The sequence below is a fragment of the Streptomyces sp. NPDC029044 genome, from assembly GCF_040637495.1.
GTDB lineage: Bacteria > Actinomycetota > Actinomycetes > Streptomycetales > Streptomycetaceae > Streptomyces.
The window spans coordinates 57,672-104,337 of record NZ_JBEZWN010000023.1 but is presented as its reverse complement, the minus strand read 5'-3'; the positions used below and the strand labels follow the sequence as shown (position 1 = coordinate 104,337).

Below are 46,666 nucleotides of genomic sequence, written 5' to 3'. Positions count from 1 at the left end.
AAGTACGTCCAGTACGAGGGCTTCCGGCCGGCACGCCGAGAGCACGCACCGGACGCCGCTCCTCGAGGGGCAAACGTTGCCTGCCGGGGCACTAGCCGGGACATGGCGTCCTGCCGCCGGGGGCCCGGTCAGGGCCCCCGCCGGGTTTCCGCAGGCGCCGCAGCAGCTCCTTGCCCCGCCTCCGGGCCGCCGCGTCGTACAGCGCCGCCGTCAACAGCGGCGCCGTGCGGCGCCCGGCCAGCAGCAGCCGCTGGTTCACCACCACCCTCGGACGCCAGTGGTGCTTGTAGGGCTCGTTGCCGCGCAGCAGACTCAGCGTCGCCGGCGTGCCGTCCTTGGTGTGGGTGGCGGTCGAGTCGAGCAGCATCGCCGCCACGTCCGCCTTGCGATCGCGCAGCCCCGGGTGGGCGCCGTACAGATAGCCGCCCGCGAGCCGGGGCGACAGCAGCGTCACGTCCACGGCCACGACCTCGTCGTCCAGCCGGAACTCGGTGACCACCGCGTTCCCGGAGCGCACCATCGGGCCGACCGACCGCACCAGATGCTCACGGAACCGGGTCCGCAGGTGCTCCGACGTCACCTTCCGGCCCTGCCACTGCAACCGGTGCAGCTCCAGCAGCCGCAGCAGGGCCGTCTCCACCTCCCCGGGGGAGACGACGTGGCGCTGGATGCCGAGCGCGTCCAGCCTGCGCAGCTTGGCGCGCAGCCGCTGCTGGGTCTTCGACGGCAGCCGCGCGATCAGCTCGCCCATCGGCACGGCCGGCAGCTCCAGACACACCGAGTCGTTCACCCGGCCGCGGGGCCCGGTCCACCGCTCGTAGACCTGTTCGGCCGCGCCGCCCGGCCGGACCTCGCGCAGATCGATCAGCGCGGCCCGGGCGGCGGCCGCGAGCGCGCCGGTGAGCGCGGCCAGCGCCCCCTCGCCGTGCTCGTCGTCCAGCAGCACGTCCCCGTAGTCGGAGATCGCCCCGCCGAGCGGCACCAGCGCCGGCAGCGGGCGCCGCACGCGCATCAGCGGCGCCGCCGCGACGAGCGCACCGCCGTGCCGCACCAGCACCAGGCGCAGCCGGCCGCGCCCGCCGTACGACTGCCACCACGAGTACAGCCAGGCGTGGCTCTGGAACGGCGTGGCGGACGCACACCGCCGGTGCAGCCGCTCCCAGTCGGCGGCCAGGCCCGCGAAGGCCCGCTCGTCGGTGACCAGTTGGGCGGTGTAGGTCACAGCTGCCCGTGGGTGTCGGCGGCGACGGCCGGGCCGGGCACGGGCGCGGGGCGCCCGGTGCGGTCGGTCGCCCGCCGCGGCCGGACCAGCAGCGCGAGCCCGCCCAGCAGACCACCCGCGCTCGCACCGACCAGGCCCGTCACCCTGGCCGGGGCGGAGGACGGCTCGGTGGGCTTCACCGCCCGGGCGAACTGCTGGAGTTCCACGTGGGTCGACTGCTCGGTGTCACCGGCGTGCCGGGTCAGCGCGCGGGCCACGGCGTTGGCCATGTCGGCGGCGGCGTCCGGACGGGAGGAGGTGGCCGTGACCGCCACCATCGGCGCGTCCGGAGAGGTCGCCGTCCGCACGCTCTCCCGCAGCGTCTGCACGGGCACGCCGGCCCACACCTGGGCGTCGCCGAGCACCGCGAGCTGCGGGGCGACCCGGCCGTATGCCTGGGCGAAACCGAGAGCGGTGGCGGTGTCGGACTTCTCCGTCGGCACGGCGACGACATAGCTGGTCGCCGTGTACGCCGGTGTCCTGACCAGGCCGTACGTGCCGCCGAGCAGACCGCCTGCGACGGCCCCGGCCGCCAGCAGGGACCAGGGAGGGAGAGCCCTGGTGAGGGCGGTGACCTGGCGGTGCTGCCTTGCGGGGGTGTCGGTCATGAGGTGCGGGCCTCCTGGAGGCTGGGGGACAGGGGGCGGGCGACCGCGGCGGCGTACACGTCCATGAGCCGGGCGGCGCTGCGGGTGATGCAGTAGTGGCGGGCGGCCTCGGGTGCGGTGCGCGGTGCGGGAGCCTGCCGTCGTAGGTCCGTCAGGGCACGGGCGTAGGCGTCGGGGCCGCCGGTGACGCGCCGGGCGGCGGGCGCGGCGGACGGCGGCAGGTCCTCCAGCGCCGGGCAGGAGGCGTAGAGCACCGGCAGGCCGGACGCCAGGGCCTCCACGATCGCCAGGCCGAAGGCCTCCTCCGGGGACGGCGAGGCCAGGACGTCCATCGCGGCGGTCAGCGACGGCAGGTCGGGGCCGGGCGTGCCGTCCGGGACGCAGGGGCGCTCGCCCGTGAACAGCACGCGGTCGGCGACCCCGGCCGCACGGGCGGTGCGGCGCAGCACGTCCTCCTCCGGCCCGCCGCCGACCAGTAGCAGCCGGTGGTCGCCGGGGAGGTGCGCCAGTGCCCGGACGAGCACGCCGAAGCGCTTGCCGGGGGTGAGGCGGCCGATGGCGCCGATGACGAAGGCGTCGTCCGGCAGGCCGAGCCCGCGGCGGGTCTCCTGGCGGCGGGCCGCGTCGAAGCGGAAGCGGGCCACGTCGATGCCGTTGGGCACGACCTCGATCCGCGGCCCGGGCACGCCCCAGCGCGTCAGGCGCTCGGCGACCGTGGGGGACACCGCGACCGTCGTACGGCCCAGCCGCTCGCCCGCCAGGTACAGGGCGCGCACCCCGGCGTTCAGCGGACGGCCCTCCATCTGCGAGTCGCCGAGGGAGTGCTCGGTGGCCACGACCGCCCGGACCCCCGCGAGGCGCGCGGCGATCCGGCCGTAGAGGCAGGCCCGGTAGAGATGGGTGTGCACGAGCTGGTAGCCGCCCGCTCGGATGACCCGCACCAGGCGGGGCAGCGCGGCCAGGTCGCGGTTGCCGGCCATGCCGAGGTCGAGGACCCGCACCCCGTCGGCCGCCAGACCGGCGGCCACCGTGCCCGGGTTGGTCAGCGTCACCACGTCGCAGTCGACGGGCAGGTGCCGCAGCAGCAGCCGCAGTTGCTGCTCGGCGCCGCCCACCCCGAGGCCGGTGATGATGTGCAGGGCCTTCACCGCGGCTCCTCGACGGGTCGGCGGCGCAGCCGGTGCAGCCGGTACTTCAGGAACAGCCGTGCGGTGGTGTCGTTCTGGCCGATGTGCACCCGGGGCAGGGCGTGCGGGCCGCCGAGCGGGCCGGGGTCGATGGCGCAGGCGTACGCGTACCCGGCGTCCCGGACGGCGACTACGGCCCGCTGGTCGATCGTCCCGTACGGGTAGCAGAAGCCGGCGGGCTCGGCGCCCGTCAGCTCTGCGAGCACGGTCCTGCTGCCCTCGGCCTCCGACTTCAGGGCGACGTCGTCCGCCTTGGTCAGGTCGATGTGTGTGAGGCCGTGCGAGCCGATCTCGATGCCCTCGGCCGCGGCCTGCCGGACGCCGTCGGCGGTCAGCAGCCGCTTGCGCGGGCCCAGCGGGTCCCAGGCGTTGTCGCCGCCGAGCCGGCCCGGCAGCACGAACAGGGTCGCGCCGCAGCCGTGCCGGCGCAGGACGGGCAGGGCCTCGGAGACGAAGTCGGCGTAGCCGTCGTCGAAGGTCAGCCCGACCAGGTCACGGCCCTCGCCCCGGGCCCGGGCGGCGAGCAGCTCGGCCATGGACACGCCCCGCAGCCCGCGCCGCCGGAACCAGCCCAGCTGCCGGTCCAGCCGCTCGGGCGTGACCGTGATGCGGTAGGGGTCGTCCGTGGGGTCGCCGACGGAGTGGTACATCGCGATGAACAGGGCCGGACCGGGTCTGGTGCGGGTACCGGTGTCCGGGGAGTCAACGGGAGCGGCCATGAGGGAGCCTTCGTGAGACGGAACGGAGGGATGCCAGCGCGGTGACGCAGCCCTGGTCGCCCAGGGCCCGGCCGAGCAGGAGGAAGACGGCGGCAATGGTGAGCGCGCCGGCGACGAGGGAAGGGACGGGAGCGGAGGCCTGGCCCGCGGCCCAGACACCGGCGGGCGTCGCGACGGCCGCCGCCCCCACGGGCCTGCTCAGCTCGGCCAGTACATGCCGGGTGCGGATCGGGATGCTGCGCGGGCCCATGCCGGCGAGCAGCAGGACGGCCGTGACGGTGATGCCGGCGGCGTTGGCCGCGGCGATGCCCATGACGCCCCAGGGGCCCACCGCTGTCGCGCCGATCCCGCCGGTGACGGCGAGACCGACGGCCATCGCGCCGAGCGGGTACCAGGTGACGCGCCCCGCCGAGAAGTAGGAGCGGATCAGGGCGCCGACCAGGGTGTGCCCGAGCAGCCCCAGGGCGTACACGCGCATCACCCGGACCGTCGCCGTCGTGTCCTGGCCGGTGAACGCGCCCCGCTGGAAGAGCAGTTCGACGATCTGCGGGGCGCAGGCCACGACGACGGAGGCACCGGCCAGCATCACGCACGCGGCCAGGGCCAGGTCCCGCTCGACCCGGCTGCGGGCCCGCTCGCTGTCCCCGTCGGCCAGGGCGCGCGCGACCACCGGGAAGGTGACCGTGCACAGCATCAGCGACAGGGTCATGGGGATCTGGGCGATCTTCTGCGCGTAGTTGAGATGCGAGATGGCGCCGGAGGGGAGGGTGGAGCCGAGGAACCGCTCGATCAGCACCTGGGACTGCCGGCACAGCGCGAACAGCAGCACGGCGGCGAGCAGAGCGACCCCCATGGGACGGCCGCCGCTCTCCGCGCCGCTGGATCCGGCAACCGGCCGGGACCGCAGCAGGCGCCACAGCACGGGCAGTTGCGCGACGACCATCAGACAGCCGCCGATCGCCACCCCGGCCGCCGCCGCGCGCACGCCCCACCGCGTGCCCAGGAGGAGGACGCAGGTGATGATGCCGGTGTTGTAGACGACGTAGATGGCCGCCGGGGCCAGGAACCGGCGGTGGGCGCGCAGGGCCGCGCTGCAGTACCCGGCGAGGCCGAAGGACAGCACGCAGGTGGCGGTGAGCCGGGTGCAGTCCACGGCGAGCGCCGGGTCGGGCAGGCCCGGCGCGAGGACGCGCACGACCTGCGGCGCGAAGGCGGCCAGCAGCGCGGCGACGGCGGCGAAGGCCAGCGCGAGCCGGGGCAGCGTACCGGCGACCAGCGTGCGGACCGGGTCGCCGGGGACGCCCTGCGCCCGCCGGGCCAGGGCCAGGCTGAACGCCGGGATCAGCGCGATGGCCAGCCCGTCCTCGATGAGCAGCGTGGCGGCGAACTCGGGCACGGTCCAGGCCACGAGGAACGCGTCCGTCGCACTCCCGGCCCCGAACATCCGGGCCAGCGACTGATCCCGCACGAGCCCGAGCAGCGCCCCGGCGAAGGAGAGAACGGCGGTGATCAGAGTGGCCCGGGCGAGGAAGCCGCGGGTGACGGGCGCGTCTGTGGGAGGGACATCGGGGGTGACCGGTGCACCGTCGGCAGCCGCAGCACGGGGGGCCGGCGACGGCTGAGCACCGGGCGGCACCCCGGCGGCGGCCGGGGACCGGCCCCCGACCGGCTCCCTCCCGGCGTCCACGGCCCCCGGGAGGGCCGGACCTTCACGCCCGACGGTGGCCGCGGCATGGGGGAGGGGCGGGGGTTGGTGTCCGGCCGTGGCCGGAGGGACGGTCAGAGGTTCGTGCGGGGTTGTGGTCGGGGGGATGGTCGGGGGTTCGTGAGGGGGCGTGGCTGGGGGAGTGGGCGCGGGCTCGTGTGAAGTGGGGGCCGGGGGGAGGACTGGGGGTTGGTGGGGGGTTGTGGTCGGGGGGATGGTCGGGGGTTGGTGGGGGGTTGTGGTCGGGGGGATGGTCGGGGGTTCGTGTGGGGGTGTGGCTGGGGGAGTGGGCGCGGGCTCGTGTGAAGTGGGGGCCGGGGGGAGGACTGGGGGTTGGTGGGGGGTTGTGGCCGGGGGGACGGTCAGAGGTTCGTGCGGGGTGGTGGTCGGGGGGATGGCTGGGGGCTCGTGCGGGGTCGTGGCCGGGGGAATGGGCGCAGGCTCCCGTGGGGGCGTGACCGGAGGGACGGCCGCCGGCTCGTTCGGAGTCGTCGCCCGGGGAATGGCCGGAGGCGCGGGCGCGGCCCGGGGGACCGTCGGCCCGCCGCCCGTGTTCGTCTGTTCGGGCGTCACCGTCATCGCGTCGGGGCCTCCTCCGTCATGCGCCGCGCGGCCGGACCGGGCCGGGCTCGGCCCGTCGTCGCCGGAGCCGCCGCGTCCGCCAGGCCCCACCACGCCGTCAGTCCGAAGCACATCGCCGTCAGGACGGTCGACGGGCCGCCGATGTCCGCGTAGGCGAAGTCCGTCAGCTGCCAGACCAGCAGTCCGCAGGCGACCAGACCGCAGTCGAGGCCCGGTGCGCCGGCCCGCCGGGTCCGCCACAGGGCGCGCACCGCGCACAGCAGCAGGGCCAGCCAACTGCCGGCCAACGCCAGCAACCCGAACAGCCCCTGCTCGGCCAGGACGAGCAGGTACATGTTGTGGGGGGAGAGCAGCGGCTGCTTGCGGAAGGCCGCGCCCGCGCCCTCCGTGTCGCTGCCCGCCGAGAGCGCCAACGAGGCGTGCGAGTCGCGGTGTTCGGGGAAGCCCTTCAGGCCCACGCCGGCCAGCGGGTGCTCGCGCCACATCCCGGTCGCCGCCGCCCACATGGTGTACCGGTCAGTCACCGACTGGTCGGGCGCGTCGGCGACCTGCGTGATGCTGCTGATCCGCTCCTGAAGCATCGCCGTACCGACCCCGAAGCCGCCCACCAGGATCACGCCAGCCGCGACCACCACGGCCCCGGCCGCGAGCGCCCGCCGCAGCCCGCCCAGCAGGAGCTGCACCGCGCACGTCACCGCCGTCGCGATCCACGCCCCGCGGCTGAACGACAGCGCGAGCGGCGGCAGCAGCACCAGCGCGCAGGCCAGGGCGACGACCCGCTGCCGCACCGGCGCACTGCCCAGCGCCAGCCCCACCGCACACACCAGCCCCAGGGAGACGACCGTGGCCATCCCCATCACGTCCTGCGCCCCGAACGTGCCGACGGCCCGCACCGGCCGGCCCTGGTACGAGGCGCCGGTCCCGGTCGCGTACTGGTGCACCCCGACCGCCCCCTGCCACACCGCAAGCCCCACGAACGACCAGGCCAGCAGCCGGAAGTCGCCCCGGTCCCGGACCAGTAGCAGCACGGCCGCCGGGACCAGCACGAAGACCTGGAGGTAGCGGCCGAGGCCGGTGAGCCCCTGGCCCGGCGACACCGACCCCAGGGCGGCGACGGCGACGCCGAGCACCGGAAGTCCCAGCACCAGGGCCGCCGCGGGGGACAGGGGCCGCCGCCGCTCCCGCACGAGACGGACCACGCAGAACAGCACGGCCAGCGCGGACACCGCGTCGGCCGGTCCGGCACCGCCCTCGCCGCCCGGCCCCAGCGGCAGGGCGAGCAGGACCACGACGGCCAGCAGCGCGAGGACGGGCGCGGGGGCCCCGACCCGGGTCATCCGCTCAGCTCCCCGTCGGACGCACGAGCGCGGCCGCCGTACGCAGCAGGATGCAGACGTCCTGCCACAGCGACCAGTCGTCGATGTACGCGTTGTCGAACCGGGCCCGGTCCTCGATCGAGGTGTCCCCGCGCAGCCCGTGCACCTGGGCGAGACCGGTGATGCCGGTCCGGACCCGGTGGCGGGCGGCGTAGCCCGGGTGGGTCTGACCGAACTGCGCGACGAAGTACGGGCGTTCCGGCCGCGGCCCGACCAGGCTCATGTCGCCCCGCAGGACGTTCCACAGCTGGAGCAGCTCGTCCAGGGAGGTGCGGCGCAGGAAGCGGCAGAACCACGGCATCTGGCGTTCGTCCGCCACGCTCCAGCGGGTCGCCGACTCGTGCGCGTCGACCGGGCGGTGGGTGCGGAACTTCAGCAGCGTGAACGGCCGCCCGTGCCTGCCGATGCGTTCCTGCCGGAAGACGACCCCCGGCCCGCCGCTCAGCCGCAACACCGTCGCGCACACCAGCAGCCACGGGCTGACCAGGAGGAGCAGCGCTCCTGACACCACGACGTCCAGCACCCGTTTGCCGGCCCTGCCCCGCTGCCCCGTCCCGAGGTCCAGGCGACGGCAGGAGAACCCGGCGAGCCGGTCCCCGGCCCGGTACGACGGCACGTCCGGGTCGACCTCCCACACCGTGCAGCCCGACTCCGCCAGCGCCCGCAGCAGCGGCCCCTGCCCGGCCCGCATACCGGGGCGCACGGCCAGCACCTCGCGCACCCCGTTCTGGACGATCGCCCGCTGCACCTCCTCGCCCGTGGTCAGCACGGGCAGGCCCCCGCTGCCGTCCGGCTCGTCGGCGACGACGCCCACCGGCCGCACCCCGTCCCGCGGATGACGCAGCACGGCCGCGGCCACCCGCTGCGCGGTCGCGGCGGGCCCGACCACGAGCGCGGCCCGCGGCCGGTGCAGCAGCTCGGCACGCCGGCAGGCGTGCACCGCGCCCCGCCCGGCACAGCCCACCACGGTCTGGAGCAGGAAGCCGGCGAGCAGGGTCGAGGCGGAGAGCACGTGCTGGGGGGTGTACGCCGCCACGAACGCCCCGAGTGCCAGCCAGGCCACCGCGATCCGGCCGCTCACGGCGGGCAGTTCGTCCAGCACGGCCGGCACGCGCCCGGGCCGGGGCGGACGCAACAGCAGCGAGGCCGTCACCAGCACGGCCAGGAACAGCGGATGGCGCTGGGTCCCCGAAAGCGCCAGCCCGCCCAGCACGGCCGCCGTGCCGTCGGCTGCGAGCAGCGGCAGCGGCGACACGGGCCGGGCCGGCGGCATCCGGTGGGGGAAGCGGAAGCCCGCGGCGGCACCGCGCGGCGGCAGGACCGCCACGGACGGGAACCGGGGGTCCCGCGGCTGCCCGGCGGGGGTGGGAACGGTGCTTTCCGCGGTCACGAGGCGACAGACTCCCTGCGCTCGGTGGACACGGCGTGCGCGGCCAGGAGTTCGCGGTACACGTCCGCGACCGCCTGAGCCGTGCGGCGCACGTCGTGCGTGGACAGGACGTGCCGGCGCCCCTGCGCGCCGAGCGCGGTGCGCAGCGGCGGGTCGAGCAGCAGCCCGGCGACGGCCGCGGCCAGTGCCGCCGGGGCCAGGGCGGGGACCAGGCAGTGCGGCACGAGGTCCGGCGGCATGCTCTCGCGGGCCCCGCCGACGTCCGTCACGACCACCGGCCGCCCGCACGCCATGGCCTCCAGCGGGGCCAGCGCCATGCCCTCCCACCGCGACGGCAGGACGACCAGGTCCGCCGCCTGGTACCAGGGCACGACATCGCCGACGTCGCCCGCGAACAGCACCGAGCCGGGGGCCAGGGCCCGCAGCCGGCCGTGGTCCGGCCCGTCGCCGACCAGCACCAGGCGCGCCCCGGGCACCCGCCGCAGTACGGACTCCCACGCCGTCAGCAGGACGTCCTGCCCCTTCTGCCGGCACAGCCGCCCCACGCACACCACGAGCGGCCCGCTCGGAGCGCTCTTCGGCAGCAGCCCCGCCCGCACGGCCCCGGCGTCGTCGGCCGGCCGGAAGCGCTCGACGTCGATGCCGTTGGGGACGACGCTCCACCGCCCCCGGATCCCGGCCTGCTCTCCCAGCCGGCGCTCCGCCTCGCTCACGCACACCACCCGCGCCGCCCACCGGGCCCCCCGCCGCTCCCAGCCGCGGGCGAGGGCCGCGGTGACGCCGCCCACCGCCTCGAACGACCAGGCGTGCGGCTGGAACACGGTCGGGACGCGCCCCCGCACGGCGAGCCGCCCGGCCAGCCCGGCCTTCGCGCTGTGCGCGTGCAGCAGGCCGGGCCGTACGTCCTCGACGATCCGGGCGAGCCGCCGTACCTCGCCGGTGAGCGACGGCCCCGGCGCGCGCGTCGCCGCCCAGCGCCGTACGTCGGCGCCGAGCGCCGTGAGCCGGGCCGCGAGGGGACTGTCGGGGCAGGCGACCGTGACGTGCAGGCCGGCGGCCAGTTGCGCTCCGGCCAGGTCCGTCACGACGCGGGCGACCCCGCCGTCCACGGGTTGCGTGACGTGGAGGACCCGTGGCGGAGGGTCGGTCGGTGACAGGTGCATGCGCGGTATTCCTCGCTCACGGATGGCGCTCGGGACGGCGGGAACGCGCCTGAACTGCCGAGTGCCGACAGCGCCGAAGTGCACGCCCGGCGCACGCCGCGTCCCGCTGGGAAACGAGCCGGACGGCCACCTGGTCACCACCGCACCGGAGGGCTTCGCGGACCGTGGTGTCCTCCCTCGTCCCTGAGTGCGATTTGCTTGCTGTAGGGGTGCGTTGAGAGGTTTGCGACTCTAGACGCTGTCCGTACTTTTCCTCCAAAACCGGGCGTGTGTGTCGGAACGGTGAAGACGGCCCTTCCGGCGAGATCACTCCTTTGGCGGCACAACTCGCGTGCACGCCACGCGTTGACCTAGCGCCGGGCATCCGCCCGGATGTTTGTGTCAACCCCCAAGGAGCACCTCTCCATGTCGCGTATCGCGAAGGGCCTGGTCCTGACCTCCGCTGCCGCTGCCGCTGTCGCGGGCAGCACCGGCATCGCCGCCGCCGACAGCGGCGCGCAGGCCGCCGCCGCCCACTCCCCGGGTGTGCTGTCCGGCAACGTCGTCCAGGTTCCGCTGCACATCCCGATCAACGTCTGCGGCAACACGGTCGACATCATCGGCCTGCTGAACCCGGCGTTCGGCAACGAGTGCGAGAACGACTGACGTCGCCTCGAAACCCTGACCGGCCGTTCTCCTGCGGGACCACGCGGGAGAGCGGCCGGTTCGCGTTGCCCCGAACGGGGGCCGGCGGGCGGCCCGGCGGACGGGGAACGCGCACGCCGCCTACCTGGGGGGACGCCGCAGGCCCGGGGACGCGGCGCTGACCTGGGGCGTTCGCTCGGTTGCGGAGCGTTCCGGCCGCTCGCACGGTGGGCACAAGATCCGACGCACCACCGAAAGGAACCCCCATGCGTCTGCCCGCACGGCGAATCGCGACGTCCGCGCTCTGCGCCACGCTGCTGCTCGGGGTCACCGGGCCCGCGGCCGTGGCCGCCGACAGCGCATCGGCCCCGGAGCACACCCACGCGGCGTCCCGGGCCCCCGTCCCCGACGCGGACGAACTGCTCGGCCAAGTCGAAAGCCTGGGCGACCTGGGCGGCGTCCTCGTCCCGGTCGCCGACCTGCTGACCGCCGTGCTCAAGGCGGACGACGGCCAGCTGCCGCACTCTCAGGCGGCCAAGCTGAGCACCTCGGTGCAGGACGCCATCGACCACGCGACCGCCACCGCCACGGCCCCGGCCGTGACGGGCGCCGCACCGCAGAGCAGTCCCCTGCCGCAGGCCAGCACGCTGCCCGCCCCCGTCGAGAACGACGCCGAGCTGCCCGAGGACCTCGCCGCCGAGGCCCTGACCGCCCTGGAGAAGTCCACCGAGGAGCTGCTCAAGGCCGTCACCTCCGGCGACGCCGCCCAGGTCACCCCGGCGGTCAACGGCGTCGTGGCCGGGGTCGTGAACGCCGTCGCCGCGACCCTGGTCGGCAGCCGGCTGCCCGCCCCGGACCTGGCCGGCCTGCCCTCCCTGCCGAAGGCCCCCTGAGAGCGCCCCGCTCACCCGGTCGTCGTGCCGGCCCCCGGACCGGCACGACTTCTGTTCAGGCGACTCATATGACGTTCCGGCGACGGGGTTTCCGCTCCGCACAGGCATCGTTAGGCACGGCGTCCGAATTCCCCGCCGGTGACATCCGTCGCCGAAGAAAGGATTCACGATGAAGTCCCTGAAGGCCGCCGCCGTCGTTGCCGGTTCCCTCGTCGTCGCCGGTGCCGCCGCACCCGCCCACGCCGCCTACGACCCCGCCAACGTCACCCCCACCAGCCTCAACGGCGCCGTCAACGCGCTCACCAGGGAGCCCATCGACCCGATGCCGCTCAAGCACCAGTCCAACGCGCTCGACACCGAGAACAAGGACTCGATGCTCAGCACCGTCAAGCAGGCGACCACCCAGCTCAACTCGAACGGCGGGCTCCTCGGCGGTCTTCCGCTGCCGAAGTGACCCCGGCCGCGCACGCCGGGACGCGCACGGCGGGCAGCGGCCGGGCGTTCGCCCTGCTGCTCGTCGTCACCGGCGCGGCCGGGCTGCTGGCCTCCTGGATCATCACCCTCGACAAGTTCAAGCTGCTTCAGGACCCGGACTTCACGCCCGGTTGCAGCCTGAACCCGGTGGTGTCCTGCGGCAGCGTCATGGAGAGCGACCAGGCCGAGGTCTTCGGGTTCCCCAACCCGATGCTGGGACTGGTCGCCTACGGCGTCGTCATCTGCGTCGGCCTGAGCCTGCTGGCCGGTGCCCGCTTCCCCCGCTGGTACTGGCTGGCCTTCGACGCCGGATGCCTGTTCGGGGTGGGGTTCGTGACGTGGCTCCAGTTCGAGTCGCTGTACCGGATCAACGCGCTGTGCCTGTGGTGCTGCCTGGCCTGGGCCGCGACGATCCCCCTGTTCTGGTACGTGACCTCGTTCGCCGTGCGCCAGGGGTTCCTGCCCGCACCCGGGGCGGTACGCCGGTTCCTCGACGAGTTCACCTGGGTGCTTGCGGTGCTGCACCTCGGCGTCGTCGGCATGCTGGTCCTGACGCGCTGGTGGGACTTCTGGACGAGCTGACCGACGGCCGCCCCCGAGCGGCCCGGTCCGTCGTATTACTGCGGCAGTCGGGGGAATTGTGCGCTGGTGCGGTTCCCCGGCTCGTTACTCGGTACGCACGCTGAGCCCCCGACACGCGAAAGGGACCGTACCCCAGATGAAGTCGACCACCCGAGGAACCCTCGCCGCAGTGATCACGTGTGTGGCGGCCGCGACCGGCGCCGCCACCGCGACCCCCGCCGCCGCGGTCGGCACGGTCCCCGTCCCCGTGCCGCTGGGCGGCGCCGAGAAGGCCCTCAACGTGGAACTGCCCGAGGCCACCGGCCAGCTCCCGGTGCCGGTACCGGGCTCACCCGAAGGACCCCGCTACGTCGAGGGCCGGCTCATCCCGGAGCGCGTCGTCCCGCAGCTGCCCGTCCACGGCGGACTGCCCGGCGCCGACCTGCGCGCACCCCTGCCGCACCTCCTCGGCGCCGGCTTCGACCACATCGGTGTCGACGCCCCCGCCTCCGACCTGCGCACGCTCGCCCCGGGCGTGTCCGTCGACGCCCCGCTCACCTCGCCCCACGCGGACGGCTTCGGCCTGCCCCAGGCGAAGCTCCCGCAGGTGGGTGTGCTGGCCCCGCTCGTGCAGACGGTGCCCACGGCGGACCTGGGCATCGGTCCCGGCCTGTAGGACGCCGGTCCGTACCGGGTGTTCTCGTGTGGCCCCCGCGGTGGTGACCGCGGGGGCCTTCGGGCTGTTACCGCAGTGACAACCCGAGCGGAACGAGGAGCACGACATGGTCGTAGGCGTCGGTGGCGTACCAGTGGGAGCGGCAGGGGACGGGGGCGCCGCGGGCACCCGGCGGGGTGTGCTGCGCGGCCTGGCGGCCGTCGCGGCCGGCGCCGTGCTGACCCCCGTCGCCGTGGCCGCCTGGCCCGAGGAGTCCGACGGCAAGAACACGGACGTGCGGGCCGGAGACGGCATGTTCGAGGAGACCTACCGGGGCCGCCTCATCCGCGGCGTGCCGATCCCCGCCCCGGAGCAGGAGGTCGGCGACGTGGACTGGCACGTCACCGTGGACGGGCGGCCGCTGCACCTGATGCGCCGCGCGGACGGCAGCTGGCTGAGCATGGTCGACCACTACCGCTCCTACCCCACCCCCCTGGCGGCGACCCGTGCCGCCGTCGACGAACTGGGCCCGGGGCAGCGCCTGCGCGACGTGCCCGGCCACGGCCCGGGGCACCAGGACGGGGGAGCCCATGGCGTACACGCGTAAGGACGTCAGCACCCTCACCCGCACCGAGAAACGCCGCTTCGTGAAGGCCATGCTGGAGGTGAAACGGCGCGGCGAATATGACGAGTTCGTCCGCACGCACATCGAGTACTACACCTCCGACGGCGAGGACGGCCTGCGCACGGCCCACATGGCACCCTCCTTCCTGCCCTGGCACCGGCAGTTCCTGCTGGACCTGGAGAAGGCGCTGCGCCGGGTCGACGCGTCGGTGTCGGTGCCGTACTGGGACTGGACACGCGACCGCACGACCACGTCCGCGCCCTGGACCGCTGACCTCCTCGGCGGCACCGGCCGGCGCTCCGACCGCCAGGTGATGACCGGGCCGTTCGCCTACGCGGAGGGCAACTGGACCATCAAGGAGGGCATCACCGACGAGGAGTTCCTCACCCGGGACCTGGGCCGCGCCCGCGACCCCATCCAGCTGCCCACCGCGGCCGAGCTGGAACGGGCCCTGAAGGACCCGCTCTACGACGCGTCTCCCTGGGACTCGACGACCGGCAAGGGCTTCCGCAACAAGCTGGAGGGGTGGGGGAGCGGCCGGGGCAGCGCCTCCTGGCAGAACCACAACCGGGTGCACCGCTGGGTCGGCGGTGCCATGGTCGGCGGCGCCTCCGTCAACGACCCGGTGTTCTGGATGCACCACGCGTTCGTCGACCTGGTGTGGTCGCGCTGGCAGCGGCGGCACCGCGAGCACCGCTACCTGCCGGCCAGACCGCCCGGACCGGGCAGCGCGCAGTACCGGCGGGTCGTGGCGCGGCACGAGAAGCTGCCGCCGTGGAACGTGACCCCGGACCAACTGGAGGACCACGGGCGGATCTACCGCTACGCGTGACTCGGTGTGCGCTATGGGCAAGCGCCCGCTACGCCACCTGCCGGCTCACGCGAAGAGCCCCGGCGCTCGAGGTGCCGGGGCTCTCCGTGTGCACGGGGTGGTGCGTGCGTGCACGGGGTGGTGCGTGCGATCAGTGGCCGTACCCGTAGCCACCCGGGTGGCTCTTGGGGTCGTCCTTGTTCTCGCACTCGTTGCCGAACGCCGGGTTGAGCAGCCCGATGATGTTGACGGTGTTGCCGCACAGGTTGACCGGGATGTGGACCGGCACCTGGACGACGTTGCCCGAGAGGACGCCCGGCGACCCGACGGCCTTGCCCTGGGCACCCGCGTCGGCCACGGCCAGACCGGCCCCGCTGAGTACCACGGCGCCCGTGCCCAGCGCGACACCGGCTGCCTTCGCGATGCGAGACATCACGTTCTCCTTCTGACTCGGTGAGCCCGGCGGCAGGTGGCGCCGCCGTGCTTCCCGTTCAACGCGCCCGTACACGGGTGGTCACGGCGATCATGGCCGGATCACCCGTCCTGGACGGGCACGCTCCGCCATGAGGACCGTCGCAGGCGTCAGGGGAGCCGCCGCACGGGTGTGCCGTCGAGGAACGCGCGGATGTCCTCGACGGCGTGGCCGTAGTAGGTCGCGTAGTTGGCGCGGGAGACGTAGCCGAGGTGCGGGGTGGCCAGGAGGCGGGGTGCCGTGCGCATGGGGTGGTCCGCGGGGAGGGGCTCGATGTCGAAGACGTCCACGCCGGCTCCGGCGATACGGCCCGCGTGCAGGGCGTCGAGCAGGGCGTCCTGGTCGACGATCGCCGCGCGGGAGGTGTTGATCAGGTAGGCGGTCGGCTTGAGGAGGGCGAGCTCGGCCGGACCGAGCAGGCCCCGGGTGCGGTCGCCGAGGGCCAGGTGGACGGAGACGAAGTCACTGTTCGCGAGCAGCTCCTCCTTGGAGCCGGCCCGTTCGACGCCGACCTCGTCGGCGCGCTCGGAGGTGAGGTTCTGGCTCCAGGCGCTCACGCTCATCCCGAAGGCGAGCCCGACCCGGGCGACCCGGCTGCCGATCTTCCCCAGGCCGAGCAGCCCGAGCCGCCTGCCGTGCAGATCGGCACCGACGGTGCTCTGCCAGGGGCCGCCGGAGCGCAGGGCGTTGCCCTCCTCGACGATGCCGCGGGCGAGGCCGAGCAGCAGGGCCCAGGTCAGTTCGACGGGCGGGGTGGAGGAACTGGCGGTGCCGCACACCGTGACGCCGTGCGCCTCGGCGGCCGCGTAGTCGATGACGGAGTTCCGCATGCCGGAGGCGACGATCAGTTTCAGCCGGGGCAGCCGGGCGATCAGCGACCCGGGGAACGGGACGCGTTCGCGCAGGGTCACCACGATGTCGAAGCCGGCCAGAGCGGCGGCCAGGTCGTCCTCGCCGTCGATGTGCCGGTCGAAGGACACGACCTCCACGTCGTCCGCGACCACCGACCAGTCGGCGGCCTCGGCCGCCACCTGCTGAAAGTCGTCCAGTACAGCGCAGCGCAGCCGCACGTCGTGCCCCTTTCACGGCCCAGGTCCGGTTCACCGGACATGATCGCGTGTACGCCGGGGGTGCGGGAAGTGCCTGCCGGGGGCCGTGGCCAGGAAACGGCCCGCGCCGCCCCTCCGCAGACTGATCTTCTTTCCATCAAGCTAGGCCGCCTGCACTGGAGCAGATCTCAGGGCGCGTGATGCGACACCTTCACCGTGCATTCTCCGGAGCCTTTTGTTCCGCCAAGGCGGCCGCAAAGAAGACGGCGGGGAAGAAGGTGACCAGCCGCAGGCCGGTCAGCAAGCACCTAGTCGAGGATGTCCAGCGCGGTGTCCGGTCGGCATCGACTCCCTCGGCATGCGCACGCAGCGCCTGGTCCCGCGCAACGCCCTTGGACCGCGAGCCTGTGTTCCAGAATCACCTGATTGACGAGACCGACGGCACCGTGTTGACGAGCTGGCCGGAAGAGCCTCAGCCTCCTGCCATGCTGACGCCATGACCATCGAGCACATCGACACCGACACGACCGCCGAGCCGCGGGCACCGTGGCGAAGCCCACGACAGGTCCCGAAATCCGGTGACGCTGGGCAGAGTTGTCACTGAAGCCTCCTGGTACCGAAGGAGTTGGTGAACCGCCCATGTCGTCGCTAGGCCGGTTACGCCCCAGCCCGCTGGTCGAACAGGCCGCCGAACGCCTGCGCGACCAGATCGGCGGCGGACACTGGCGACGGTTGCCGAACTCCTCGTACGGCCGTGGGCAACGCCAACGCGACGATCTGTCAGAAGCGGCGTCGGCGGGCGATCGTGGTCTCGGCCCTCCGTAGTGCGATGGCCAGTTCGGCGGCGGCACGCTCCTGCTGTCGTACCCGCAGCGCGAAGAGCTGCAGCCGGTGTTCAGCCGGTACGTCGTCGGGAGAGTGGGCTGCGGCATACGCCGCCTCGATCTCCGCCAGTGGGGCAGTGCCCGTCGAGCAGTAACCCGTCAGCTGCTCCGCCACCGCCGAAAGCCGGGAGCGCAGGCGCCGAGACCGCCATCCCCCGGGGCACTGGTCGAGGGCGCGCTCGATGTGCAGGCGTCGGGCCCGCTGCCGTTCGAGCTCCGCGGTGGTGGCCGACAGCTCCGCCTCCCGGGCGCGGCGCAGGTCGATGTCCGCGGCGCGCAGGACGCGGGCGGCGTCGGCCAGACGCTCCCTGAAGCCGTCACGACGACGATTGCGAACGGCGAACACGACCCCGGCGAGAACCGCCAGGAACGCCGACGCGGCGATGACCGTCTGTATCACGGGGATGTAGATGGCCTGCTCCTGTGCGAGCCGCAGGCGGACGGGGGCGTCGGACAGCCCGGTGAGTACGTCAGTCCGTGAGATGAGGGGAAACATGCGCGAGTGCTCCGCTGCTCGTCCCCGATATCGTCGGGGTGGGCCGGTGATGGCCCGTAGCTGAGCACCACGAGTGTCGGCCCGTCGACTCCTCATCGAGTGGCGACCGACAACGCTGCTGGTCAGGGGGCGATCCGGGCATCCGGTCCGGATCCGGTCCGGAGAGGCGGACGGCGGATGGCACAGGGTAAGTACCGGCAGCTCTTCGCGGCGGAACTCGGAAAGCTCAGGGAGAGGGCGGGCGGCCTGTCCCAAGTGGCCCTGGCCAAACGGGCGTCCGACCGAAACCCTCCGTGCACGAGCCTTTCGAAGAGCACGCTCAACGATTGGCTGGGCGGCAAGGCGGTCCCCGAGGACGGACTGCTGGATCCCAACGCCAAGTACGTGGGTGAACGCCCCAATCCCTTCAGCGCGTTGCTGTACGTACTGTTCGAGCGAGGGGAACACCGAAAGCCGACCCGGGACGAAGTGATCCACTGGGAGAAACTGAGCCGAAACGCCCGGGCCGAGCATCCCGGCCCGCGACCTCCGGACCGGGAGAGCGCACCGGGCCGTCCCTTCGCCTCCCTCGCCGGCCCGTGGGAGCTGAGCGCCCACGAGGTGATCCAGGTGCCCGGTCGGCCCGAACTCCCGCGCATGCCGGCATACGTCCCTCGGGCGCACGACCGTGAACTCGCTCGGCTGGCCGCTCTCGCCGCCGCGGGCAAGAGCGTGGCCGTGCTGCTCTTCGGCGCGCCGTCGACCGGGAAGACCAGAGCACTGTGGGAGACACTCGCGTCCACCCCGGAGATCCGCGCCGACTGGACGCTCTGGGAGCCGGCCAAGAGCGGCACCCACGCCCAGCTGATGGCGGACCTGGAGCGGGTGGCTCCACGCACCGTGGTCTGGCTGGACGACACACGTGAACGGCTGCTGTTCTCCGATGCCGATGCCCAGGAGGAACTCGCGCGCGGGCTGCGCAGACTGCTGGACGACGAGCGGCGGACGCCGGTCCTGCTCGTCGACACCCTGTGGCCGGACGACCACCGGGATCTGCGCACCAGGAGTGCCGGGCGGCACGGCACGCACGCGCGGTTCCTGTTCGAAGGCCACAACATCGAGGTCCCGGACACCTTCAGCGGTGCCGCGCTCCGGGCGATGCGGGAGTACGCCCTCTCCGACCCCCGCATCGACGAAGCTCTGCGTCACGCCAGGTCCGCCACACCGGACCGCAGCGAGATCGCCATCACCCAGTACCTCGGCGGCCTGCCCCGCGTCCTGCAACTGGCGGCGGGAGCCTCGGCTGGCGGCAAGGCTCTGCTGCAAGCCGCCACCGAGGCCCGTCTGCTCGGTCACGGCCCCGCCCTGCCCGAGCGGCTGCTGTCCGACGGAGCCGTCGCCTACCTGGAGGACTGGGAATACGAGCAGGAGGGAGAGGACTTCGCGGTCGGTGCGCTGAGATACCTCTCGGACGGCGAGGAGTGCCGCGGTGTACGGCCCCCGCTGGGACGCGTTCCGCGTCGGCCGTACGAGAAAGGGGCGGCGGGCCCGCACTACCGCCTCAACGACGTGCTGGAACACCGTGCACGCTCCGGGGGGCGGGCCAGGCAGCCGGTACCGACGGGCATGTGGCAGGCGCTCTTCACGCACGGCGATCCGGAGCAGTTCGTCGCCCTCGGCACGGCGGCGGAGCGAAGGGGACTGCGTCGGCTCGCCGAACGCTTCTACGCGCGGGCGGAGGCGTACGGCGACGCCGAGGCGGCGAGTGACCGGGGGAGGCTCCTGGAGGACATCGCCCCCGAGTCGGCCCTGCGCTGCTACCGGCGGGCGTTGGAAGGCGGAAGCCATGTGTCCGGATTCCTCGTGCTGCGGCTGCTGGAGCGCTTGGGACGGCAGCGGTCGGAGGTCGCGCAGTGGCGTGTCCCGCAGTTCGAGCTCGACGGGACGGCGGGCGTCGTCGCCCTCGCGTCCGCCGCGAGTCTGGCTCGCTCCCTCGAACTCATCGACAAAGCCGTCGAGTTGGCCTGCCTCGCGGCCTCCCGTGGAGACGACGTCACCCTGGTGTACGAGGGCGGCGCCTGGGAGATGGTGGAGATGCTTCTGGCGGCGGACCACCCGGAGGCGGCCGAGGTGTGGGCTCGTTCATGCGCCCTCTTCCCGGACAGCGGCCTGTGGCACGACGCCGTCAAAGTCATGGTGGACAACGGTCACACGGCGGAGGCGCTGGCCTGGCTCGATGGACTCGGTGACGAGCAGCCTCCCTGTGCCTCACCGTTGCGGTACCGGCTGCTGCGCACCCTGGGCCGAGACGACGAGGCATGGGACGTCCTGTTGCACAGGGCACGGTTGGGCGACCTGGGCGCACGCAGGGAACTGGAGCGCTGGGGGCAGGAATCGGGGCGCGAGGTGCCGGCGGAGGAGGTCGTCACCGCTGAGGCCGTTACCGCAGAGGCTGAGCCGGCGGTGCCTCCAGCGGCCCAGGAACCCGTGCGGGCGGAGTGTCTCGCGCCGTCGCAGGACGATATCGAGAGCGTTCGGCGCTCGTTCCAGGAAGCGTTGGACTCGGCGTACGAGCAGCTGAAGGCCCGTCCGGACACCTCACGGGAGAGTCTTCTGGCAGGCGACGAGGGGCAGTCGAGACTCCACCAGGCCCTTCTGCTCGACAGCCTCTTCGACCGCGCCTGCAAGGACGGTGTCCTGGATCTGGCCCTGCGCCTGTACGAGTGGGACCCCGACTTCAGGTTGCATCGGCAGAGCGGGCCGACGTGGAGCAACTGGCTCGGTCCCGTTGAGACCAAGCTCGATGTTCTCGCCGACACCTTCGGCGCGGCGGACGAGATCATCGCCCTTCTGCTGCGCGCCGTCGAAGCGGGGCACGGCGGCCGTGACGCGGAACACCGGCTCATCGCGCTCCTGCACCGGGTCGGCCGCCTCGACGACGCCGAGCGACTGCGCTGCTACGGCATTGAGCCCGGCGGCACGATCGCCGAACCCTGGCAGCCGGTCGCCGACGGCTCCGCCGAGCCGGCGCTCAGCACTTGATGTTGACTGCCGACCCACCCCGCGACGTCCCCCTCGCGGACGCCTTCCGCTGCGAGCTGGTCAGCGCAACGCGACGCGGCCAGGCGTTCAGCCTCACCACGGGGCGCCCGGTCTCGCACCAATCCGGCGCGAATACCGTGAACTGGTAGGACTTCGCCGTGCAGTTCGCCGACGCCCAGTGGCACCGAACCGGAGGCAACAACCGGAAGAACACAGCCAAGGCGCTGATGGCGGCCATCATTGCCCTGCTGCGGACGCCGCCGACCACATTCCGGCCGGTCGACGTGCGCACTGCATTGCGGGAGTATGCGTTCAATGCGAGACGGCGGAAGGACGCCCCGCTCGAGGTGGCCACCATCCTGAAGTGGGTGGAGCGCAACTCCCTGACCATGGCCGCATGGGAGGATCCTGCCAAGGTTGATGCCGTACTACAGGCGGTCGACTCCAAGCTGGATGGCACCCGGGCCGCGGCAAGCTCCGTCAAGCGCCACCGGCGGATCCTCAACGTGGCGATGGAGTACGCGGTCAAGCACCGCATCCTTCGCGAGAACCCTCTACCGAAGGGGCGAGGGGCGGCCCCCAAGACGTCGTCGGCGATCGACAAGAGGGCGCTCCTCAACCCTCATCAGGCGGCGCGGCTGCTGGGGTGGGTGCGCAGGCGCCCCCGCGGCGGTGAGCGGCTCCACGGGTTCTTCGTCACGATGTACTACGCCGGGGCCCGTCCTGAGGAGGTCGTGGCCATGGGCGTTGCCGATGTCCGTTTGCCTGATGAGGACGCCGAAGACCAATAGGGCGAGCTGCTGTTCCATACGGCTCAGTCGGAGGTGGGGAAGAACTGGGCGGATGACGGTGAGATCCACGAAGACCGCGGGCTGAAGGGACGCGCCAGTGACGACACCCGCGTTGTGCCGGGGCATCCCTCGCTGACCAGGATTCTTCGTGAGCACATGAGGAAGGCGAACCTGGGGCCCAGGGATGTGCTCTTCCAGGGTGAAAAGGCGACATGCTCGCGGGCTCAGTCATTCGTCGAGCGTGGCGCAGCGCCCGCGGCAAGGTACTCACGGCGGAGGAGTTCGCCTCACCCGTAGGTAGGCGGGTGTATGACCTGCGGCACACCTGCCTGACCAACTGGCTCAGCGATGGCATTCCGCCGGCGCGGGTCGCTGAGTGGGCGGGCACCAGCGTGCCCGTGCTGCTGGCGACCTACGCGCCGTGTATTTCCGGGCAACTTCCGGACCTCAAACAGCGGATCCTGACCCGAGACGACCTCCCCGAGCTGCCCGAGACCGGCTGAGGCATCCCGGAGAACTTCTCCGCGTATTCCCCGCAGCCACCCGCAGAAGCCCGGTGACAGCCGGACAGCGCCGGACCCTTCCGGCGATCACCGGGGGACGGTCCGGCGCTCATTTTCGTGGGACTACATGCGCTCTGAGCAGCAAAAACGCCCTCCCGAAGGAGAGCGAAGAAGAGCGCCCCCGGCAGGACTCGAACCTGCGGCCAAGCGCTTAGAAGGCGCCTGCTCTATCCACTGAGCTACGGGGGCCGGGTGTGGTGGCCTCTGTCGTGGTGCCCTGGTGTGGGCCGAACCGTGACGTTGCCGGGGACAAGGATAGGGCTCCCGCGTCCTTGTCCCTGTTGCTTCGCCTCCGTGGCTCGATGTGGAGGTTCGGTGAAGCGGTCCTGATAATCGCAGGCAGGTACGAATCGTGCATCGCTTTTGGCGTCAGAGGCATCGGGTGTTGTGCACTCGTTATGCCTGGAGTCTGCCCCTGTCCCAGTCGTCCCTTCCGTCCCTTGTGTTCTGTCGGCGCGCAGACATGCTCATATGCTTCAGAATTCCCCTAAAATTGGGCATTCTTCACATGTGGTGACCTTGGACGTACGGCCTCAGCTGCTCGACGCACTCTCCGCCCTGCGCGACCGTGTCGCCGCCGCACGCTTCCCGCTGCCCCTGGCGGGGGCCCCACGCGCGCGTGCCAACCGCGACGAACTCCTCGCGCAGCTCGACGACTACTTGGTGCCCCGCTTGCGGGACCCCGAAGCGCCGCTTCTGGCCGTCGTGGGAGGCTCGACCGGAGCCGGGAAATCGACGCTCGTGAACTCCCTCGTGGGACGGCGCGTCAGCGAGGCGGGCGTGCTGCGGCCGACGACACGCACCCCCGTGCTGGTCTGCCATCCGGAGGACCACCACTGGTTCAGCGGAATGAGGGTGTTGCCCGACCTCACGCGCGTGTGGGTGCCCCAACAGGACTCCACCGACGACCTGCTGCTCCCCGGCGAGAACCCCGCGCGCGTACTGCGCGTCGAGACCGCCGAGACCCTCCCGCCCGGCCTCGCCCTCCTCGACGCGCCCGACATCGACTCCCTGGTCTCCGACAACCGGGTCCTGGCCGCCGAACTCATCTGCGCCGCCGACATCTGGGTCATGGTCACCACGGCCGCCCGCTACGCCGACGCCGTCCCCTGGCACATGCTGCGCACCGCCAAGGAGTACGACGTCACCCTCGTGACCGTGCTCGACCGGGTGCCCCACCAGGTGGTGAACGAGGTGTCGCGGCAGTACGGGGCCCTGCTCACCAAGGCCGGGCTCGGCGAGGTGCCGCGCTTCACCGTGCCCGAACTGCCCGAGTCCGCCTGGGGCGGCGGGCTCCTGCCGGCCTCCGCCGTCGCCCAGCTGCGCACCTGGCTCGTCCACCAGGCCCAGGACCCCGCGGCCCGGCAGCACGTCCTCGCCCGTACGGCGTACGGCGTCCTCGACTCCCTCAAGTCCCGGATGCCCGAGCTGGCCGGGGCCGCCGCCGCTCAGTACGCCGCCGCCCTGCGGCTCACCTCCGCCGTCGAAGGGGCGTACGACGGCGAGCACACGCGCGTGCGGGGCCGGTTGCAGAGCGGGGCGGTCCTCGCCGGGGACGCGCTCAAGCGGTGGCGCGCCTTCCCCCTGGACTGCACCGCCGCCGAACTCCTCGACGCGCTCGTGGAGAGCCTCAGCGCGCTGCTGCTGTGCGCCGTCACCGCCGCCGACGAGCGCGTCGACGACGCCTGGCGGCGCGAACCGGCCTCCAGCGCCCCGGAACTCGCTGCACGTGACTCCGGCGCGGACAGCGCCGAGCACCGCATCGGACTCGCCGTACGGCGGTGGCGGCGCGAGCTGGAGGAGCACGCCGAGGACGAGGTCCGCGAACTCGACCGCAGCCTCGCGCCCGACCCCGAGCTCGTCGCCGCCCTGGTCGCCACCTCCCTGCTGGGCGGCCGCCGGGGACGGATGGCCGGGGAGGGCCTCGCCGAGCGGATCGGCGCCCATGGCGCGCTGCGGCTGCGCGACCGGGCCGGGCGGCTGCTCACCGAGCACGTGGACCGGGTCATGCACGCCGAACGCGAGCGCCGGCTCGCCCCTCTCGACGCGCTCGACGTCCACCCCGAGCCCCAGGCCGAACTCATCGCCGCGCTGTCCGTACTGCAGAAGGAGAGGTGACCGGTGACCGTCACCGACCAGGACCCCACCGAGCACGCAGATCAGCCGGACGACGACGCCCACGACAACGGGGGCGGCGCCGCCCGCCGGAGCGCCCCGGACGGCGAGCGCGTGACGCGTACCGACGCCACCGAGACCTGGGACGACGGACTCATCGCGCGCCGGGTCGCCGAGACAGCCGAAGGAGACAGGTTCCCCGTGACGGACAACCGCTCCGCCGTCCCGCCGACGGTGACCCCGCTGGTGTACGACGGGTCGCTGCGCTCACGGCTGGAGGCCCTGCGCGAACTCGTGGGGCTCTCCCGCACGCGGCTCGACAGCAGGACGCTCTCGGGGGCCGGCCGGGTACTGGACGAGGCGTCCGCGCGGCGCAGGCTCTCCGGTCAGCACACCGTCGTCGCCATCGCGGGTGCCACCGGCAGCGGCAAGTCGCAGCTGTTCAACGCGCTCGCCGGGGTGACCATCTCGGAGACGGGCGTACGCCGTCCCACCACCGCCGCGCCCATCGCGTGCAGCTGGAGCGACGGGGGGGCCGGCCTCATCGAACGGCTCGGGATCCCGCCCCGGCTGCGCCGCCGGCCGTTGCCGACCGGGGACGGCGAGTCGCCGCTGCGCGGACTCGTCCTGGTCGACCTTCCCGACCACGACTCGGCGGCCGTACAGCACCGCCGGCACGTGGACCGCATCCTCGGACTCGTCGACGCGGTCATCTGGGTCGTCGACCCGGAGAAGTACGCGGACGCCGTCCTCCACGAGCGCTATCTGCGGCCGATGGCGGCCCACGCCGAGGTCATGTTCGTCGTCCTCAACCAGGTCGACCGGCTGCCAGGGGAAGCCGCCGAGCAGGTTCTCGACGATCTGCGGCGGCTCCTCGACGAGGACGGCATCGCCCTCGGGGAGTACGGCGAGCCGGGCACGACCGTGCTCGCGCTGTCCGCGCTCACCGGGGACGGTGTCGGGGAACTGCGCGAGGCGCTCGGCCAGTTCGTCTCGGAGCGCGGGGCGGCGAACCGCCGTATCTCGGCCGACGTGGACATCGCGGCGGCACGGCTCTGGCCCGTCTACGCCACCCAGCGGCGGACGGGGCTCAGCGAACAGGCCCGGGAGGAGTTCTCCGACCGGCTCGCGGACGCGGTGGGCGCCACGGCGGCGGGCGAGGCGGCCGAGCGCGCGTGGCTGCGCAACGCCAACCGTGCCTGCGGCACGCCCTGGCTGCGGCTGTGGCGCTGGTACCAGGACCGTGGCGAGCCGACCACGGGCCGCCTCCCCTCGCGCACACAGGCCGACGAGGAGGCGACGGCCCGCCAGAGGGTCGAGCAGGCGGTACGGACCGTGGCCGACCGGGCGTCGGCCGGGCTGCCGGCGCCCTGGGCGCAGGCGGTGCGCGAGGCGGCCGTCCGTGGTTCGCAGGGGCTGCCCGAGGCGCTGGACGAGCTGACCGTGCGCGCGGGCGTGCCCGCGGGGCGGCCGCCGCGGCCGGGGTGGTGGCCGGTGGCCGTGCTCACCCAGGCGTGCATGACGATCCTGCAGTTCCTGGGCGGGCTGTGGCTGCTGGGCCAGATCATCGGGTTCATGGCGCCGAACCTGGGGGTGCCGGTGCTGCTGATGGTGATCGGCATCGTCGGCGGGCCGCTCATCGAGTGGAGCTGCCGGATGGCGGCCCGCGGCCCGGCCCGGCGCTACGGCCTGGAGGCGGAACGCCGGTTGCGGGAGGCGGCGGCCGGCTGCGGCCGGGCCCGGGTCCTGGATCCGGTGGCGGCGGAACTGCTGCGGTACCGGGAGGTCCGGGAGCAGTACGGGAGGGTGGTCGGGGCGGGGCGGTGAGACCCCGGGCAGGTTCGTCACCTAGGCAGCCCCACCCGTCACCATCGCCCCATCACCACCCGTCTGGGTGACGGCGTTATCCACAGGCACCCGGCGATCCACAGCGCTCAGCGGGCCCGGCCCGGCGACGGCAGTCTGGAAGACACAGCCGTACGGGACGGGCCCGTACGCGTGTCGGCCCAGTGCGTTGCCGCACTCCGGGCGAGGGAGGGTTCGCGATGAACGAGACGATGGTCTGCGCGGTCGGCAGGGTGGCGACGCAGCCGGTGTACCGGGAGGTGGCGTCCGGCCCGTCGGCGAGGTTCCGGCTCGCGGTGACCGCACGCTACTGGGACCGCGAGAAGAACACGTGGACGGACGGGCACACCAACTTCTTCACGGTCTGGGCCAACCGTCAGCTGGCGACGAACACGGCGGCGTCGCTGACGGTCGGCGATCCCGTGATCGTGCAGGGCAGGCTGAAGGTACGGACCGACGTACGCGAGGGGCAGAACTGGACGTCGGCGGACATCGACGCCGTGTCGATCGGACACGATCTGGCCTGGGGGACCTCGGCCTTCAGGCGCGCGGGCAAGGCGGAGACGGCAGCGGCGCCGCCCCAACCGGAACCCAACTGGGAGACCTCGCCCAGTGGTTCTGCCGAGTCAGCGGCGGCCGAACATCAACGTCGGCCGGAGTCAGCGGTATTGACGTAGCGTCAATGTCCCGACCGCATCCGTCCGCCCGAACTACGCCTTATCGCCCGGTGCGCACCGAACGATCAGGGGTGGATTTGTCGATAAGCCCTGCCCACCAGGGATCTTGGCGATAACGATTCCGAGTCGGATCACTCGTCCGACCGTCTGACCGGCGGGCGGGGTCCCCCGCGTCCCTAGGATGCCGGACATGGTTCTCGGGTCTCTTGTGTCCTGTGAGGCCTCTGATTCTGCTGGTGGGACCGTCCCCCCACGTCAACGGTCCTGCTCGAAGGGGAATTCGGTGTTTGCTTCGTTCTCTGAGGTGTTCGTACGCAGGCGAGCGGCGACCCGTCTCGCCACCGCGACAGTGGTGTCCGGGCTCGTCGCCGCCGGCGGTCTGGCCGGTGCCGGCCGGGCGGTCGCCGACGAGACGACACAGAGACAGGGCGGAGCGGCCGCGACGATAGGCGGCCTCAAGACGTACGGCGCGGCAGTGATACACGCCTCCACCGGCGACCAGGAGATCTCGGCGGGCCTGTTCGAGATGTCCGTCGACGGCGGCGGCATGCTGCAGACGTACTGCGTCGACCTCCACAACCCCACGCAGCGGGACGCCAAGTACCACGAGACGCCCTGGAGCGGCACGTCCCTGGGCACCAACAAGGACGCCGGCAAGATCCGCTGGATCCTCCAGAACTCCTACCCCCAGCTGAACGACCTCGCGGCGCTGGCGCGGAAGGCGGGCGTGCGCGGCCCGCTGACCGAGCAGGACGCGGCGGCCGGCACCCAGGTGGCGATCTGGCGCTACTCGGACGACGTGGCCGTCGATGCCCTCGACCCGCAGGCCGAGCAGCTCGCGGACCACCTGGAGAAGAGCGCCCGCGATCTGCCCGAGCCCCGGGCCTCCCTCACCCTGGAGCCGCCCGCCGTCTCCGGCCGGCCGGGGGAGCGGATCGGGCCGGTGACGGTGCGCACCAACGCCGGCAGCGCGACGGTCACCCCGCCCGCGGACGCCGCCACGAGCGGGGTGCGGGTCGTCGACAAGCAGGGCAAGGCCGTCACCACCACGTCCGACGGCGGGCAGGTGTTCTTCGACGTGCCCGAGGACGCGGCAGCCGGTACGGCGGACTTGACCGTGCAGGCATCGACGACCGTGCCGGTCGGCCGGGCCTTCGCCTCCGAGAACCGCAGCCAGACCCAGATCCTGGCCGGCTCCAGCGAGTCGACGGTGTCCGCGACGGCCGGGGCGACCTGGGCGAAGCAGGGCCCGGTCCCGGCGCTGTCGGCGGCGGAGAACTGCGCCGAGGGCGGCGTCGACATCATCGCGTCCAACCCGGGCGACGAGCCCTTCACCTTCGAGCTGGCCGGCTTGGAGCACACCATCACGGCGGGCGAGACCCGCACGGTGACGGTGCCGCTCCAGGAGGACCAGGCCTACGACCTCACGATCCACGGCCCCGGCGGCTTCGAGAAGCGCTTCACCGGCATGCTGGACTGCCAGACGCGCGGCAGCGACACCGGCACCACCACCCAGACCCTCAGCGAACCCAGCCCGGCGACGGTCGGCGGCACCGCCACGGACACCAACCTCGCCGAAACGGGCAGCTCGGAGCTCACCCCCGTGATCGTGGGTGTCGCCATCGGCCTGGTCCTGATCGGCGGGGCGACGCTGGTCGTGCTGCGGCGCCGGGAGGCGACGGCGGGGGAGTGACCCGGCGGGCGGCGCCGTCCGGGCCGCTCTCGCCCGCCGTCAGCCGTCAGCGGCCGGCAAGGAGTTCGAGGGTGTCGATCACGCGGTTCGAGAAGCCCCACTCGTTGTCGTACCAGGCGACCACCTTGATGTGGCGGCCGTCGACGCGGGTGAGTCCCGAGTCGAAGATCGACGAGGCCGGGTTGCCCGTGATGTCGGCGGACACGAGCGGGTCCTCGGAGTACTCCAGGACGCCGGCGAGCGGGCCCTCCGCCGCGGCGCGGTAGGCCGCCAGTACCTCGTCGCGCGTCACGTCGCGGGCGACGGTCGTGTTGAGTTCGACGATCGAGCCCACCGGAACCGGCACGCGGATCGAGTCGCCCGACAGCTTGCCGTCGAGGTTCGGCAGCACGAGACCGATCGCCTTGGCAGCGCCCGTCGTGGTCGGCACGATGTTGACGCCGGCGGCGCGGGCGCGGCGGGCGTCGCGGTGCGGACCGTCCTGCAGGTTCTGCTCCTGCGTGTAGGCGTGCACCGTCGTCATGAAGCCGTGCTCGATGCCCGCCAGCTCGTCGAGCACCGCGGCCAGCGGCGCGAGCGCGTTGGTCGTGCACGAGGCGTTCGAGACGACCGTGTGCACGTCCGGGTCGTACGCGTCGGTGTTGACCCCGAACGCGAGCGTGACATCGGCGCCGTCCGACGGCGCGCTGACGAGGACCTTCTTCGCGCCGGCGTCGAGGTGGGCACGGGCGGCCTTGGCCGAGGTGAAGCGGCCGGTGGCTTCGAGGACGATGTCGACGCCGAGTTCGGCCCAGGGCAGCTGCGCCGGCTCGCGCTCGGCGAGCACCTTGATGCGACGGCCGTCGACGACGAGGGCGTCCCCGTCGGCGGTCACCGGGCGGCCGAGCCGGCCGGCCGTCGTGTCGTAGGCGAGCAGCCGGGCGAGGGTGGCGGGCTCCGTTAGGTCGTTGACGGCGACGATGTCGAGGTCGCTGTCGCGTTCCAGCAGTGCGCGCAGCACATTGCGTCCGATGCGGCCGAATCCGTTGATCGCGATGCGCGTCATGAGTGGTGGTGTCCCTTCACGTCTCTCCGGTTCGCCACCAGCGTCGCGGCAGGCGTCCGCCCGGGACAGCGGCGTGATCGCCACGGTTCAAAAGGATCGCGCCACGGGCTCCACGGGCGGCGCCACGCACCACGGGACGACGGGCTACTCGCCCCGGGCGAAAGTGCGCCGGTACTCGCTCGGCGTGGTGCCCAGGATGCGCTGGAAGTGCAGCCGCAGATTCGCGCCGGTGCCCAGACCGACGTCGGCGGCGATCTGCTCCACGCCCCGCTCCGAACGCTCCAGCAGCTCGCGGGCCACGTCGATACGCGCGCGCATGACCCACTGCATGGGCGTGTACCCCGTGTCCTCGACGAAGCGCCGCGACAACGTACGGGGCGAGACCGCCGCGTGCCGCGCGAGCACGTCGAGGGTGAGGGGCTTGCCGAGCCGGCGCAGCGCCCACTCCCGGGTGGCGGCGAACCGCTCGCCCAGCGGCTCGGGCACGCTGCGGGGCACGTACTGTGCCTGGCCGCCGCTGCGGTAGGGGGCCGCGACCAGGCGCCGAGCCGCGTGGTTCGACGCCGCCACTCCGAGGTCCCCGCGCAGGATGTGCAGGCACAGGTCGATACCCGAGGCGGCGCCCGCCGAGGTCAGCACGCTGCCCTCGTCCACGAACAGGACGTCCTCGTCGATCCGGACGAGCGGGTGCTTCGCCGCGAGCGCTCGTGAGTAGTGCCAGTGCGTCGTGGCGCGTCTGCCGTCGAGCAGGCCCGTGGCGGCGAGCGCGAAGGCACCCGTGGAGATGGCGGCGAGCCGCGCGCCCCGGGCGTGGGCCGCGATCAGCGCGTCGACGACGGCCTGCGGCGGGTCGTCGCGGTCCGGGAAGCGGTAGCCGGGGATGAAGACGATGTCGGCCCAGGCCAGCGCGTCGAGACCGTGAGCGACGGAGTACGACAGACCGTCGCCGCCGGTCACGAGACCGGGTGCCGCACCGCACACGCGCACCTCGTACGGCATGCTCGCGCGGGTCGTGAACACCTGCGCGGGAATACCGACGTCGAGCGGCTTCGCCCCCACGAGCACGAGGACGGCGACGCGATGCAGGCGGGAGGACGGCGGCACGGGGACAGCGTACGAGGGAGCACCAGCCGGCCCGGCCACCCAGCACGAACCCCCAGGTCACAGCCCCCCACCCATACGCGTTTCCACCCAGGGCTGGCGGTACGGCAAGATGGGGTGTTACTTGCCGCGAGAGGGCATGAAAAGGCCCCTCACCAGCGGTTTTCTCGCCGATGAGGGGCCGTCTCAGGCGGCCTGGGCCGTCTCTGGGCCGTCGGGCGTCTCCGGGCCGTCATGAGCGTGACCGGCGGCCCGGTACATCGCGGAGATGGCCTTCCGGGTGCGGGTCTCGCTGGACGGCATGAGGTGTGTGTAGACGCGGAGGGTGAAGCCGGGGTCGCTGTGGCCGAGGTAGAGGCTCAGGGCCTTGATGCTCTCCCCGGCGTCCAGGAGGACCGACGCGTAGAAGTGCCGCAGGGCGTGCATGCCGTGTTCGCGGGCGGCGGCGTAGCGCTGGCCCTTCTCGGGGGTCGGGATGATGCCGGCGGCTGCGAGCGCGGGCTTCCAAGCCTGGTCGTTGAAGGCCTGGCTCCAGATGGCTGCGCCGATGCCGCTCGTGAAGAGGAGCCGGTGTGTGACCTTGGGGCCGGTCGGGGTCAGCCAGGGCAACGTCACGTCGACGGGCGGGAAGCACTGCATGTGCTCGCGGAGTGCGACCGACACCTCCGGGTCGAGCGGGACGTCTCGTAACTTGCCGCGCTTGGGCGGAGCGAAGACCAGCGTGCCGCGAACCTTCTTGACCTGCTGGCGAACGTGGAGCCAGCCGAGATCTCCGATGTTGTCGACGGCCAGGCCGAAGATCTCACCCTGTTGCAGGCCGCACCCGGCGCCGAGGTCGACCATGGCCCGGTAGCGCTCGGGCAGTCCGGCGCGTACGCCGAAGACCTGATCAGCGGACCACGGATGCACTCGTGACGGCACTGGGCGAGGTGCCTTGACCGATCGAGCCCGGCAGGTGGCTTCATGCATCTCTAGGAACAGCAGATGTGGACGGGTTTGGGAGGCGGTTGGTGATCTCCCGACGCCTGGATGTCGATGAGAAATGACGGCGCCGGCTGTGGCGGAAGTTGGCTCACGTTCCTGACAGTCGCCCAGCTCCCTGAGCAGGCCACTGCGAAACGGACGTGACAGGCGATGTCTGCTGAGGAAGACTCGCGTTGTGCGTGATCGTGTAGATGCTTCCTCTGGCCTGGTGTTGCGGAGATGGACGGCTGAGGATGCCTTGGCGGTGATGACCGCATTCGCGGATCCGCTCATGCGTGGACAGTCCGTCGAGCCGGTTGACTCTGTGCAGGCTGCTGCGCGGTGGATAGCGGCTCGTGGCGACCAATGGGTTGCGGATTCTGCCTATTCCTTCGCCGTCGTCGATGGTGGTGGCCTCGTTCTCGGCCAGGTATGCGTTGGCTCGGTGGATCGACGGCATGCCGTTGGATGGGTGTCCTACTGGACGACGGCAACGGCTCGTGGCCAGGGCATAGCTTCCCGTGCCTGCTGTGCTGTGGCCCACTGGGCTTTTGACGATGCCGACCTCTTCCGGCTGGAGCTTGGGCACCGGGTGAACAATCCCGCCTCATGCGGTGTGGCTCGCGCTGCCGGCTTCGCGGTGGAAGGACAGCAACGACAGAAGCTCGAGTACGACGGTGTGCGCTTCGACGTGGAACTCCATGCGCGTCTGGCAACAGATAGGGATCCTGTGGCGTTGTGATAGGCGGTGCGGGACGGCCCGCTGGTCGCGAGAGGCAACGGGCCGTCGGGTGAGTGCCCGTATCAGCGGCGGGAAATGTCACCAAGCGCACCGACGCCAACAACCACGCGACCGCCTACGGCTACGACGCGTCCCGTCGCCTGACGGCGGTCACCGACCCCCTGGACCGGGTGACCTCCTACGCGTACGACGCCGAGGGCAACCTCACCAAGAAGACCACCCCGCGCGGCTCGACCAGCTACGTCTTCGACACCCGCGGGCTGCTCACCAAGGTCGACTTTCCATATGTCTGAGCAGCCGCCCTACCTCCGCATCGCCGACGAACTCCGGCGGCGGATCGCGGAGCACGTGTGGGAGCCGGGAGACCGGCTGCCGTCGCGCGCTCAGATCGGCCAGGAGTGCGGCGTCGGCGAGAACGTGGTTCGCCGCGCGCAGGAGCTGCTGATCTCCCAGGGTGTGCTGGAAGGCCGGGCCGGATCGGGGACCTACGTCGCCGAGCCCCGGCAACGGGTGCGGGTCGTCCGGTCGTCTGCGTGCGCGCAGCCCGAGAAGTCGCCCTTCCGTGCCGATATGAGGGCTCTGGGCAAGCAAGGCGACTGGGAGAGCAAGACCGACGCCAAGGTGCCGGCCCCGGCCGACATCGCCGCCCGACTGGGCATCGCCGAGGGCGATCTGTGCGTCAGGACGGCATACGAGTTCCTGGCCGACGGCAGGCCGGTGCAGCTGTCGACGAGTTGGGAGCCGTACGACCTCACGGCAGGGACTCTCGTCGTTCTCCCCGAGGGAGGCCCGCACGCCGGGGCCGGTGTCGTGAACCGCATGGCAGCGATCGGCGTCAACGTCAGCCACGCGGTGGAGCAGCCGGAGCCGCGTCAGGCGACCGCCGAGGAGGCCTCTCTTCTGGGCATCCAGAAGGCCGCCCTCGTCACGTACATCCGACGGACGTACTACAGCGACGACGGGCGGCCCGTCGAGACAGCGGACATCGTCGTGCCCGCAGCTCACTGCGAGATCGTCTACGAGATCCCGATCAACCGGTAGCCGCAGGCCTGTCGAGGGTCGGGTGCGGCGGCGCTTCGGGCGTGTCCACGCCCATCAAGGGGTGAGGGTGGTCGGCCCGGGCGTTCACTCGTGGCGGCGGCCCAACCCCACGCATGCTGCCCACAAGTGATCATTCCTGGGCCGTCTCTGGGCCGTGCGAGGGTGCCCGAGGCCGACCAACGGCGACCGACAGTGACAGGCGAGTCCGAGCCACTCACCACGAACCCCCAGCTCACAGCCCCCCACGCATACGCGTTTCCACCCAGGGCTGGCGGTACGGCAAGATGGGGTGTATCTGCCCACTGCCAGTTTCAAGCTGCCGGACGGTTTCTCTTGGCTGAGTTCATTTACACCATGCGCAAGGCGCGCAAAGCGCACGGCGACAAGGTGATCCTCGACGACGTGACGACCAGCTTCCTGCCGGGGGCGAAGATCGGCGTCGTCGGCCCGAACGGCGCCGGCAAGTCGACGATCCTGAAGATCATGGCCGGCATCGAGCAGCCGTCCAACGGTGACGCCTTCCTCACGCCCGGTTACACGGTCGGCATCCTGCTCCAGGAGCCCCCGCTGACCGAGGACAAGACGGTCCTGGAGAACGTCCAGGAGGGCGTCGCCGGGATCAAGGGCAAGCTCGACCGGTTCAACGAGATCGCCGAGCAGATGGCGACCGACTACACCGACGAGCTCATGGAGGAGATGGGCAAGCTCCAGGAGGACCTCGACCACGCAGGCGCGTGGGACCTGGACGCCCAGCTGGAGCAGGCCATGGACGCCCTGGGCTGCCCGCCCGGCGACTGGCCCGTCACCAACCTGTCCGGTGGTGAGCGCCGCCGCGTCGCGCTGTGCAAGCTGCTGCTGGAGCAGCCCGACCTGCTGCTGCTCGACGAGCCCACCAACCACCTCGACGCCGAGTCGGTGAACTGGCTGGAGCAGCACCTGGCCAAGTACCCGGGCACCGTCGTCGCGGTCACCCACGACCGGTACTTCCTCGACAACGTCGCCCAGTGGATCTGCGAGGTCGACCGCGGTCGCCTCTACCCCTACGAGGGCAACTACTCCAAGTACCTGGAGACCAAGGCCGCCCGCCTCAAGGTCGAGGGCCAGAAGGACGCCAAGCGGCAGAAGCGGCTCAAGGAAGAGCTGGAGTGGGTGCGGTCCAACGCCAAGGGGCGTCAGGCCAAGTCCAAGGCGCGTCTGGCCCGCTACGAGGAGATGGCCGCCGAGGCCGACAAGATGCGGAAGCTGGACTTCGAGGAGATCCAGATCCCGCCGGGCCCGCGCCTGGGCAACGTCGTCGTCGAGGTCAACAACCTCACCAAGGGCTTCGGCGAGAAGCTGCTCATCGACGACCTCAGCTTCACGCTGCCGCGCAACGGCATCGTCGGGATCATCGGCCCGAACGGCGCCGGCAAGACCACCCTGTTCAAGATGATCCAGGGCATCGAGGAGCCGGACTCCGGCGCCATCAAGGTCGGCGACACCGTCAAGATCTCCTACGTCGACCAGAGCCGCGAGAACATCGACCCGAAGAAGACGCTGTGGGCCGTCGTCTCCGACGAGCTCGACTACATCAACGTCGGGCAGGTCGAGATGCCGTCCCGCGCCTACGTCTCGGCCTTCGGGTTCAAGGGGCCCGACCAGCAGAAGCCGGCGGGCGTGCTCTCCGGCGGTGAGCGCAACCGCCTGAACCTGGCACTCACCCTCAAGCAGGGCGGCAACCTGCTGCTCCTCGACGAGCCGACCAACGACCTCGACGTCGAGACCCTCTCCAGCCTGGAGAACGCGCTGCTGGAGTTCCCCGGCTGCGCCGTGGTCGTCTCCCACGACCGGTGGTTCCTGGACCGCGTCGCCACGCACATCCTCGCCTACGAGGGCGAGTCCAAGTGGTTCTGGTTCGAGGGCAACTTCGAGTCGTACGAGAAGAACAAGGTCGAGCGGCTCGGGCCGGACGCCGCCCGTCCGCACCGCGCCACCTACAAGAAGCTGACCCGGGGCTGATCGATCTTGCGGCACATCTACCGCTGCCCGCTGCGCTGGGCGGACATGGACGCGTACGGCCACGTCAACAACGTGGTGTTCCTCCGCTACCTGGAGGAAGCCCGTATCGACTTCCTGTTCCGCCCGGAGAAGGACTTCAAGCAGGGGTCCGTGGTGGCACGCCATGAGATCGACTACAAGCGGCAGCTCGTGCACCGGCACCACCCGGTGGACATCGAGCTGTGGGTCACGGAGATCAGGGCCGCGTCCTTCACTCTCACCTACGAGGTGAAGGACGACGACCAGGTCTACGTGCGGGCCTCGACGGTGATCGTGCCGTTCGACTTCGAGGCCCAGCGCCCGCGCCGGATCACCGCCGAGGAACGGGAGTTCCTCAGCGAGTACACGGATGACGCCGAGGAGGAGGCCGTCGCGGCATGACGGTGCTCCACCTCGCCGACGAGGGGGAGGCGGCGGATCTCGCGGCCTTCCTCTCCCGGCTGCTCCATTACGACCGTGGAGCCGCGGTGCGGCTACAGGCGGCGGGCACCGCACTGGCCGTCTTCGGACGGCCCCCGTCCTTCGAGGTGCTGGCCGTGCGGGCGGTGCGCCTGGCGAAGCCGTACGAGAAGGGTCTTGAGGTCACGCTGGACGTGACCGTGTCCGCCGGTGAGCTCCTGGAGACGGTGGACGAGAAGGCCGGCACGGCCGTCGTGCCGGGCGCCGTGACCGGGCCGCCGTGGGCGGGTGTGCTGCCGCCCCGGAGCGGCTGGCGCAGCGAGCCGGGGTTGCCGGCGCCGGACGCCCTGCGGTCGCTGGTCGCCGCCGTCGTCGCCGAATTCCGGTCCCGTACGCAGGAGTTGCCAGCCGAGGGGCGGACGCGGGCCGAGCTCGACCGGATCGGACGCGACATCTGGTCCCGTACGGTCGGGGACACCCGGCTGCCCGTGCGGGCCGTGCACGCCGCGCAGTCCCTCGGCTTCCTGCGGCCCGGGGCGCCGCCGGCGCTGTTCTCGTCGGGCGCGTGGCTGAGGCTGCGCACGCCGTACGGGTCCGTCGCCGTACGACGTGCCGGGCTGGGGGCGCTGGACGTCAGCGTGCGCTGACCGGCCCCTCGACGGCCGTCAGCCCGCGGTGTTGACCATCGAGGCCGCCGCGTACGTCAGGTAGTTCCACAGCGTGTGCTCGTGTTCCTCGGACAGCCCGAGCTCGTCGACGGCGACCCGCATGTGCTTCAGCCACGCGTCGTGCGCCGCGCGGTCGACCGCGAAGGGCGCGTGCCGCATCCGCAGCCGCGGGTGGCCGCGGTTCTCGCTGTACGTCGTGGGGCCGCCCCAGTACTGCATGAGGAACAGGGCGAAGCGGTCCTCGGCCGGGCCCAGGTCCTCCTCGGGGTACATGGGCCGCAGCAGCGGGTCCTCGGCGACTCCCTGGTAGAAACGGTGGACGAGCCGACGGAAGGTCTCCTCCCCGCCGACCTGCTCGTAGAAGGTCTGCTCCTGAAGCGTGCCGCGCCGAATCTCATTCACGCGCTCCATGGTCTCAGACGCCCCGGCATAGGACTCAAGACCTAGGACCACGCCGCTCGTGCCGGGGCCCTGCCCCTACTGTGGAGACATGGGCGGTTACGCACCCGGCAGGGAGCTCGACGGTCTCGCCGCCGCCGCGCGCGCGGCGCTGGTGCGGCGGATCGAGGCGAGCGGGGCCTGGAACACCGATCCGGGCTGGCGGGAGGCCTTCGCGGCGGTCCCGCGGCACCTCTTCGTGCCGTACTACTACGTGGGTGTCGCGGGCGGCTACGAACGCCGCTGGGGCGAGAGCACCGACCCCGGGGCGCGCGAGCGGTGGATGCGGGGCGCCTACGAGGACACCCCGCTGGCCACCCGGCTGCGTGACGGCGAGCTGCTGTCCTCCAGCAGCCAGCCGTCCCTGATGGCGGACATGCTGGCCGCGCTGGGCGTCACGGAGGGCCACACGGTCCTGGAGATCGGCGCAGGCACCGGCTACAACGCGGCGCTGCTGGCCCACCGGCTGGGTGACGACAAGGTCACCACCGTCGACCTCGACCCGGAGATCACCGAGTCGGCCCGCCGGCACCTCGCGGCCGCCGGGTACCACCCGGTCGTCGTCACCGGCGACGGCGCCCGGGGCGTGCCGGAGCGAGCGCCGTTCGACCGGATCATCGCCACCTGCGCGCTGGGCGGCGTCCCGCCCGCCTGGATCGCCCAGAGCCGCCCCGGCGGCCGGATCCTCATGCCGCTCGCCACCGGCCTGATCATGCTCACGGTGACGGAGGCCGGGCACGCCGAGGGACGCTTCCTGCACACACCCGCCTACTTCGTGCCGCTGCGCGGCGCCGGGCGGCCCGGGGGCGAGCCGGTCCAGCTGGGCGGGGTGCCGCGCCGGGCCCGTGAGGACGACTCGTTCCGCTTCCTGCTGGCCCTGACCCGCGGCAGCCTCGACCCGCAGGAGGCGCACGCGCTGTGGGAGCAGGAGGGCGGGCCGCAGCGCGAGCGCTACGGCATCACCGTCAGCGGCGAGAGGCAGTGGGCCTGGCTGGACGACCCGGAGGGGCCGTACGCCTGGCCCCTCCCGTCGTGACGTCGCGCTGTCGGCCGGGTTCAGCCGCGGCGGATCGTGATGGTCGTCCAGGCGCCCACGTGCACCCGGTCGCCGTCCTGTAGCGGTACGGGGACGAAGGGCTGGATCGGTTCGTCCGAGCCGTTGACCGTCGTGCCGTTCGTCGAGTTCTGGTCGACGACCGCCCAGCTGCCGTCCGGCTGCTGCACCAGCACCGCGTGCTGGTGCGAGACGCCCGGGTCCTCCGGCGGCGTCGACAGGTCGATGTCGGGGGTGTCGCCGGTGGAGTGCCGGCGGCGGCCGATCGTGAGCTGGTTGCCGGTGAGCGTGCGCTGCTGCTCGGGCGAGTACGCGGGCAGGTTCAGGCCCGCTGCCTCGGGGCCGGAGCGCTGCATCATCGCCATGAAGTAGTCGCGGTCCGGTCCGATGGTCGCGGTCCACGTCGCCGGTCCCTGCGGCGCCTGGGGCTGCTGCGGGAAGCCGCCGGGTCCGGGCGGGGCCTGCGTGGCGCCCGGCTGCGGGTAGCCGTAGCCGCCCTGGCCGGGACCGGGGCCGCCGGGACCGCCCTGGCCGCCCGGGCCGGACGTCGGCGGGGAGATCACCCAGTCGTCGTCACCGCCGCCGAAGGACGGACCGCCCTGCTGCGGGGGCCGCTGGGTCTCCTGCGGGAATCCGGGCGGGGCCGGCGGACCGGACTGGTGGAACGCCTGCGGAGCACCGGGACCGCCGGGACCGCCGGGTCCGGGCGGGGGCGGGACCGGGCGCGAGGGGTCGGCACCGAAGGCGCCGGGGCCGCCGGGACCACCCGGGCCACCTGGGCCGGGAGGGCCGCCGAAGCCGCCGGGACCACCGGGGCCGCCAGGACCGCCGGGGCCGGGCGAGGTCGGGGCACCGCCGGGCTGCGGGTAGCCGTAGCCACCACCCTGAGGGCCACCGGGGCCACCGGGGCCGGGGCGCCCGGACGGGTCGCCGCCGAACGGCGGGATCGGCTCGGCCGGGCGGTTCACCTGCGACGGGCGGGAGCCCTGGTACTCGTAGGAGTCACCGCCGCCGTACGACGGGCCGGGCGGGCCCTGCCGGCCGGGTGGCTGGAAACGCACGCCGGGGCCGGGTGGCGGGGCCGCGGGGGTGTACGACGTCGCCGTGTTCGTCAGGAAGTTCCACCGGCACTCCTCGCAGAACGGGGCGCCGCCCTCACGCGGCGTACGGCACTGCGGGCAGAGCTCCGGCTCGGCGTTCGGTACGGCGGACAGGTGCGGCGGGCGTCCACCGGGCTGGCCGCCCGGGCCCTGCGGGCCACCCTGGCCGGGCGGGGGCGGGAAGCCGTAGCCGCCGGGCGGGGGCGGCGGGGGAGGAGGCGGAGGCACGGCACCCGCCATGCGGTGACCGCAGACCTCGCACCAGTCGTCGGAACCCGACTGGTGTCCGTTCGGGCAGGTCGGCATGTCGGCGCGTCCCTCCTTCGATCTCTTCTAGGTCACTTCTTGACGCGAACGGTCTTGGTGGAACGGGTTTCGAGCGTCATCTCGTCAGCCTCCGCGACCTTCGCCTTCAGTCGCACAGTACCGGTCGCGGCATCGACCACGTCCACCACCTTCGCAAGCAGTTTCGCAGTATCCGCGTTCCCGGAGGCACTCGCGAGCTGAACGGCCCGGCCCAGTTTGGCCGTTGCTCCGTCCATATCTCCGGTCTTGCGGAGATCCAGCCCTTGTTGGATGACTTGTGCCAGTTCGGCCTGGCCGGTGTAGTGGGCGACCTGCGGGTTGATCGATGTCGAGGCGACCATGTCGTCCGTCCACACGGCCCGGACCAGGCCCTGCGCGCCGAGGTTCTGGACGCTGCCGTCGGGCTGCGGAATGACCAGGGAGATCCGGCCCGCCAGCATCTCCTGCCCGATGCCCGCGACCGGGACCTCGACGCAGACGTGGTAGTCACGGGACTCATCTCCCCAGGAACCGAGGGGATAGTCGCCGGCGCGCGGGCCCGCCTCGGTGCGCCGGGCGGTCAGGTCCTCGACCGTCGGCGCGACCTGCTTGACGAACTTCACGGTCGTGCCGACCGGGCTCCACAGCCGCAGTGAGACGTCCGCGACCTCCTTGCCCATCGCCGTCTCCATCATCCGCGTGAAGTCGGCGGCGAGCGCGGCCGGATCGGCGACGATGTCGGCGGTGCCGAGCAGGGCGGAGGCGATCCCTGTGACTTCTTTCACTTCCCAGTCGGTGCCCACGCCGCGCGCGTCACACGTGAAGCGCCCGGCGCACGCGTCGAGCGCGGCCTTCAGGTCCTGGGGCGATTCGTGCTCGTTGCGGCCGTCGGTGAGCAGGATGCCGTGCCGGATCGCGACGTCCGCGGAGGACAGCAGACGGTCGGCCAGTTTCAGCCAGGTGCCGATGGCCGTGCCGCCGCCCGCGCTGAGCGAGCGCAGCGCATGCTTGGCCTGCTCGCGGGTGGTGGCGTCGGCGACCGCGACGCGTCCGCCGCCCGGGTAGACCTCCTTCGCCACGTGGGTCCCGCCGATCACCGCGAAGTGCACACCGTCGCGCAGGGTGTCGATCGACGCGGCCGTGGCGTCGCGGGCGTTGCGCATCTTGGTCGGCGGGTAGTCCATCGACCCCGAGCAGTCGACCATGATCGCCACGGCCGCGGACGGGCCCTGGCCGGGTGAGTAGAGGTGGGGCGCCGCGACCGCGCTGCCGATCGTGCCGCCACCGGTCGCCGTCACCGTGACGATGGCGTTGACCTCGCCGGCGCCCTCCGGCAGGTACTCGTTCTGGTAGACGTCCACCGAGAACTGGGGCACGTTCGACTTCGAGAAATTGGCCATGCCTGCTTCGATCCCCCTCCAAAGCCCCCGCCGCGGCGGGGTGATGACGGTAGGCGGACCGGTCCCCTCCGGTCCGCCGAGGCGTCCGGCGTACGTGGCCTCAGGCCGATCCTGCCCCCTGGGGCACGGCCGGGAACGGCACGAGCGCCACTGTTACGTTGTCGTGGCCCCCGCCGTCCAGCGCGTGGCCGAGGAGCACCCGGGCGCTGTGCAGGGGGTGCACGGCGGCGTCGACCGGGACGACCCGGGCCATCTCCTCCGCCGCCTCCGCGTAGTTCCACAGGCCGTCGGTGCAGACCACGACCACGCCGGGCCGGTCCGGCTTGAACGCGGCGGTGTGCGGTTCCAGCTCATAGGCGTCCGCGCCGAGCCAGCCGGTGATCGCGTGGGCGCGCTCGTCGGCGTAGGCCTCGGCCTCGTTCATCAGGCCCGCGGCGACCATCTGCGCGGCCCAGGAGTCGTCCTCGGTGAGCCGGGCGGGGGGAGCGCTGCGGTCGACCGGCACCCAGTAGGCGCGGCTGTCGCCGACCCAGCCGACGATCAGCAGGCCCGACGTCACCACGGCGCCGACGATGGTGCAGGCGGGAGCGTTCTGATGAGGGGCCTGCTCCAGGGCCGTGGCGGGCTCCGCGGCGAGCGCGTTGACGGCGCGCGAGGCGGCGAGGATCGCGTCGTGCATCGCCTGCTGCGGGTGCGTGCCCCGCGGCAGGGCCGCCAGCAGCGTCTCGCCCGCCGCCTTCGACGCCGCCGCGGAGGCGTCGTCGGGGCGGGTCGCCGAGGAGACGCCGTCGCAGACGATCGCGACCGAGGCGGGGGAGCCGTCGGGCAGCGTGGTGGTGCCGATGGCGAACGCGTCCTCGTTGCGGTGGTGGCGCAGACCGCGGTCGCTGACCGCGGCCAGGGGGCCGGACTCCTGCTCCATGTGGTCCCGTTCGCGCGGCTGGGCGTGGCCGCAGTTCTCGCAGTAGCCGTCGTCGTCCACGCGGCCGGCCCGGCAGGCGACGCAGACCTTGCCGCCGGCGCCCGCGGCCTGGGCCGCCGGCTCGGCGGACACCCGGGGGTCCGGCGCCTGGAGAAGGTACTCGTCGGGCTGTGTCTGGTAGATCTCCGGAGACGCCGCAGCCCCCTCGGGCTGCCGCGGCCGGTCGAACCGCACGCCCGCCGCCGCGGGCGGCGGAGCACTCGGGGGCGGGGGCGCCTGAGGTGGCAGGGCCGAGCCGCCCGAGTCCGTGCCCGGCAGGTCCGTCGGCAGGTGCGCCGCCTGCGGGGCGCCCGCTCCGCCCGGCCCGGGGGCGGGCCAGGCCGCGCCGGCGGGGGGCGCCGACGGGGGCTCGGGATACTCGCCGGCCGGAGCGCCCTGTCGGGGCACCGAGCCGTTCATGGTGATGGTCGGGTTGTCCTGCGGCCGTTCCGGCACGGCGGACAGGTCATATCCGCACGCGCCGCAGAAACGGTCACCCGACTCGAGGGGTTCCTCGCAACTCGGGCAGGCGGACAACTGGGGCATCTGCGACATCAACTACACCCACGTCCGGGGGCGGTAACGATTGGCACGTTCCACCAGGTCGATCCTCTCCTCGCCGCCCCGCGCCAGCCGGGCCAGCGTGCGGTACGAGCGTTCCAGACCGAAACGCAGGCCCCGCTCGTCCAGGCCGCTGCCGAGCAGCGTCCGTCCCCCGGCGGCGGGAGGGGCGGAACCCTGGCCCCCGGAGAGTACCCAGTCCAGCGCGCAACCGAGGACTTCGGCCGACAACTGCTCCCGCCGCGCCGGATCCAGACCGTACGCCTCCAACGCCTCGACCTGCGCGGCGGCCGCCGTCAGATCCCCGAGGAACGCCGCGTCGGAGGCGCTCGCCGCGCGCTGCCGCAGCCGCGCCCGCACGGCAGCCACCCGGGCGGCCGTGTAGTGGATGGAGGACTCCGGCACCGACTCCAGCGTCCGTACGGCGCCGTGCCGGTCGCCGGTCGCCAGCTGGACGCGGGCCAGGCCGAACGCGGCGCTCACATAGCTCGGGTCGGCCGACCACACCAGCCGGTAGTACTCGGCGGCGTTGTCCAGCTGGCCCAGCACCTCCGCGCACAGGCCCAGCGCCAGTTTGGGCGCGATCTCGCCCGGGAAGGCGTCGTAGATCGCGTCGAAGGCCAGGGCGGCGCCCTCGTCGTCGCCCGTGACCAGCGCGGCCATGCCCCGGTACCAGACGACCCGCCAGTCGTCGGGCCGCTCGCCCTCCAGGGAGACCAGCGCCTCCAGCGCGGCGGCCGGATCGCCGGTCTCCAGCCAGGCCCTGATCTGCCGCAGCCGCGTCTCGATCGACGGGGCCGGCGCGGTGGCCAGGGCGCCGAGCAGTTCCGCGGGCGCCGAGGTCATCAGGCCCGCCAGGAAACCGGCGTTGGGGTCGGCCGGGTCGACACGCGGGACGGGCAGGGCGAACGCGGCGGAGGGGGTGTCGACGGGCTTGACGAGGCTGTGCGCGGGCCCGGGCCGCTGCGGACCGGCCAAGGCGGCGGGAGCGCCGGAACGAGCCCCGGCCCGCAGCGCCCGGGCCCCCAGACGGGACACCTCGCCGTCCAGCCTCGGGAACAACTCCGTGTCCGTCACGCGCAGTTCCGGCCCGAACAGCGTCGAAAGCGCCGGGCGGGCGCGGCCCGTCTGGAGGGAGACGACCTCCCGCAGCACACCCGTCAGCTGCTCGGCCATCTCCTGCGCCGAGGCGAACCGGCGCGCCGGGTCGGGGTCGGTGGCCCGGACCAGGAGCCGGTAGAACGACTCGTACTGCCGGAACACCTCGATGTGGTCCGGATCGGGCAGGGAGTCGGCGTAGACGTTCGTGTAGCCCTGGAAGTCGAAGGTCAGAACGGCCAGGGTGCGGGCCACGGTGAACAGGTCGCTCGCCACCGACGGGCCCGCCTCGGCCACCTCGGGGGCCTGGTAGCCGACCGTGCCGTAGATGGCCGACTCCTCGTCGTCCATCCTGCGTACCGCGCCCATGTCGATCAGCTTCAGCTGGTCCTCGGTCTGGATCGCGTTGTCGACCTTGAAGTCGCAGTACAGCAGGTTCCGGCTGTGCAGGTGCCCGAGCGCCTCCAGCGCCTCGATGCCGTACGCGCAGGCCTGCTCCACCGGCAGCGGGTCGCGCCTGCCCTGCGCCGTGCGACGGGCGTTGGCGATCTCCTTGAGGGACTTGCCGCCGACGTACTCCATGACGATGTAGCCGTCGAGCGAACCCGTGCGCTGGTCGAGGTGCTCCACGAAGTTGTAGATCCGCACGATGTTGGCGTGCTCGATCTCCGCGAGGAAGCGGCGCTCGGAGATCGCAGCCGCCATCGCGTCCTGGTCGCCCGTGTCCAGCAGGCCCTTCAGGACCACCCAGCGGTCCGAGACCGCCCGGTCGACGGCGAGGTAGATCCAGCCCAGCCCGCCGTGCGCCAGGCAGCCGACCACCTCGTACTGGCCGTGCACCACGTCCCCGGCCCTCAGCTTCGGCACGAACGAATACGGATGACCGCACTTCGTGCAGAAACCCTCCGTACGGCCCGGCCGGTCGCCGCGCGCCCGGCCCACCGGGGCGCCGCAGTCGGAGCGCGAGCAGAACCGCTTCCGCTCGGGCACCTCGGGGTCGTCCAGGACCATCTCGCGCGGGTCGGGCCGCGGGATCGGCGGCACCTGCACCAGACCCGCGCCGAGCCGCCCCCGCGACCCGGAGCCGGCGGTCGAACCGGAGCTGCGCACCGACACCGAGCGGCCCGTCGCCTTGCCCGACAGGGACCGCGACAGACGCCCCGACACCGAGCGGCGCGACTTCGACGACTGCGACGACGTCCGCGAACTGTGGCCGCTGGAGCGGGAACCGCCACTGCCCGCCGACCCGCGGGAGCCGCCCCTGCCGCCCGCGGTGATGCCGGTGGGGGGCGAGCCGACCATGCCTTCCCCGGAGCGGGGACCCCCGGCCGCGACGACCGGGGCCAGACCACAGGTGTCGCAGTACAGCTCGCCGCCGCCCACGTCCTCGTACGTGCCGTCGCAGGCGGGGCGCTGACAGGTGCGCGGCGGCGCGCCGGGCGCCTCCTGCGGTGCCTGACTCATGGACTCCCCCTCGTCACTCATGCGCCCGGCCCCCTCCGGTCGTCCTCCGGCACGCCCTGCCCCGGCACTCGCGGGCCCCCGCCGAACAGCTCCGCCGCAGCGTGCTGGTAGCGCAGCACCGCCTGCTCGGCGGCGCGCAGGTCGCAGGGCGCGCTCCACAGCATGCGGCGCGCCTTCTCGTACCGCTCCACCAGCAGCGTGTCCTCGGCGAAGCCGTGCCGGGCGACCTTCGCCTTGTACGCGTCCAGCCGGCCGCGCAGCTCGGCGCGGACCGCCAGCGGGGCGGTGACCGCGGTCAACGACTCGCGGGCGCGCAGCAGTTCGTCCTCGGCCTTCTGCTCCAGCGACTCCAGCAGCGGGGACAGCCGGTGCCACTGCGCCTGCCTGCGGTACTCAGCGGCCGCCGCCAGCTGCTCCTGGAGGACGGTCGGCGGGCCGCTGACGACGGGCACCTCCGTCGCCGCGATCTTCGCCAGCACCTCGCCGCGTGCCGTGCGCGCCTCGGCCAGCGTGCGGTCCGCGCGGCTGAGGAGGTCCCGCAGCTTCACGATCCGCTTCTCGGCGTCCTGCCGGACGGTCAGTACGGCGTCGATCTCACGGCGTACCTCGTCCAGGGCACGTGCCTCGCGGTCGTACACCGTCGTGTCCGGCCGGCCGCCGCCCGGCGCCGAACTGCCCTCCGCGGCCACCCAGAACGCCAGCGGGTCCGAGACCACCTGCTCGCGCAGCTTCGTCAGTATCCGCGTGATGCGCTCCAGGTCGTCGCCCGCGGGGTGCTCGCCGGGGCGCACGCCGACCGAGTGCGCCAGCCGCCGGGTGCGCTGGAGTTCCGCCGCGAGCAGGTCGATCCGGGCCGGCAGCGCCGACCAGACCGCGTCCGCGGCGACCACCATGTCCAGGCTCGTCGCGTACAGCTCGTTCATCCGGTCGACGAGGGTGCTGAGCGAGTAGCGCTCGCTGAGTTTCGTCGGACTGCCGTGCAGGGTGGGGGCGTTGGCCGTCGCCGTGGCGCTGCCCGCGACGGTGACCGAGTCGCCGTTCAGCAGTTCCGTCAGCTCCACCAGGTCCTCGCGGCTGGACCAGCGGCGGCGGGAGCGGATGTCGCGGGCGGAGCGCAGCGCGTCGGTGTACGCGTCGAAGTACGCCCACAGCAGCGTGATCGACGCCTCCGTGGCCGTCCAGCGCTCCTGGGTGACGCCGGTGAGCTCGGCGCCCTCCAGGAGTCTGCGGCCCGCGTGGTCCTGAAGGGCGAGGAGCGAGGTCTCGATCGCCTCGTGCTCCGCGCCGAGCCGCGCCAGCGCACGGTCCACCTCGTCCCGGTCCATCACCGGCCCGGTGGGTCCCGTGACGCCCATCGATCACCTCTCGCTGCGTAGTGCCCGTCGGGGCTTCGTCGTGGTCCGGTGCCTACCGGTCGTCAGCTCGTGCGGAGGTACTGCGGTGCCGGGGGTTCCGACTTCTTCGCATCCTTGCCCAGAGTTGCCGACAGCCATTGGTCGTACGACGCCTGCCAGCCGTTCGCGGTGTCCTTGCGGTAGTCCACCAGGATCTGGTTGACCCGGCGTACCAGGTCGTCCGCGTCCTTCTTCATCGCCACGCCGTAGTACTCGGCAGTGAAGGCGTCACCCTTGAGCTGGACCGTCGGATCCTGTGCCGCCTGGCTCGCCGCGAGCGCGCCGTCGGTGACCACGGCGTCGACCTCGCCGAGCTGGAGCCGCACCAGGCAGTCGAGTTGATTCGGCACGGTGGTGGAGATGTCGGTACTGGCGGGGAGGTCGCCGTCCTTCTTGTCCGCATCCAGCGTGGAGTACGCGGTCGAGCCCGCCGCCGTGCAGATCCTGCGGCCGGCGAGCGTGTCGTCGTAGCCCTTGACCGGGGAGGACTTCGGAGCCAGGACCTGCTGGCCCGTCTTGAAGTAGGGCGCGGAGAAGGCGACGTCGGGGATGCGGTCGCAGTTGATCGTCATCGTGCGGACGACCATGTCCACGCGGCCGTCCTTGATGGCCGGGATGCGCTGGTCGGTGGGGATCGCCTTGAACTGCACGGCGTCCGGGTCGCCGAGTATGTCC

41 protein-coding genes, 1 tRNA gene and 2 pseudogenes (1 of these 44 running past the window's edge) are annotated in these 46,666 nt (G+C 72.6%); 22 read left to right on the top strand and 22 right to left on the bottom strand.

All coding sequences use genetic code 11. The features are described 5' to 3' along the window. Positions 1-91 precede the first annotated feature (91 nt). The 8 genes from AB0E85_RS20250 to AB0E85_RS20215 all read right to left on the bottom strand — a co-directional run bounded on the left by AB0E85_RS20250 (position 92) and on the right by AB0E85_RS20215 (position 9,991). Entirely contained in the window at positions 92-1,222 is a 1,131-nt protein-coding gene (locus AB0E85_RS20250; protein ID WP_361928865.1) for a GNAT family N-acetyltransferase, read from the bottom strand. Next, entirely contained in the window at positions 1,219-1,869 is a 651-nt protein-coding gene (locus tag AB0E85_RS20245; RefSeq protein WP_361928863.1) for a lipopolysaccharide biosynthesis protein, read from the bottom strand. Before AB0E85_RS20245 ends, AB0E85_RS20250 begins: the two co-directional genes overlap by 4 nt. Then, complete coding sequence (locus tag AB0E85_RS20240; protein ID WP_361928861.1) at positions 1,866-3,017, bottom strand: glycosyltransferase; 1,152 nt, start codon at positions 3,015-3,017, stop codon at positions 1,866-1,868. Before AB0E85_RS20240 ends, AB0E85_RS20245 begins: the two co-directional genes overlap by 4 nt. Next, complete coding sequence (locus tag AB0E85_RS20235) at positions 3,014-3,775, bottom strand: polysaccharide deacetylase family protein (protein ID WP_361928859.1); 762 nt, start codon at positions 3,773-3,775, stop codon at positions 3,014-3,016. The genes AB0E85_RS20240 and AB0E85_RS20235 overlap by 4 nt, the downstream gene beginning before the upstream one ends. Then, on the bottom strand, positions 3,759-5,411 hold the full coding sequence (locus AB0E85_RS20230) for a lipid II flippase MurJ (RefSeq protein WP_361928870.1): 1,653 nt from the start codon (positions 5,409-5,411) through the stop codon (positions 3,759-3,761). Before AB0E85_RS20230 ends, AB0E85_RS20235 begins: the two co-directional genes overlap by 17 nt. Positions 5,412-6,055: 644 nt before the next feature. Continuing rightward, complete coding sequence (locus AB0E85_RS20225; RefSeq protein ID WP_361928857.1) at positions 6,056-7,399, bottom strand: O-antigen ligase family protein; 1,344 nt, start codon at positions 7,397-7,399, stop codon at positions 6,056-6,058. Between the two features lie 4 nt (positions 7,400-7,403). Further along, complete coding sequence (locus AB0E85_RS20220) at positions 7,404-8,828, bottom strand: exopolysaccharide biosynthesis polyprenyl glycosylphosphotransferase (protein ID WP_361928854.1); 1,425 nt, start codon at positions 8,826-8,828, stop codon at positions 7,404-7,406. Then, entirely contained in the window at positions 8,825-9,991 is a 1,167-nt protein-coding gene (locus AB0E85_RS20215; RefSeq protein WP_361928852.1) for a glycosyltransferase, read from the bottom strand. Before AB0E85_RS20215 ends, AB0E85_RS20220 begins: the two co-directional genes overlap by 4 nt. A gap of 405 nt (positions 9,992-10,396) precedes the next feature. On the opposite strand from AB0E85_RS20215, the gene chpG reads away from it, so the two are divergent. The 7 genes from chpG (at position 10,397) to AB0E85_RS20180 (ending at position 14,655) form a co-directional block, all read left to right on the top strand. After that, entirely contained in the window at positions 10,397-10,636 is a 240-nt protein-coding gene (chpG, locus tag AB0E85_RS20210) for a chaplin ChpG (protein WP_161366612.1), read from the top strand. 245 nt (positions 10,637-10,881) lie between these two features. Next, on the top strand, positions 10,882-11,508 hold the full coding sequence (locus AB0E85_RS20205; RefSeq protein ID WP_361928850.1) for a hypothetical protein: 627 nt from the start codon (positions 10,882-10,884) through the stop codon (positions 11,506-11,508). 169 nt (positions 11,509-11,677) lie between these two features. Continuing rightward, positions 11,678-11,962 (top strand): hypothetical protein, encoded by a 285-nt coding sequence (locus AB0E85_RS20200; RefSeq protein WP_361928847.1) that lies wholly within the window; start codon positions 11,678-11,680, stop codon positions 11,960-11,962. Then, entirely contained in the window at positions 11,959-12,564 is a 606-nt protein-coding gene (locus AB0E85_RS20195; protein ID WP_361928845.1) for a vitamin K epoxide reductase family protein, read from the top strand. Before AB0E85_RS20200 ends, AB0E85_RS20195 begins: the two co-directional genes overlap by 4 nt. A gap of 136 nt (positions 12,565-12,700) precedes the next feature. After that, positions 12,701-13,219 (top strand): hypothetical protein, encoded by a 519-nt coding sequence (locus AB0E85_RS20190; protein ID WP_361928843.1) that lies wholly within the window; start codon positions 12,701-12,703, stop codon positions 13,217-13,219. Positions 13,220-13,325: 106 nt separating this feature from the next. Further along, positions 13,326-13,805 (top strand): tyrosinase family oxidase copper chaperone, encoded by a 480-nt coding sequence (locus AB0E85_RS20185; protein ID WP_361928840.1) that lies wholly within the window; start codon positions 13,326-13,328, stop codon positions 13,803-13,805. Continuing rightward, entirely contained in the window at positions 13,789-14,655 is an 867-nt protein-coding gene (locus AB0E85_RS20180) for a tyrosinase family protein (RefSeq protein ID WP_361928837.1), read from the top strand. The genes AB0E85_RS20185 and AB0E85_RS20180 overlap by 17 nt, the downstream gene beginning before the upstream one ends. Before the next feature lie 130 nt (positions 14,656-14,785). On the opposite strand, the gene AB0E85_RS20175 is transcribed toward AB0E85_RS20180, so the two are convergent. Beyond that, entirely contained in the window at positions 14,786-15,067 is a 282-nt protein-coding gene (locus AB0E85_RS20175) for a chaplin (RefSeq protein ID WP_361928834.1), read from the bottom strand. Between the two features lie 149 nt (positions 15,068-15,216). Further along, a complete protein-coding gene (locus AB0E85_RS20170) occupies positions 15,217-16,176 on the bottom strand; it encodes a D-2-hydroxyacid dehydrogenase family protein (RefSeq protein WP_361928832.1) in 960 nt (319 codons plus the stop codon). A 618-nt stretch (positions 16,177-16,794) separates the two neighbouring features. Here AB0E85_RS20170 and AB0E85_RS20165 point away from each other — a divergent pair. After that, positions 16,795-16,881: pseudogene (locus tag AB0E85_RS20165) on the top strand (GntR family transcriptional regulator); the annotation flags it as partial. 54 nt (positions 16,882-16,935) lie between these two features. On the opposite strand, the gene AB0E85_RS20160 reads toward AB0E85_RS20165, so the two are convergent. Further along, positions 16,936-17,535 carry a hypothetical protein gene (locus AB0E85_RS20160; protein ID WP_361928830.1) on the bottom strand — a complete coding sequence of 200 codons (600 nt, stop codon included), beginning with the start codon at positions 17,533-17,535 and terminating at the stop codon, positions 16,936-16,938. 177 nt (positions 17,536-17,712) lie between these two features. Between AB0E85_RS20160 and AB0E85_RS20155 the strand changes: the two genes are divergently transcribed. The 3 genes from AB0E85_RS20155 (at position 17,713) to AB0E85_RS20145 (ending at position 21,850) form a co-directional block, all read left to right on the top strand. Continuing rightward, the gene (locus AB0E85_RS20155) at positions 17,713-20,556 is read left to right on the top strand and encodes a hypothetical protein (protein WP_361928828.1); all 2,844 of its coding nucleotides are present in this window, start codon (positions 17,713-17,715) and stop codon (positions 20,554-20,556) included. Between the two features lie 158 nt (positions 20,557-20,714). Further along, the gene (locus tag AB0E85_RS20150) at positions 20,715-21,347 is read left to right on the top strand and encodes a hypothetical protein (RefSeq protein ID WP_361928825.1); all 633 of its coding nucleotides are present in this window, start codon (positions 20,715-20,717) and stop codon (positions 21,345-21,347) included. A 305-nt stretch (positions 21,348-21,652) separates the two neighbouring features. Further along, positions 21,653-21,850: a hypothetical protein gene (locus AB0E85_RS20145; RefSeq protein ID WP_361928822.1), complete on the top strand. Its 198-nt coding sequence runs from the start codon at positions 21,653-21,655 to the stop codon at positions 21,848-21,850. Positions 21,851-22,026: 176 nt separating this feature from the next. Here AB0E85_RS20145 and AB0E85_RS20140 read toward each other — a convergent pair. After that, positions 22,027-22,099: transfer RNA gene (locus AB0E85_RS20140), tRNA-Arg, on the bottom strand. Positions 22,100-22,420: 321 nt separating this feature from the next. Between AB0E85_RS20140 and AB0E85_RS20135 the strand changes: the two genes are divergently transcribed. The 4 genes from AB0E85_RS20135 to AB0E85_RS20120 all read left to right on the top strand — a co-directional run bounded on the left by AB0E85_RS20135 (position 22,421) and on the right by AB0E85_RS20120 (position 28,240). Continuing rightward, positions 22,421-24,028: a dynamin family protein gene (locus tag AB0E85_RS20135; protein ID WP_361928819.1), complete on the top strand. Its 1,608-nt coding sequence runs from the start codon at positions 22,421-22,423 to the stop codon at positions 24,026-24,028. Positions 24,029-24,139: 111 nt separating this feature from the next. After that, a complete protein-coding gene (locus AB0E85_RS20130) occupies positions 24,140-25,852 on the top strand; it encodes a YfjP family GTPase (RefSeq protein WP_361928868.1) in 1,713 nt (570 codons plus the stop codon). A 218-nt stretch (positions 25,853-26,070) separates the two neighbouring features. After that, positions 26,071-26,547 (top strand): single-stranded DNA-binding protein, encoded by a 477-nt coding sequence (locus AB0E85_RS20125; RefSeq protein ID WP_361928817.1) that lies wholly within the window; start codon positions 26,071-26,073, stop codon positions 26,545-26,547. A 283-nt stretch (positions 26,548-26,830) separates the two neighbouring features. Then, positions 26,831-28,240 carry a TQXA domain-containing protein gene (locus AB0E85_RS20120; protein WP_361928814.1) on the top strand — a complete coding sequence of 470 codons (1,410 nt, stop codon included), beginning with the start codon at positions 26,831-26,833 and terminating at the stop codon, positions 28,238-28,240. A gap of 46 nt (positions 28,241-28,286) precedes the next feature. Here the strand turns inward: AB0E85_RS20120 and gap are convergent, their stop codons facing one another. From gap to AB0E85_RS20105, 3 genes and pseudogenes are all read right to left on the bottom strand, one after another. Then, the gene (gene gap, locus AB0E85_RS20115; protein WP_361928812.1) at positions 28,287-29,285 is read right to left on the bottom strand and encodes a type I glyceraldehyde-3-phosphate dehydrogenase; all 999 of its coding nucleotides are present in this window, start codon (positions 29,283-29,285) and stop codon (positions 28,287-28,289) included. Between the two features lie 144 nt (positions 29,286-29,429). Next, complete coding sequence (locus AB0E85_RS20110; protein ID WP_361928809.1) at positions 29,430-30,389, bottom strand: helix-turn-helix domain-containing protein; 960 nt, start codon at positions 30,387-30,389, stop codon at positions 29,430-29,432. A 183-nt stretch (positions 30,390-30,572) separates the two neighbouring features. Beyond that, a pseudogene (locus AB0E85_RS20105) lies at positions 30,573-31,340 on the bottom strand (site-specific integrase); the annotation flags it as partial. Positions 31,341-31,545: 205 nt separating this feature from the next. On the opposite strand from AB0E85_RS20105, the gene AB0E85_RS20100 reads away from it, so the two are divergent. The 6 genes from AB0E85_RS20100 to AB0E85_RS20075 all read left to right on the top strand — a co-directional run bounded on the left by AB0E85_RS20100 (position 31,546) and on the right by AB0E85_RS20075 (position 36,215). Next, entirely contained in the window at positions 31,546-32,091 is a 546-nt protein-coding gene (locus tag AB0E85_RS20100; RefSeq protein WP_361928807.1) for a GNAT family protein, read from the top strand. Between the two features lie 53 nt (positions 32,092-32,144). Next, positions 32,145-32,384, top strand: coding sequence for an RHS repeat domain-containing protein (locus tag AB0E85_RS20095; RefSeq protein WP_361928804.1), 240 nt, complete (start codon positions 32,145-32,147; stop codon positions 32,382-32,384). Beyond that, complete coding sequence (locus tag AB0E85_RS20090) at positions 32,377-33,132, top strand: GntR family transcriptional regulator (protein WP_361928801.1); 756 nt, start codon at positions 32,377-32,379, stop codon at positions 33,130-33,132. Before AB0E85_RS20095 ends, AB0E85_RS20090 begins: the two co-directional genes overlap by 8 nt. Positions 33,133-33,465: 333 nt before the next feature. Continuing rightward, on the top strand, positions 33,466-35,130 hold the full coding sequence (ettA, locus tag AB0E85_RS20085) for an energy-dependent translational throttle protein EttA (protein WP_161362108.1): 1,665 nt from the start codon (positions 33,466-33,468) through the stop codon (positions 35,128-35,130). Between the two features lie 6 nt (positions 35,131-35,136). Beyond that, positions 35,137-35,550 (top strand): thioesterase family protein, encoded by a 414-nt coding sequence (locus AB0E85_RS20080; protein ID WP_358956224.1) that lies wholly within the window; start codon positions 35,137-35,139, stop codon positions 35,548-35,550. Further along, complete coding sequence (locus AB0E85_RS20075; protein WP_361928797.1) at positions 35,547-36,215, top strand: hypothetical protein; 669 nt, start codon at positions 35,547-35,549, stop codon at positions 36,213-36,215. The genes AB0E85_RS20080 and AB0E85_RS20075 overlap by 4 nt, the downstream gene beginning before the upstream one ends. A gap of 18 nt (positions 36,216-36,233) precedes the next feature. On the opposite strand, the gene AB0E85_RS20070 is transcribed toward AB0E85_RS20075, so the two are convergent. Further along, positions 36,234-36,647, bottom strand: coding sequence for a globin (locus AB0E85_RS20070; RefSeq protein WP_161362113.1), 414 nt, complete (start codon positions 36,645-36,647; stop codon positions 36,234-36,236). A gap of 79 nt (positions 36,648-36,726) precedes the next feature. On the opposite strand from AB0E85_RS20070, the gene AB0E85_RS20065 reads away from it, so the two are divergent. Beyond that, positions 36,727-37,710, top strand: coding sequence for a methyltransferase domain-containing protein (locus tag AB0E85_RS20065; RefSeq protein WP_361928793.1), 984 nt, complete (start codon positions 36,727-36,729; stop codon positions 37,708-37,710). Positions 37,711-37,730: 20 nt separating this feature from the next. Here the strand turns inward: AB0E85_RS20065 and AB0E85_RS20060 are convergent, their stop codons facing one another. The 6 genes from AB0E85_RS20060 to AB0E85_RS20035 form a co-directional block, all read right to left on the bottom strand. Then, positions 37,731-39,134 carry an FHA domain-containing protein gene (locus AB0E85_RS20060; RefSeq protein WP_361928790.1) on the bottom strand — a complete coding sequence of 468 codons (1,404 nt, stop codon included), beginning with the start codon at positions 39,132-39,134 and terminating at the stop codon, positions 37,731-37,733. A gap of 32 nt (positions 39,135-39,166) precedes the next feature. Further along, the gene (locus AB0E85_RS20055) at positions 39,167-40,513 is read right to left on the bottom strand and encodes a VWA domain-containing protein (protein WP_361928787.1); all 1,347 of its coding nucleotides are present in this window, start codon (positions 40,511-40,513) and stop codon (positions 39,167-39,169) included. A gap of 100 nt (positions 40,514-40,613) precedes the next feature. Continuing rightward, on the bottom strand, positions 40,614-42,029 hold the full coding sequence (locus AB0E85_RS20050) for a protein phosphatase 2C domain-containing protein (RefSeq protein WP_361928784.1): 1,416 nt from the start codon (positions 42,027-42,029) through the stop codon (positions 40,614-40,616). Positions 42,030-42,032: 3 nt separating this feature from the next. Then, the gene (locus tag AB0E85_RS20045) at positions 42,033-44,597 is read right to left on the bottom strand and encodes a tetratricopeptide repeat protein (protein WP_361928782.1); all 2,565 of its coding nucleotides are present in this window, start codon (positions 44,595-44,597) and stop codon (positions 42,033-42,035) included. Positions 44,598-44,614: 17 nt separating this feature from the next. Then, positions 44,615-45,952, bottom strand: a complete 1,338-nt coding sequence (locus tag AB0E85_RS20040) for a hypothetical protein (RefSeq protein ID WP_361928779.1) — start codon at positions 45,950-45,952, stop codon at positions 44,615-44,617. A gap of 62 nt (positions 45,953-46,014) precedes the next feature. Then, positions 46,015-46,666, bottom strand: partial view of a glutamate ABC transporter substrate-binding protein gene (locus AB0E85_RS20035; protein WP_361928777.1) — the 3' portion only. 401 nt of this gene lie beyond the right edge of the window; 652 of the gene's 1,053 nt are visible here — the last part of the coding sequence; its start codon lies beyond the right edge, outside the window; the stop codon is at positions 46,015-46,017.

Bases quoted from the DNA above. Each gene is read 5' to 3' on its own strand.
- AB0E85_RS20090 (WP_361928801.1), top strand. From the start codon at position 32,377: ATGTCTGAGCAGCCGCCCTACCTCCGCATCGCCGACGAACTCCGGCGG.
- AB0E85_RS20070 (WP_161362113.1), bottom strand. From the start codon at position 36,647: ATGGAGCGCGTGAATGAGATTCGGCGCGGCACGCTTCAGGAGCAGACC.
- AB0E85_RS20235 (WP_361928859.1), bottom strand. From the start codon at position 3,775: ATGGCCGCTCCCGTTGACTCCCCGGACACCGGTACCCGCACCAGACCC.
- AB0E85_RS20200 (WP_361928847.1), top strand. From the start codon at position 11,678: ATGAAGTCCCTGAAGGCCGCCGCCGTCGTTGCCGGTTCCCTCGTCGTC.
- AB0E85_RS20040 (WP_361928779.1), bottom strand. From the start codon at position 45,952: ATGGGCGTCACGGGACCCACCGGGCCGGTGATGGACCGGGACGAGGTG.
- chpG (WP_161366612.1), top strand. From the start codon at position 10,397: ATGTCGCGTATCGCGAAGGGCCTGGTCCTGACCTCCGCTGCCGCTGCC.
- AB0E85_RS20225 (WP_361928857.1), bottom strand. From the start codon at position 7,399: ATGACCCGGGTCGGGGCCCCCGCGCCCGTCCTCGCGCTGCTGGCCGTC.
- gap (WP_361928812.1), bottom strand. From the start codon at position 29,285: ATGACGCGCATCGCGATCAACGGATTCGGCCGCATCGGACGCAATGTG.
- AB0E85_RS20065 (WP_361928793.1), top strand. From the start codon at position 36,727: ATGGGCGGTTACGCACCCGGCAGGGAGCTCGACGGTCTCGCCGCCGCC.
- AB0E85_RS20045 (WP_361928782.1), bottom strand. From the start codon at position 44,597: ATGAGTCAGGCACCGCAGGAGGCGCCCGGCGCGCCGCCGCGCACCTGT.
- AB0E85_RS20050 (WP_361928784.1), bottom strand. From the start codon at position 42,029: ATGTCGCAGATGCCCCAGTTGTCCGCCTGCCCGAGTTGCGAGGAACCC.
- AB0E85_RS20185 (WP_361928840.1), top strand. From the start codon at position 13,326: ATGGTCGTAGGCGTCGGTGGCGTACCAGTGGGAGCGGCAGGGGACGGG.
- AB0E85_RS20155 (WP_361928828.1), top strand. From the start codon at position 17,713: ATGGCACAGGGTAAGTACCGGCAGCTCTTCGCGGCGGAACTCGGAAAG.
- AB0E85_RS20175 (WP_361928834.1), bottom strand. From the start codon at position 15,067: ATGTCTCGCATCGCGAAGGCAGCCGGTGTCGCGCTGGGCACGGGCGCC.
- AB0E85_RS20125 (WP_361928817.1), top strand. From the start codon at position 26,071: ATGAACGAGACGATGGTCTGCGCGGTCGGCAGGGTGGCGACGCAGCCG.
- AB0E85_RS20190 (WP_361928843.1), top strand. From the start codon at position 12,701: ATGAAGTCGACCACCCGAGGAACCCTCGCCGCAGTGATCACGTGTGTG.
- AB0E85_RS20160 (WP_361928830.1), bottom strand. From the start codon at position 17,535: ATGTTTCCCCTCATCTCACGGACTGACGTACTCACCGGGCTGTCCGAC.
- AB0E85_RS20075 (WP_361928797.1), top strand. From the start codon at position 35,547: ATGACGGTGCTCCACCTCGCCGACGAGGGGGAGGCGGCGGATCTCGCG.
- AB0E85_RS20205 (WP_361928850.1), top strand. From the start codon at position 10,882: ATGCGTCTGCCCGCACGGCGAATCGCGACGTCCGCGCTCTGCGCCACG.
- AB0E85_RS20245 (WP_361928863.1), bottom strand. From the start codon at position 1,869: ATGACCGACACCCCCGCAAGGCAGCACCGCCAGGTCACCGCCCTCACC.
- AB0E85_RS20055 (WP_361928787.1), bottom strand. From the start codon at position 40,513: ATGGCCAATTTCTCGAAGTCGAACGTGCCCCAGTTCTCGGTGGACGTC.
- AB0E85_RS20180 (WP_361928837.1), top strand. From the start codon at position 13,789: ATGGCGTACACGCGTAAGGACGTCAGCACCCTCACCCGCACCGAGAAA.
- AB0E85_RS20215 (WP_361928852.1), bottom strand. From the start codon at position 9,991: ATGCACCTGTCACCGACCGACCCTCCGCCACGGGTCCTCCACGTCACG.
- AB0E85_RS20060 (WP_361928790.1), bottom strand. From the start codon at position 39,134: ATGCCGACCTGCCCGAACGGACACCAGTCGGGTTCCGACGACTGGTGC.